At 70.9% G+C, this 57,671-nt stretch carries 49 protein-coding genes and 1 pseudogene (2 of these 50 only partly in view); 40 read left to right on the forward strand and 10 right to left on the reverse strand.

The window, feature by feature from the left end; translation table 11 throughout:
- From trxA to KHP12_RS41590, 5 genes are all read left to right on the forward strand, one after another.
- Positions 1 to 106: the 3' end of a thioredoxin gene (gene trxA, locus KHP12_RS41570; RefSeq protein WP_086881919.1), read on the forward strand. Its footprint begins 359 nt before the window's first position; 106 of the gene's 465 nt are visible here — the last part of the coding sequence; its start codon lies off the left edge, out of view; the stop codon is at positions 104 to 106.
- Between the two features lie 5 nt (positions 107 to 111).
- Entirely contained in the window at positions 112 to 375 is a 264-nt protein-coding gene (locus tag KHP12_RS41575) for a UBP-type zinc finger domain-containing protein (RefSeq protein WP_030830983.1), read from the forward strand.
- A complete protein-coding gene (locus KHP12_RS41580; protein WP_086881920.1) occupies positions 375 to 2,177 on the forward strand; it encodes an FAD-dependent oxidoreductase in 1,803 nt (600 codons plus the stop codon). Before KHP12_RS41575 ends, KHP12_RS41580 begins: the two co-directional genes overlap by 1 nt.
- A gap of 22 nt (positions 2,178 to 2,199) precedes the next feature.
- Positions 2,200 to 2,697 carry an Hsp20/alpha crystallin family protein gene (locus KHP12_RS41585; protein ID WP_086881921.1) on the forward strand — a complete coding sequence of 166 codons (498 nt, stop codon included), beginning with the start codon at positions 2,200 to 2,202 and terminating at the stop codon, positions 2,695 to 2,697.
- A gap of 73 nt (positions 2,698 to 2,770) precedes the next feature.
- Positions 2,771 to 3,205, forward strand: coding sequence for a DUF2267 domain-containing protein (locus KHP12_RS41590; protein ID WP_244202807.1), 435 nt, complete (start codon positions 2,771 to 2,773; stop codon positions 3,203 to 3,205).
- Between the two features lie 47 nt (positions 3,206 to 3,252).
- Here KHP12_RS41590 and KHP12_RS41595 read toward each other — a convergent pair whose 3' ends face one another.
- On the reverse strand, positions 3,253 to 3,702 hold the full coding sequence (locus tag KHP12_RS41595) for a DUF1931 family protein (protein ID WP_086881922.1): 450 nt from the start codon (positions 3,700 to 3,702) through the stop codon (positions 3,253 to 3,255).
- A 340-nt stretch (positions 3,703 to 4,042) separates the two neighbouring features.
- On the opposite strand from KHP12_RS41595, the gene KHP12_RS41600 reads away from it, so the two are divergent.
- Together KHP12_RS41600 and KHP12_RS41605 are read left to right on the forward strand one after the other, a co-directional pair.
- Positions 4,043 to 5,857 carry an APC family permease gene (locus tag KHP12_RS41600; RefSeq protein ID WP_086881923.1) on the forward strand — a complete coding sequence of 605 codons (1,815 nt, stop codon included), beginning with the start codon at positions 4,043 to 4,045 and terminating at the stop codon, positions 5,855 to 5,857.
- Between the two features lie 353 nt (positions 5,858 to 6,210).
- Positions 6,211 to 7,053 (forward strand): MerR family transcriptional regulator, encoded by an 843-nt coding sequence (locus KHP12_RS41605; protein ID WP_086881924.1) that lies wholly within the window; start codon positions 6,211 to 6,213, stop codon positions 7,051 to 7,053.
- A gap of 264 nt (positions 7,054 to 7,317) precedes the next feature.
- Here the strand turns inward: KHP12_RS41605 and KHP12_RS41610 are convergent, their stop codons facing one another.
- The gene (locus tag KHP12_RS41610) at positions 7,318 to 7,902 is read right to left on the reverse strand and encodes a TetR/AcrR family transcriptional regulator (RefSeq protein ID WP_086881925.1); all 585 of its coding nucleotides are present in this window, start codon (positions 7,900 to 7,902) and stop codon (positions 7,318 to 7,320) included.
- A gap of 215 nt (positions 7,903 to 8,117) precedes the next feature.
- On the opposite strand from KHP12_RS41610, the gene KHP12_RS41615 reads away from it, so the two are divergent.
- Positions 8,118 to 9,056 carry an alpha/beta fold hydrolase gene (locus KHP12_RS41615; protein WP_086881926.1) on the forward strand — a complete coding sequence of 313 codons (939 nt, stop codon included), beginning with the start codon at positions 8,118 to 8,120 and terminating at the stop codon, positions 9,054 to 9,056.
- Between the two features lie 678 nt (positions 9,057 to 9,734).
- On the opposite strand, the gene KHP12_RS41620 is transcribed toward KHP12_RS41615, so the two are convergent.
- Entirely contained in the window at positions 9,735 to 10,730 is a 996-nt protein-coding gene (locus KHP12_RS41620) for an alcohol dehydrogenase catalytic domain-containing protein (RefSeq protein WP_086881927.1), read from the reverse strand.
- A 38-nt stretch (positions 10,731 to 10,768) separates the two neighbouring features.
- Positions 10,769 to 11,458 (reverse strand): NADPH-dependent F420 reductase, encoded by a 690-nt coding sequence (locus KHP12_RS41625; RefSeq protein WP_244202809.1) that lies wholly within the window; start codon positions 11,456 to 11,458, stop codon positions 10,769 to 10,771.
- A gap of 33 nt (positions 11,459 to 11,491) precedes the next feature.
- Between KHP12_RS41625 and KHP12_RS41630 the strand changes: the two genes are divergently transcribed.
- The 7 genes and pseudogenes from KHP12_RS41630 to KHP12_RS41660 all read left to right on the forward strand — a co-directional run bounded on the left by KHP12_RS41630 (position 11,492) and on the right by KHP12_RS41660 (position 19,885).
- Positions 11,492 to 12,199 (forward strand): TetR/AcrR family transcriptional regulator, encoded by a 708-nt coding sequence (locus KHP12_RS41630; protein ID WP_244202810.1) that lies wholly within the window; start codon positions 11,492 to 11,494, stop codon positions 12,197 to 12,199.
- Between the two features lie 308 nt (positions 12,200 to 12,507).
- Positions 12,508 to 13,189, forward strand: a pseudogene (locus tag KHP12_RS41635) (electron transfer flavoprotein subunit alpha/FixB family protein); the annotation flags it as partial.
- Positions 13,190 to 13,392: 203 nt separating this feature from the next.
- A complete protein-coding gene (locus KHP12_RS41640) occupies positions 13,393 to 14,976 on the forward strand; it encodes a GMC oxidoreductase (protein ID WP_086881929.1) in 1,584 nt (527 codons plus the stop codon).
- Positions 14,977 to 15,062: 86 nt separating this feature from the next.
- A complete protein-coding gene (locus KHP12_RS41645; RefSeq protein WP_086881930.1) occupies positions 15,063 to 16,673 on the forward strand; it encodes an APC family permease in 1,611 nt (536 codons plus the stop codon).
- Positions 16,670 to 17,338, forward strand: coding sequence for a ThuA domain-containing protein (locus KHP12_RS41650; protein WP_086881931.1), 669 nt, complete (start codon positions 16,670 to 16,672; stop codon positions 17,336 to 17,338). The genes KHP12_RS41645 and KHP12_RS41650 overlap by 4 nt, the downstream gene beginning before the upstream one ends.
- Positions 17,339 to 17,375: 37 nt before the next feature.
- Positions 17,376 to 19,163 carry a thiamine pyrophosphate-binding protein gene (locus KHP12_RS41655; RefSeq protein ID WP_086881932.1) on the forward strand — a complete coding sequence of 596 codons (1,788 nt, stop codon included), beginning with the start codon at positions 17,376 to 17,378 and terminating at the stop codon, positions 19,161 to 19,163.
- A 113-nt stretch (positions 19,164 to 19,276) separates the two neighbouring features.
- The gene (locus KHP12_RS41660) at positions 19,277 to 19,885 is read left to right on the forward strand and encodes a helix-turn-helix domain-containing protein (RefSeq protein ID WP_211834350.1); all 609 of its coding nucleotides are present in this window, start codon (positions 19,277 to 19,279) and stop codon (positions 19,883 to 19,885) included.
- A gap of 214 nt (positions 19,886 to 20,099) precedes the next feature.
- On the opposite strand, the gene KHP12_RS41665 is transcribed toward KHP12_RS41660, so the two are convergent.
- The 4 genes from KHP12_RS41665 to KHP12_RS41685 form a co-directional block, all read right to left on the reverse strand.
- The gene (locus tag KHP12_RS41665; protein WP_211834351.1) at positions 20,100 to 21,263 is read right to left on the reverse strand and encodes a bifunctional class I SAM-dependent methyltransferase/NUDIX hydrolase; all 1,164 of its coding nucleotides are present in this window, start codon (positions 21,261 to 21,263) and stop codon (positions 20,100 to 20,102) included.
- Positions 21,264 to 21,325: 62 nt separating this feature from the next.
- Positions 21,326 to 22,807: a methyltransferase domain-containing protein gene (locus KHP12_RS51810; protein WP_308036195.1), complete on the reverse strand. Its 1,482-nt coding sequence runs from the start codon at positions 22,805 to 22,807 to the stop codon at positions 21,326 to 21,328.
- A gap of 217 nt (positions 22,808 to 23,024) precedes the next feature.
- Positions 23,025 to 24,641: a carboxylesterase/lipase family protein gene (locus KHP12_RS41680; RefSeq protein ID WP_211834353.1), complete on the reverse strand. Its 1,617-nt coding sequence runs from the start codon at positions 24,639 to 24,641 to the stop codon at positions 23,025 to 23,027.
- Positions 24,642 to 24,681: 40 nt separating this feature from the next.
- Complete coding sequence (locus KHP12_RS41685) at positions 24,682 to 24,963, reverse strand: ABC transporter ATP-binding protein (RefSeq protein WP_246643263.1); 282 nt, start codon at positions 24,961 to 24,963, stop codon at positions 24,682 to 24,684.
- A gap of 221 nt (positions 24,964 to 25,184) precedes the next feature.
- On the opposite strand from KHP12_RS41685, the gene KHP12_RS41690 reads away from it, so the two are divergent.
- The 10 genes from KHP12_RS41690 (at position 25,185) to KHP12_RS41735 (ending at position 35,969) form a co-directional block, all read left to right on the forward strand.
- Positions 25,185 to 25,472 (forward strand): hypothetical protein, encoded by a 288-nt coding sequence (locus tag KHP12_RS41690; RefSeq protein ID WP_086885134.1) that lies wholly within the window; start codon positions 25,185 to 25,187, stop codon positions 25,470 to 25,472.
- A 296-nt stretch (positions 25,473 to 25,768) separates the two neighbouring features.
- Positions 25,769 to 26,743 (forward strand): NADP-dependent oxidoreductase, encoded by a 975-nt coding sequence (locus KHP12_RS41695; RefSeq protein WP_086882129.1) that lies wholly within the window; start codon positions 25,769 to 25,771, stop codon positions 26,741 to 26,743.
- A gap of 863 nt (positions 26,744 to 27,606) precedes the next feature.
- The gene (locus tag KHP12_RS41700; protein WP_211834354.1) at positions 27,607 to 31,668 is read left to right on the forward strand and encodes a Pls/PosA family non-ribosomal peptide synthetase; all 4,062 of its coding nucleotides are present in this window, start codon (positions 27,607 to 27,609) and stop codon (positions 31,666 to 31,668) included.
- Positions 31,665 to 33,053 carry a M1 family metallopeptidase gene (locus tag KHP12_RS41705; protein WP_211834356.1) on the forward strand — a complete coding sequence of 463 codons (1,389 nt, stop codon included), beginning with the start codon at positions 31,665 to 31,667 and terminating at the stop codon, positions 33,051 to 33,053. The genes KHP12_RS41700 and KHP12_RS41705 overlap by 4 nt, the downstream gene beginning before the upstream one ends.
- A 115-nt stretch (positions 33,054 to 33,168) precedes the next feature.
- Positions 33,169 to 33,711, forward strand: coding sequence for a class I SAM-dependent methyltransferase (locus KHP12_RS41710; protein ID WP_037962785.1), 543 nt, complete (start codon positions 33,169 to 33,171; stop codon positions 33,709 to 33,711).
- Between the two features lie 174 nt (positions 33,712 to 33,885).
- Positions 33,886 to 34,092 (forward strand): AMP-binding protein, encoded by a 207-nt coding sequence (locus KHP12_RS41715; RefSeq protein WP_086882126.1) that lies wholly within the window; start codon positions 33,886 to 33,888, stop codon positions 34,090 to 34,092.
- A gap of 207 nt (positions 34,093 to 34,299) precedes the next feature.
- Positions 34,300 to 34,716 (forward strand): alpha/beta hydrolase family protein, encoded by a 417-nt coding sequence (locus tag KHP12_RS41720; protein ID WP_211834357.1) that lies wholly within the window; start codon positions 34,300 to 34,302, stop codon positions 34,714 to 34,716.
- A gap of 190 nt (positions 34,717 to 34,906) precedes the next feature.
- Positions 34,907 to 35,437 (forward strand): nuclear transport factor 2 family protein, encoded by a 531-nt coding sequence (locus KHP12_RS41725; protein ID WP_211834359.1) that lies wholly within the window; start codon positions 34,907 to 34,909, stop codon positions 35,435 to 35,437.
- The gene (locus KHP12_RS41730; protein ID WP_211834362.1) at positions 35,437 to 35,760 is read left to right on the forward strand and encodes a glycoside hydrolase family 97 N-terminal domain-containing protein; all 324 of its coding nucleotides are present in this window, start codon (positions 35,437 to 35,439) and stop codon (positions 35,758 to 35,760) included. Before KHP12_RS41725 ends, KHP12_RS41730 begins: the two co-directional genes overlap by 1 nt.
- The gene (locus tag KHP12_RS41735; protein WP_246643264.1) at positions 35,757 to 35,969 is read left to right on the forward strand and encodes a glycoside hydrolase family 97 catalytic domain-containing protein; all 213 of its coding nucleotides are present in this window, start codon (positions 35,757 to 35,759) and stop codon (positions 35,967 to 35,969) included. The genes KHP12_RS41730 and KHP12_RS41735 overlap by 4 nt, the downstream gene beginning before the upstream one ends.
- A gap of 232 nt (positions 35,970 to 36,201) precedes the next feature.
- Here KHP12_RS41735 and KHP12_RS41740 read toward each other — a convergent pair whose 3' ends face one another.
- Complete coding sequence (locus tag KHP12_RS41740) at positions 36,202 to 36,702, reverse strand: DinB family protein (RefSeq protein WP_086882122.1); 501 nt, start codon at positions 36,700 to 36,702, stop codon at positions 36,202 to 36,204.
- Positions 36,703 to 36,730: 28 nt separating this feature from the next.
- Positions 36,731 to 37,357 (reverse strand): SAM-dependent methyltransferase, encoded by a 627-nt coding sequence (locus KHP12_RS41745; protein WP_211834365.1) that lies wholly within the window; start codon positions 37,355 to 37,357, stop codon positions 36,731 to 36,733.
- 91 nt (positions 37,358 to 37,448) lie between these two features.
- On the opposite strand from KHP12_RS41745, the gene KHP12_RS41750 reads away from it, so the two are divergent.
- The 15 genes from KHP12_RS41750 to KHP12_RS41820 form a co-directional block, all read left to right on the forward strand.
- Positions 37,449 to 37,586, forward strand: coding sequence for a hypothetical protein (locus KHP12_RS41750; RefSeq protein WP_167442521.1), 138 nt, complete (start codon positions 37,449 to 37,451; stop codon positions 37,584 to 37,586).
- Positions 37,587 to 38,150: 564 nt separating this feature from the next.
- Positions 38,151 to 39,626, forward strand: coding sequence for a sugar transferase (locus tag KHP12_RS41755; RefSeq protein WP_472911738.1), 1,476 nt, complete (start codon positions 38,151 to 38,153; stop codon positions 39,624 to 39,626).
- A 73-nt stretch (positions 39,627 to 39,699) separates the two neighbouring features.
- Positions 39,700 to 41,025, forward strand: a complete 1,326-nt coding sequence (locus KHP12_RS41760) for a nucleotide sugar dehydrogenase (RefSeq protein ID WP_211834369.1) — start codon at positions 39,700 to 39,702, stop codon at positions 41,023 to 41,025.
- Complete coding sequence (locus tag KHP12_RS41765) at positions 41,015 to 42,253, forward strand: glycosyltransferase family 4 protein (protein WP_086880536.1); 1,239 nt, start codon at positions 41,015 to 41,017, stop codon at positions 42,251 to 42,253. The genes KHP12_RS41760 and KHP12_RS41765 overlap by 11 nt, the downstream gene beginning before the upstream one ends.
- Positions 42,250 to 43,647: a YveK family protein gene (locus KHP12_RS41770; protein ID WP_086880537.1), complete on the forward strand. Its 1,398-nt coding sequence runs from the start codon at positions 42,250 to 42,252 to the stop codon at positions 43,645 to 43,647. Before KHP12_RS41765 ends, KHP12_RS41770 begins: the two co-directional genes overlap by 4 nt.
- On the forward strand, positions 43,644 to 45,164 hold the full coding sequence (locus KHP12_RS41775; RefSeq protein ID WP_086880538.1) for a Wzz/FepE/Etk N-terminal domain-containing protein: 1,521 nt from the start codon (positions 43,644 to 43,646) through the stop codon (positions 45,162 to 45,164). The genes KHP12_RS41770 and KHP12_RS41775 overlap by 4 nt, the downstream gene beginning before the upstream one ends.
- A gap of 3 nt (positions 45,165 to 45,167) precedes the next feature.
- Positions 45,168 to 47,102 (forward strand): asparagine synthase (glutamine-hydrolyzing), encoded by a 1,935-nt coding sequence (gene asnB / locus KHP12_RS41780; protein ID WP_086880539.1) that lies wholly within the window; start codon positions 45,168 to 45,170, stop codon positions 47,100 to 47,102.
- Between the two features lie 28 nt (positions 47,103 to 47,130).
- Positions 47,131 to 49,320, forward strand: a complete 2,190-nt coding sequence (locus KHP12_RS41785; RefSeq protein WP_211834370.1) for a bi-domain-containing oxidoreductase — start codon at positions 47,131 to 47,133, stop codon at positions 49,318 to 49,320.
- On the forward strand, positions 49,317 to 51,269 hold the full coding sequence (locus tag KHP12_RS41790; protein ID WP_211834372.1) for a heparinase II/III family protein: 1,953 nt from the start codon (positions 49,317 to 49,319) through the stop codon (positions 51,267 to 51,269). Before KHP12_RS41785 ends, KHP12_RS41790 begins: the two co-directional genes overlap by 4 nt.
- Positions 51,270 to 51,444: 175 nt before the next feature.
- Entirely contained in the window at positions 51,445 to 52,968 is a 1,524-nt protein-coding gene (locus KHP12_RS41795) for a right-handed parallel beta-helix repeat-containing protein (RefSeq protein ID WP_211834373.1), read from the forward strand.
- Position 52,969: 1 nt separating this feature from the next.
- Complete coding sequence (locus tag KHP12_RS41800; protein ID WP_086880543.1) at positions 52,970 to 54,193, forward strand: O-antigen ligase family protein; 1,224 nt, start codon at positions 52,970 to 52,972, stop codon at positions 54,191 to 54,193.
- Between the two features lie 2 nt (positions 54,194 to 54,195).
- The gene (locus KHP12_RS41805; protein WP_086880544.1) at positions 54,196 to 55,437 is read left to right on the forward strand and encodes a glycosyltransferase; all 1,242 of its coding nucleotides are present in this window, start codon (positions 54,196 to 54,198) and stop codon (positions 55,435 to 55,437) included.
- Positions 55,434 to 56,669: a class I SAM-dependent methyltransferase gene (locus tag KHP12_RS41810; RefSeq protein ID WP_211834375.1), complete on the forward strand. Its 1,236-nt coding sequence runs from the start codon at positions 55,434 to 55,436 to the stop codon at positions 56,667 to 56,669. Before KHP12_RS41805 ends, KHP12_RS41810 begins: the two co-directional genes overlap by 4 nt.
- Positions 56,670 to 56,682: 13 nt before the next feature.
- Positions 56,683 to 57,477: a glycosyltransferase family protein gene (locus tag KHP12_RS41815; RefSeq protein WP_086880546.1), complete on the forward strand. Its 795-nt coding sequence runs from the start codon at positions 56,683 to 56,685 to the stop codon at positions 57,475 to 57,477.
- Positions 57,474 to 57,671 carry the start of a PIG-L deacetylase family protein gene (locus tag KHP12_RS41820; RefSeq protein ID WP_086880576.1) on the forward strand. The gene runs 450 nt beyond the window's last position, so only the first 198 of its 648 coding nucleotides appear in the window; its start codon is at positions 57,474 to 57,476; its stop codon lies off the right edge, out of view. The genes KHP12_RS41815 and KHP12_RS41820 overlap by 4 nt, the downstream gene beginning before the upstream one ends.

Here is a 57,671-nt window from a genome sequence, read left to right on the forward strand (position 1 = left end):
CAAGGGGGAGCCGGTCGCCCGCCGCGCGGGTGCCGCCCCGGCGGGCACCCTGCGCTCGTGGGTCGAGCAGGTGGCGGCGGGCCGGCGGGACAGCGAGAGAGGGTGAACGCCATGGCCATCGAGCCCGATCCGCATCTGTCGATGGTGCGCCCGGTCTCTCCGCGCAGCCCCGAGGGGTGTGAGGAGTGCCTGCGGCTGGGGTCACCCTGGGTGCATCTGCGCCTCTGTCTGACCTGCGGGCACGTGGGATGCTGCGACTCCTCGCCGCTCAAGCACGCGCGCGCCCACGCCTACGTCGAGCAGCATCCCATCGTGGAACCCATGGAGCCGGGCGAGAACTGGCGCTGGTGCTACGCCCACGAGGCGCCGGCCTGATGGCAGGCGACGACCGGCCCCCCGAGGCCGCTCCCGACGAGGCGGTGTCGTTCGAGACCCCGGATCTGTACGGCGCCTACCCCCGGCTGTCGCAAGCCCAGATCGCGTTCCTCGCCGAACACGGGGAGCGCTTCCGGGTCGAGCCGGGCCAGGTGCTGGTCCGGGAGGGGGAGCGGTGTGCGGATTTCCTGGTCATCCTCAGCGGCTCCATCGAGATCGTAGAGGCCCATGGCACCCCCGACGAGCGGGTCCTGAGGGTGCACGGGCCGGGGCGCTTCCTCGGCGAGCTGGGGCTGCTCCAGGGGCAGGTGGCCTTCTACACCGCCCGGGTCCGTGAGCCCGGGGAGGTGCTGTCCCTTCCGATCGACCGGCTGCGGGTGCTGGTCGCCCGGGATCCGATCCTCGGCGACCTCATCCTCCGCGCTTACCTGGGCCGCCGCGCGCTGCTCGTCGGCGCCGGCGCGGGCTTCCGGATCCTCGGCTCGCGCTACTCACCCGACACCCGGCGGCTGCGCGAGTTCGCGGCCCGCAACCGGCTGCCGCACCGCTGGATCGATCTGGAGTCGGACGAGGAGGCCGAGGCACTGCTGCGCCGCTTCTCCATCCCCCCGGAAGAGACACCGATCGTCATCTGGCGCGATCAGCGGGTGCTGCGCAACCCCAGCAACGCCGAACTGGCGCGGCTCATCGGTCTCTCCCCTCCGTCCACCGAGGAGACCCGCAGCGATCTGATCATCGTCGGCTCCGGACCCGCCGGGCTGGCGGCCGCCGTCTATGGCGCGTCCGAGGGACTGACCACAGCCCTCCTGGACGCGATCGCCACGGGCGGCCAGGCGAGCACGTCGTCCCTCATCGAGAACTACTTCGGCTTTCCGAGCGGGATCTCCGGTTCCGACCTCGCCGAACGAGGCGACCTCCAAGCGCGCAAGTTCGGGGCCCAGGTGTGGGTTCCCGCGGACGCGGCTTTGCTCAAGCCCGAGGACGAGGGCTACTACCGTGTCACCTTGGCCGACGGCGGCGATGTGGTGAGCCACACCGTCGTGCTGGCTACGGGCGCCTGGTACCGCAGGCTCGAAGTGCCTGGCATCGAACGGGTGGAGGGGACGAGCGTCTACTATGCGGCGACCGTGTACGAGGCGCAGCAGTGCAGCGCGGACCCGGTCGCGGTGGTCGGCGGTGGTAACTCCGCGGGCCAGGCGTCGCTCTTCCTCGCACAGCGTGTCCCGCGCGTGCATCTGCTGGTCCGGGGCCCGGACCTCGGCGCCAAGATGTCCCGCTACCTCGTCGACCAGATCGAACGCCATCCACGGGTGAATGTGCTGCTGAACAGCGAGGTGCGCGGGGTGGTGGAGGGCGACGATGTCCTGCGGGCCATCGCGGTGGAGAACAACCGCACGGGGGAGCGCCGCAACCTGGTCGTGCGCGCGATGTTCGTCTTCATCGGGACCCGGCCCCGTACGGCGTGGCTCGGCGACGTGGTCGCCTTGGACGACCGGGGCTTCGTGCTCACCGGCGCCTCGGCGCAGGCCCGCGCGAGTGGCACGGTCTGGGAGGGCCAGGGCCGTACCTGTCTGGGGCTGGAGACCAGCCTGCCCGGCGTCTTCGCCGCGGGCGACGTGCGCAGCGGCTCCGTCAAGCGGGTGGCCTCCGCCGCCGGCGAAGGGGCGATGGCCATTCACCAGGTCCACGAGCACCTCGGCCACACCACCGTCGACATCGCGCGCCACCCCGATGACACAGAAGCTCCGTCCGGCCGGTTCACCGAGCCGGGCGGTGGTCACAACACATCCCCTGCCCACTAACCGACACCGGAGGTGACGGACGATGAACATGCCGGTTCGCCGACAGCAGCGAGGCCAGGGAACGGTGGAGCGACCCAGGGGCTGGGCGCGCAATCCGCTTCTGGAATTCGACGACCTCATCAACCAGATGGGTGGTCTGCTCGAATCCACGGTCGGAAGCGCGGCTCCCGCCATAGCGGCGTGGACGCCGTCCGCCGATGTGACCGAAGCCGACGACGCCTATCACGTAGAACTCGAGCTCCCCGGCGTGGACCGCAAGGACGTCGACATCGAGATCAATGGTCAGGAGCTGGCCGTCACGGGGGAGATCAAGGAACGGGAGCGCAAAGGCATCATGCGGCACAGCAGTCGCCGTACCGGTCGCTTCGAGTACCGGTTGCTGCTTCCGAGCGAAGTGAACACCGAAGACGTCACGGCGAGCATGTCCAACGGCGTGCTCACGATCACCGTCCCCAAGGCGGCGACCGCCAAGCCCCGTCACATCGAGATAACCGAGAGCAGCGAACGCCAGGGCGGCTGAGACCGCCGGGATCCGGCTCTCCCCGCGGCGGCCCCGCTCCGCCGGGTGCCGCCGCGGGCATCGGAAGGACTACATGATGGTTGCGGCAGGCTTTTCCTCGTTCGACACCATGGTCGACAAGGCCAACCATGTCCTGAAGGAGATCGAGCACGCCTATGGGTGGCCCAAGGAGCGCCGGAAGCAGTCGTACGCCGCTCTGCGCGCGGTCCTGCATCACCTGCGGGACCGGCTGTCGGTCGATGAGGCCGTGCACTTCGGAGCGCAGCTTCCGACCTTGCTGCGCGGCGTCTACTACGACGGGTGGAAGCCCGCGGAGACGCCCGTGAAATTGAACAGCGAGGAATTCTTCCGGCGGGTCCGGCACGACTTTCCGTACGCGATCGAGGGCGACACCGAGCAACTGGTGCGCACGGTCCTGCATGTCCTCGAGAACCACATCAGCGAGGGCGAGTGGAAGGACCTCAAGGCGCGTATGCCCGCTTCGATGTCCGCGGTCATGCCCTCCTAGCCGGTCCCGGCGGCCACCGCATCGCTCCCGGTATTCACAACCCGGCGTCACAGCAGGAGATTGAAGAGCGGCCAGACCGTCTCCCAGTGCTTGGTCTGCGGATTCTTCAGGTCCGGGTAGATGATCTTGAATGCCTTGGCGAGCGCCAGGCTGAGCCCGCCGACGATTTCCGGCAACCTCGCCTCCGTCGCGTCGTCGGGTGCGCGGTCCAGCGGCGGGTGCTTGACGAGCTGATCGAGGATGGGCTTCAACTCGATCTCGTGGTCGAGGTCCCGGAAGCGGTGGATGCTCTCCTGTAGCCCCTTGGTGATCGGCAGATCCCACGGCACGATCACGTCCCGGTTGTTGGCCTTCGCGACCGCCTCGGCGATGAGCAGCAGATCGTAGACTTTGGCGTCCACGAAGTCGCTGTAGCGCTTGAGGTCGTTCTTGTCGACATCAAGTCCCGCCGCCACCCGGAAGAACTGCTCGAACCTGGGTACGGACATCACCGTCATGGTCACCAACCTCCAGTCGTCCGGCGCTGGGCGTAACCCGGCGCGCCTCGTCAGCGCCACCCTCGCTCGCCGGATGCGCGACCGCATGGGCCACCAGGAACCAATCGCACGGCCCGGCCTGCTGCCGACAGGTCGGTGACCGCGCCAGGTCATGCTATGGGCGCGGCTCCCACTGCCGCGGCGACACTCGGGGAGCGCCGTGAGGAGCACTCGGTCAGGTCAGAGGAGTCATGGAGGCGGCGGACAAGTGGCGGCTGTTCGGGCATGCCTCAGGTGGCCGGGCGCCACGGCGGGGCACACTGTCGCGGGACGGCCCCCGACAACCCGCCCCGAGGTTCCCATGGCGTTCGGACTGGCACACCGCGCGTTGCGGCCACGGGTACCTTTGCGCCACGGGGAGGACGACAAGCACCATCTCACCAGCCTTGAGGGGCTGGCCGCGCTGTCCCTGGACGCGCTGAGCTCGGTCGCGTACGGCCCTGAGGCCATCGTGGTCGTCCTGGTCGCCGCCGGCACCGGGGCCCTTACCGCCACGCTGCCCATCACCGTCGTCATCACCGTCCTGCTCACCGTGCTGGTGATCTCCTACTGCCAGGTGATCGCCGTCCATCCGGACGGCGGCGGCGCCTACGCGGTGGCGAAGAAGAGCCTCGGGCAACGGGTGAGCCTGCTCGCCGCGGCGAGCCTGACCATCGACTACGTCCTCACCGTCGCCGTCAGCCTGGCCGCCGGCGCCGCCAGTCTCGCATCCGCCTTCCCGATCCTCTCCTCGCATCTGCTCGCCGTCTGCCTGGTGCTGCTCGCCCTGCTCACGGCCGTGAACCTCTGGGGAGTGGCCGAGAGCGCCCGGGCGCTGATGCTGCCGACCGTGCTGTTCATCGTGAGCATGCTCGGCATCGTCGTCATGGGCATCCTGCGCTCGCACCCCGCGGCCGTCGTCGGCGCCGCCCACCCCGTCCGGGCCACCGAGGCGCTGGGCGTCCTGCTGATCCTGAAAGCGTTCTCCTCGGGCTGCTCCGCCCTGACCGGGGTGGAGGCCATCGCCAACGGCGTGCCGATGTTCCGCGAGCCGCGCATCAAGCGGGCCCAGCACACCGAGCTGATGCTCGGCATGCTCCTCGGAGCGATGCTGCTCGGGATGGCGTATCTGATCCGCCGCGACCATGTGGCGCCGCGCGGCGGTGTGACGGTCCTCGCCCAGCTCGCCGCCGGGTCGTACGGAACCGGATGGGAGTACTACGCGACCAACCTCATCGTCACCCTTGTTCTCGCGCTCGCCGCGAACACCAGCTTCGGCGGCCTCCCGGTCCTGATGAGCCTGCTGGCGCGGGACGACCGGCTGCCCCACCTGTTCGGGCTGCGCGCGGAGCGGCCCGTGTACCGGTACGGCGTGGTGGCGCTGGCGCTGCTGTCGGCCCTGCTGCTCAACGCGGTGGGGGGCGAGACCCATCGGCTGATCCCGCTGTTCGCCATCGGGGTGTTCACCGGCTTCACCATCAGCCAGATCGGGCTGGTACGGCACTGGGCGACCGAGCAGCCGGAAGGGTGGCTGCGCCGGGCGGTGATCAACGGTCTGGGGGCCGTGCTGACCACCGGGGCCGGTCTGGTCCTGCTGACCACCAAGTTCCTCGAAGGGGCCTGGGCGATCGTCGTCGCGGTGCCGCTGCTGATGCTGCTGTTCACCCGCGTCCAGCGCTATTACACGGCGGCCGGCGAGGAACTCGGGCTCGGGCGGATCCCGTCGCCACCGGTGCGCACCATGAGCCTGGTCATCGTCCCGCTCGGCGAGGTCAGCAGGCTCGCGCAGCGCGCGCTGACGGCGGCGCTCGCCCTGGGCGACGAGGTCGTGGCGGTCAGCGTTCAGGCCGAGCCCGCGAAGGCGCGGGCCCTCCAGGACACCTGGGAGCGCTGGAATCCCGGGGTGCGCCTGGAGATCATCGACAGCCCGCACCGGTCCCTGGTGCAGCCGATGGTCGCGTATGTGCGGCGCGAGGCCGGGGGCGGCCGGGAGATCGCCGTTCTCATCCCCGAGGTCGAGCCCCGGCACCGGCGCTACAAGATGCTCCAGAACCAGCGCGGCCTGCTGCTGGCCACGGTCCTCAGGGCGCGCACCGATGTCGTCGTCTGCATGATGCCGTACCGCCTGAGCGTGTGAGCGGGGCCCGCTCGACGGTGGCGGACCGTACGCAGCTCTCGGGGCGGGAAGCGGCCGACCTCACCCCGCGCCACTCTCGAGGTGCCGGCGCTTCGGCTGATCGACGGCGAGGCCCGCGATCTCGCTCTGGAGCTTCCGGAGCCCTGTGGGTGCCGGAAACGGTGCCACTCTATGTGACCTGCGTGTATTGGTGGATGAGGCCGCCGAGTCGATCGACGGCGTCGAAGCTGTCGGTGAAGTATGCGCCGCGGTCCCGGATGAGGTCGGTGGAATCCGGGTGGTGTGTTGTTGCACCTGCCGTAGCGGCATGTGGTGTCGTCGAGGCACCACAGCACGAAAGGCTCCGTCTGCCGATGTACCCCTCCGTCACACCGCCCCGCCAGGTCAAGATCGGCGCTGCTGCCGCCTTCGCCGGGACCACCCCACGCGCTATCCGCCACTACCACCAGATCGGTCTGCTGCCGGAACCCGAGCGCGGTGGAGACGGCCGCCGCCGCTACGGCTACGACGACATGATCCGCCTGTTGTGGATCCGCAGAATGGCGGAGGTCGGCATCAGCCTGGACGACATGCGAGCTGCCTTCGACGAATCCGGGGACATCGAGGAGACCCTGGGCCGGCTGGAGGAATCCCTGGCTGCCCAGGAGGCCGACATCAAACGTCGGCGCGCGGCCGTCGGGCGCCTGCGGGCCGTGGGCAGCCCGCAGGGCCTGCTCTCCGAGCTGGTGACGGATCGGCTCAGCCACCTGCCCCCTGGCGCATTGCGCGCCTCCGACATGGAGGCCCTGCTGGTCACGGAACGGATCTTCGGTCCGCTCGGCTCCGCACTACAGGCCGGCGTGTACATCGTGCTGGCCACCCATCCCGACCTGCGGGCCGAGGAGGACCGTCTCGTCGAGGCCGAGGCCGTCCTCGACGACGGCGTCGACCCCGATGACCCGCGCGTCGAGGAAATCGCCGTACAGCGATACACCCACCACATGGCCCTCATGCAGGCCATCACGGCAGCCGGGCTGGACACGGCCGATGACGAGCTCTTCGAGACCTACGACGCCGACCTGGCAGAGGAGGAGGACACGCAGATGAGCGCCTCGGAGTCGATCACCAAGATGCCCTACGACTTCTCTCCTGCCCGGATGCGCTGCATGGAGCGCGTGGCACAACTCGTCGGCCAAGACCCCCGCGCAGACAGTTGATCGCCTGTGCCCGGTACCGACCTGGCCGGCATCCCATCGCGTCCACCTGTACGTGACCGGCCACATCAGCCAGTGGCGTCGGGGTATCAGCCCGGACAGGACGGCGAACCGGAACCGGTCGGCGGGCTCATGGCGGACCGGTCCGGTCAACTGGCGGTGCAGGACCGCGTTCTCGTGCCGCAGCACCAACCGACCGCGCACGCCTCGACCTCATGAAATGACTGTGCGTACCAGGCTGCGCGTCCGACGGTCGTATCAGGTTCGTTACGCGCGCAACGCCTGCGACAGCGCGTCAACGGTCACGCCCACGATGGCCAGGAGCTGCGCCGGGCTCGCCCCGGCCCTGCTCATGACGGCGAGCGACTGGTTCACGGCCGCCGCGTGTACAGCGAAGGCCTCGGCGTCCTGGTCGGTCAGTCGGCCGGCCTTCAGCGCGGCGCGCAGGCGCAGGCGCTGGAAGCCGAGCGCCTGCTGGGCGTGCGCTGCGACGCTCGGACTCAGCGCTGGAATTGCCATCACTGACTGGGCAATCAGGCATCCATCAGGTAGTTCGGGATCGGCGATGCGCTCGAGGGTGACGTCGAAGAACGCACGAACAGCGGCAACGGGTTCCGTGGCCGCACACGACAGGGCGGCGTCGTACTTCTCGCCATAGCGCGCGGCGTAGAGATCCAGGCAGCGCAGGAAGAGCGTGTCCTTGTCGCCGAGGGAGGAGTAGATGGAACTGCGGTTCAGGCCGGTTGCCCGAGACAAATCGTCCAACGAGGTGTCGGCGTAGCCGTCGCGCCAGAACTGGATCATCGAGGCGTCGAGCGCCGTGTCCATGTCGAACTGCTTCTTGCCTGCCACGCGGTACTTCCTTGCCGATGCGTCGATGGTTCGGACTGTGTTGCACGCCATTCTATCTTGAACTGATCGGTTCAAGATGTGTTAGCTTTCAAGCGTGGTCATGGCCGGGCCTACCGCGCACTTCGCGACCGCGCGAGAAACACACCACGTGGTCCCAGCCACCACCGTCAGCTACACCGTCCCCACCGCACACCTGACACCGATGGAGGATCCCCGTGACCGGCCCGGCAACCAGCACTCCGCATGTCTCCGAAAGCAACCCCGTCCGCGACCTGCCCCTGCACCATCTGGCCGGATTCACTCACCGCTGGGTCGACGCGGACGGCGTCCGCCTTCATGCCGTCGAAGGCGGACGGCCGAGCGGCCCGGCCGTCGTCCTGCTCGCCGGATTCCCGCAAACCTGGTGGGCCTGGCGAAAGGTGATGCCCGGCCTCACCCGCCGGTTCCACGTCATCGCGATCGACCTGCCGGGTCAGGGCCACTCCGAGCGTCCGGAGCGCGGCTACGACACGCACGCGGTCGCCGCACACGTCCACGCCGCGGTCAAGGCGCTCGGAGTCTCGACATATTGGCTGGTCGCCCACGACATCGGCGCGTGGGTCGCCTTTTCCCTCGCCTTGAAGTACCAGAGCCAGCTGCGTGGCCTGGCACTGCTCGACGCCGGCATCCCGGGCATCACACTCCCTGACGCCATCCCGACCGACCCCGAGCTGGCGTGGAAGACCTGGCACTTCGCCTTCCACCTCGTGCCCGACCTGCCCGAGACACTGCTCGCTGGCCGCGAACGGGAGTACGTCGGCTGGTTCCTGAAGGTCAAGACCCTCTCCTCCGACACCTTCGACGACGCCGAAATTGAGCACTACGCCGCGTCCCTGGCCGCCGGCGGCGGTCTCCGCGCATCCCTGGCCTACTACCGGGACGCCGCCGAGTCGGCGCAGAAGAACCACGAAGCGCTGGAACTACAGCGCCTGACGGTCCCGATTCTTGGGATCTCCAGCAGCCACGGCTCCATCCCCGACATGGCGGCTTCCATCAGGCCGTGGGCCGACCACGCCACCGGGATCGTCGTGCCGGACGCAGGACACTTCATCCCCGATGAACAGCCCGATGCCGTCGCTGCCGCGCTGACCGACTTCATCACCGAAGACGATTGAGACTGGGCGGAAGCAAGTGTGAGGACCGGCACCCGCATCCCTGACCGACTCAGCTGTCCAGCATCGCAGTACTGCGACGTCGCCTGGTCCGCTCCGCGGGCGGTAAGCGTCGCCGAACTCGTCGCGCAAGGCCGCTCCAACCCCAGGGCCGGAGTCATGGTGGATGATCGTCATCGGATGCGGACCCTTGCCCGCGTACGGTGCGCTGTCGGGGTTGTAGGCCCGTTCGCCGAGACACACCGCGGTGGAGACCGGGACCAGGAGTTTCCTCGTCCGACGGAGCCCTACCCCGCCGGGAAGAGCCGCAGCTTCGCGGTGTCCCCCACGATGGTGAGAACGGCGATCGACAGCCTGTTGACGGTGGAGGGTCCGCCCTGGTCGGGGCGTTGCCCGATTCCGATGTGGCCATGGGGCCGTTCTCTACGCGGGTGCCCGGGAGGGGGCCCGCGCACCCGTTAGTCATAGCCATCGTGGCCAGCCCTTCCGCCGCGTACCGCGCGAGGACGCCCGTGCGGCGCCGGTCCCTCGGCCGAGGCAACCGCGTGGCTGGACCGGCTGTTCCCGGCGCGGCCGCTTGACCCTCCAAGCGGGCTGCCCGCGTCGAGGGCGGGGGAGGCGGGGTGGTGTCCCAGGCCGGGGCCGTGCCGCTGGTACCGATACCAGAGAAGACGGACGGGCTCAGATGTTGATCACGGTCTTCCCGATCGTCCGCCTGCTCTCGGCCAGTTCGTGGGCTGCTCTCATCGTGTCCACACTCAGGCCGTCGAGCACCGTCGTGGCGAGGGGACGCAGTCGGCCCGCGACGACATCCGCCGCCAGTTCGGCGAGGATTCTGCCCTGGCTGGCGACGTCGCCACCGGCCATGATCTTGCTGAAGACGGTTTCGGTGTGCAGCGACACGGATTTGCCGACGAGCGGTCCAAGATCGAGGGGGCCGTTCAGATCGACGACGGCAAGGTGACCGAACGGCCGCAGGATCTCGGCGAGCCAGCCGACATTGCCGATGGTCCCCGAAGTGGACAACACCAGGTCGACCCGGCCGACACCCGCGTCACGCAGTTGACCGGGCACGTTTCCGGTGTGGTCGACGACCACATCCGCTCCCATCCTCGTGCACCACTCGCGTGATTCGGGACGCGAGGCCGTGCTCGCCACCAGGGCCGAGGTCCTGCTCTTCAGCAGCTGTGTCGCCAGCGTCCCCACGCCGCCGGCGCCGCCGACGATCAGCACCCGGTCGATGCCCACCGCCAAGCTGTCATGATCGCGGAACAGTGCTTCCCAGGCCGTGAGGCCGCCGATGGGCAAGGACGCGGCGTCGGAGAAGGACAGCTGGTCCGGAATCCTTGCCACCACACGGTGGTCGACCGCGAGCCGCTCCGCCCATGCGCCGTCTCGTGTCATGTCTCCGGTGCCCATGACGCGGTCGCCGACTGCGAAGCCCGTGGCTTCCGGTCCCACGGCTTCCACCACCCCGGCGAACTCCCACCCCAAGATGATTCGTCCGCCCGGCTCAGCGCTGCGCAGCTGCCGGATCAGCGCTTCGCCCGGATTGATTCCCACGGCGCGGATCCCGACGAGCAGATCCGTGTCGCGCAGCCGTGGTTCCGCGGCGTCGACGAGCTCGATGGCGAACGCGTCGAGCGAGTGGGCCTTTTCGTAAGCGAGGGCTTTCACGTGATGCCCCTGTCGTGCTGGGTCATGATCTTCTCCGTTCAGTCCTGTTTGAGCGCGTGCAGGGCCGAGAGCAGGCCGCCGACCTGCATCAGTCGGCCGCCTTCCCGCAACGACCCGGCGTCCACCGGCGCGAACCCGATCTCGTCGGCAACCGCACGGAAATCTGTTTTCGCGTCCGCGTCGTCCCCGGCGTAGAAGAGCAGCTGGCGGCCTTCCGCGTGCCGCGGGTCGGGCACGATGTACTGGGCGTACAGCGTGTTGAACGCCTTGACCACGCGTGCGCCCGGAGCGTGGCGGGCGACGAATTCACTGCCCGTCTCCGAACCGAGGTCGACATGGTCTCTCGGTGTCGGTCCGGCAATCTGATTGCTGGTGTCGACCAGGATCCGGCCGTCCCATGAGGGCACCTCGGCCAGCGCGGCAGGGATGTCCGGCCACCTGACTGCGAGGAACACCATCTCGGCCGCGGCTGCCTCGGCGACTGTTCCGGCGGTGGCCAGCGACCCCAGCCGCGCCACCGTGTCTCTCAGTGTGTCCGGGCCGCGCCTGTTGCTCAGGACGACGCGATGACCTGCCGTCACGAGATGCCCGGCGATGCCCTGCCCGATCGTGCCCGCTCCGATGATTCCGAAGTCCATCAACGTCTTCCTCGCAAAGGTGTTCAGGAGGTTCGCGGGCTTGACCCGCCCCCTTTGATGTCGTGCACCATCAAAAATGATGATGGTCATCAGCATCATTACCTGTCAAGCCGGAGGGTGTGCGTGGGCACCGTTTTGATGTCAGGTACCATCGCGCCGGGCGAGATGTCGGCCTCGGCCCGCACGCAGCGGTGCCGTCTTGTCGAGGAGGTGTCCGAGGTGCCACGCATCACCCAGGAGCAGAAGAAGCTCAACCGCGAAAAGATCGTCCGGGCGGCAGGCGAAGGCTTCAGGCTGCACGGCGTGGACGGGATCGGCATCGAGGAGCTGATGAAAACCGCCGGGATGACGCACGGAGGGTTTTACAACCACTTCTCCTCGAAGGAAGACCTCGCCCTCGAGGTCTACCGTCAGGGCTTCGCCGACTCGCTCAACGCGCTCGCCGCCATCCGCGAGGCACATCCCCGCTCCGCCCGGGCAGCCCTGCTCGACATGGTCGACGTATACCTGACGGCCGTCCACCGTGATCACCCGGAAACCGGCTGCGCCTCAGCCGCCCTGGCAGTTGATGCCGGACGCCACGGCGCCACATCTCAGGCCGAGTACCGACGCGGGCTTGAGGGGTACTTCAGCGCCATCACCGAGATGGTGCTCGATCGCGCGCGCCAATCCGGCACTGAAATGACTGCGGCAGAAGCCCGCGAACAGGCAGTGGCGCTGTTCTGCCAGATGGTCGGCGCGCTGGTGGTCTCCCGCGCTGTCGCCGAGGCCGACCCCGGACTGTCCGACGAAGTCCTGACAGCCAACCGCAAACAGCTCAGGCAGAGGTAAAACAGAGACTGGTGCAGGTCCGACGGGCCGGAAACGTTCCTCCGGCCGTACGGCCTCTCGGTCTGCGGCGGCGTACGAGCGATGGTGACGGCCCGTGCCCCGGCGTTGCCGAGCCGGCGTGCCGTCGCCGGCCCGGCCCCCTTGCTCGCGCTCGCCGCCACGGCGAAGCGTCCGTCGAAGACAGTGCTGCTCATGACCGCGAGCCTGCACTCTCCCGCTGGGAGAGACTCAAGCGGCTGACCGGACTCGGGTTCTGACGCAACCCGGCGGCCAGGCTGAGACCTTCAGTGTGAACGGCGGACCGGTGCCCCGGATCGGTCTCCGGGACGCCGGCCGCCGTGGAGTGTCGATCCGGCAAGAGCGCAGGTGTGCGCCTCGTCGTCCCCAAGGTCGACGCGCTGGCCTCCGAGGCGGTCCAGTCCGTGTTCGCCGGATCGTACGCGGTCGTCTCGGCGGTCGTTCACGGCACGCCTGTCATCGCCGTCAAGGCCAACGCGGTCACCTCGGAACCGGCGCCGACGGCGGGCCGTACGGAGCAGGTCACCGTGGAGTTCTCGGCCCTGGCCACCGGCGTGAGGGTCGTCAGCAGGACCCCGCGGGCCAGTGCGGGGGCGGCCGGATCTCGCCGAGGCGGCGATCGTCGTCTCCGGAGGCCGAGGGGTGGGCGGACGGGAGGGATCCGCCGGGGTCGAAGAGCTCGCCGACGCGCTCGGAGCCGCCGTCGGCGCCTCGCGCGCCGCCGTGGACGCGGGCTGGTACCCGCACTCCCAGCAAGTGGGCCAGACGGGCCGGCAGGTCTCCCCGCAGCTCTATGTGGCGGCAGGCATCTCAGGGGCGATCCAGCGCCGCGCCGGGATGCAGACCTCCAAGACCGTGGTCGCGGTCAACAAGGACCCGGAGGCACCGATCTTCGGCCTGGCGGACTACGGAGTGGTCGGTGATCTCTTCGACGTGCTGCCGAAGCTGAGCGAATACGCCCGTGCGGACTGAGAGGTCGTCCCCTTCCAATGTTTACCTCCGATACCCACTTCTCGCCAGGTGCACACAGTGTGGCCCGTGTCCGGTGAGCATTGCTCATCTTGTGCATGTGCTCTGTCCGTGAGGCTGTCTAGTCTCTCCTGAAAGCACCACGACGAGTACCACTTTCTCTTTCACCCTGAGTCTTCACCACAGCGCCCAAGGGATTCTGATTCATGTCCGAACCGGTCCGCCAGGATTACACGCCACCGGAGCTTCATCCCGATTCCGTTATCTCATTCGACACCGCTGATGAGATCAGCACGGATGTGTTGATCGTCGGCTCCGGTATGGGTGGCTCCACTCTGGCCTGGGCGCTGAAGGACTCCGGCCTCGATGTACTCGTCGTGGAGCGCGGCAATTTCCTTCCGCGTGAGCCTGAGAACTCGCAGCCGGCCGAGATGCACATCAAGGGCCGGTACAAGAACGCGGGTTTCTGGTACGACGGCGGCACGGGTAAACCGTTCGCGCCGGGCGTCTACTACTGGGTGGGGGGAAATACCCGCTTCTACGGCGCCATGCTGCCCCGGTTCCGGCGCAGCGATTTCACCGAAGTGGAACACCACGAAGGTTTCTCTCGCGCCTGGCCCTTCGGCTACGACGATCTCGAGCCCTTTTACACCACGATGGAGCGGTTGCTCCAGGTGCACGGGCAGCTCGGTGAGGACCCGACCGAGCCGCCGCACTCCAAGCCCTACCCCTACCCCGCGCTCGAGCACGAACCGGAGATCGAGCGGTTCGCCCGGTCGCTTCGCGGACAGAGCCTGCATCCGTTCCACACGCCGAACGCCTTGAACGTGGACACGCTGGCCGATCGTGCTGCCGTGACGGCCGCCGACGGCTGTCCGGACGAGACCGGTATGAAGTCCGACGCCGAGAACAGGATCCTTCTTCCCGCGCTGCGCGACGGTGTGAAGATCCTTACGGGTGCGGAGGTCACCCGCCTGATCACGTCATCGGACGGCCGGAAGGTCGTGGCCGCCGAGGCACGGCACGCGGGCCGTACCGTCCGGATCAGCGCCAAGACCTTCGCCGTCGCCGGTGGTGCGGTCAATTCGGCGGCGCTGCTGCTCCGGTCGGCGAGTGACGCGCACCCGCACGGTCTCGGCAATGCGTCGGGGCTGCTGGGCCGCAACTACATGGTGCACAACAGCACGTTCTTCGTCGGGGTCAACCCCGTGCGTACCAACCCCACGAAGTGGCAGAAGACCCTCGGCATGAACGACTTCTACGAAGCCGGCCCGGGGGCGCCCTTCCCGCTCGGAAACCTACAGATGCTGGGCAAGCTTCAGGCCCCCATGCTCAAGCCCGCCCGTCCGTGGGCACCGATGTGGGCACTGAAGTTCATGTCGGCCAGGAGTATCGACATCTACCTGACGACCGAGGACCTCCCTTCCCGGGAGAACCGGGTACGGCTGGAGGGCGACCGCATCGTCATCGACTGGACGCCGACCAACCTCGCCCCCCACCACGAACTCGTCCGCCGGGTGACCAGGGCGGTGCGCAAGGCGGGCTATCCGCTGGTCTTCACCCAGCGCATGGGCATCGAGACCAACTCCCATATGTGCGGAACGGCCGTGGCGGGGCACGACCCGGCGCGCAGCGTCCTCGATCCGTTCTGCCGCAGTCACGAGGTCGACAACCTCTGGCTGGCCGATTCGTCGTTCTTCCCGTCCTCCGCCGCGCTCAATCCGGCCCTGACGATCGGCGCGAACGCGCTGCGCATCGCCCCCTCCGTCGCGGAGGCGACCAAGGGCTGACTCCGTGACGGCGGTAGAGGACGCGCGGCGCAGCACGCGGAGCGCGTCACACCTGAGCATCCCCCCTTCGAACCTCGGAGATCGTCATGTCAACTACCGAGAAGGGCGCGCAGGCGGCGCCCGGCACCGACCGCGTCGGTCCCTCGGGCGGGCCCGTCGGCCCGGCCTCATCGGCCGAGGACGCGGAACTGCTCGCGGCACTGGGCTATGAGCAGAGGTTCGATCGCAAGGTCAGCCTGTGGGCGAACTTCGCCCTCGGTTTCGTCTACCTGTCGCCCCTGGTGGGCGTCGTGTCCCTGTTCGCGGTCGGGCTGTCCACGGCCGGCGGACCGTCCGTCTTCTGGATAGGCATCGTCGGCCTCGGACAATTCCTGGTCGCCCTGGTCTTCGGCGAGGTCGTCTCGCAGTTCCCGCTCGCGGGCGGGCTCTACCAATGGGTCCGGCGGCTGTGGAACGGGCGCTATGCCTGGTTCACCGCATGGACCTACATCTGCTGTATCACCATCGGCATCACCAGCACCGCACTCTTCAGCTCGGACTTCGTGGCCAGCCTCTTCGCCGGTACCGCCAAGGAGCCGGGGATCAGCTCCACCCCCGCTGAGCGACTGTGGATCGCGGTCGCGGTCACGGCCGTCTGTCTGGTCTGCAACTGCTTCGGGACCAAGACACTGGCCCTGATCTCCAAGATCGGACTCGCGGCAGAGCTGATCGGCATCGTCCTCGTCGGCCTCTACCTCCTGGCCTTCGAACGGCACAACTCCGTGTCGATCTTCTTCGACGCCAGCAGTTCCTCGCACGACGGCTACTTCGTCGCCTTCATCGCCGCCTCTCTCGTCGGGCTCTTCCTCTTCTACGGTTTCGAAGCGTGTGGCGAGGTCGCGGAGGAAGTCCCGAATCCGGCCCGCAGCATCCCGCGCGCCATGCAGCTGACCGTGGCCGTCGGCGGACTGGCGGCGCTCTTCGCATTCGCCGGCTACGCACTCGCCGCTCCGGACCTGGCATCGATCCTCTCGGGGGAGGACGCCAACCCGATCCCCGCGATCCTCCAGAACTCGATCGGCACCGTCGGCACGAAGCTGGTGCTCGCCGTCACCCTCACCTCCTTCATCGCCGGCGTGATGAGCCAGCAGGCCGCCGCGAGCCGGATCGTCTTCTCCTTCGCCCGCGACAACATGTTCCCGGGCTCCCGAGCCTTCTCGAAGATCTCCCGTAAGTACCGTGTCCCGATGAACGCGCTGCTGGCCGTGAATGTCGCTCCGGTCCTGATCTTCGTGTTCGTCTACTTCTCGCCCGATTCCCTCACCAAGATCGCGGCCTTCCAGATGCTGGCCGGTTACGCGGCCTTCATGATGGTCGTACTGGCCGCGCTGCGGATGCGCCTGAAGGGCTGGCGCCCCGCCGGAGCCTGGACCCTGGGCCGCTGGGGGATGACGGTCAACATCGCGGCCCTGGCCTACGGCATCCTCGGAATGGTCCTCCTGGCCCAGCCCATCGGCGACTCCCGAACCCCGTTCGTGGACCGGTGGATCGCAGTGATCGGTTTCCTCGTCGTCTCGGCCGTAGGCCTCGCGTACCTGCTGACAGCCAAGCCGGACCGCAACTCCACCGCGCCGGAAGGCGATGCGCTGGAGGTCGCGGAACGCCTGCGCAACCGCGCCGCACTCATCACGTCCACATCCGGAGGGAAAGACGCATGACCCGGGTTCTGTATCTGTACGGGGGCTGGCCGGGGCACAAGCCCTACCAGGTCGCCGAAGAATGGGCCCTCCCGATCTTCAAAGACCTGGGATGCGATGTCGACGAGACCAATGACGTCTTCGCGCTCGACGCCGATCTCACCGATTACGACCTCATCGCGCTCAACTGGAACAACGCTCTGCTGTCCGAAGGGCTCAGCGCCGCCCAGGAGACACATCTGCTCGAAGCGGTGGAGGCCGGCACCGGGATCGCCGCCTGGCACGGCGCGGCCGCCGCGTTCCGGACGAGCCTGAAGTACCACTGGCTGATCGGAGGCAGCTTCCTGGAGCACCCGGCCGGCGAAGGGGTGAAGTACCCCTACCAGGTCTCCATCACGGACACCGGCCATCCGGTCACCGCCGGGGTGAAGGACTTCCGGGTGGCCTCCGAGCAGTACTACATGTCCGTCGACCCCAACAACCACGTCCTGGCCGAGACCACCTTCACCGGAGAACACCTCCCCTGGCTGGAGGGCAGGACCATCCCCCAGGCGTGGACCCGGAGCTGGGGGCAGGGCCGGGTGTTCTACAGCGCGGTCGGACACGACCTCGACGACCTCCAGAACCCGGACGTGACCCGGTTGTGCGCCCAGGGCTTCGCCTGGGCCGCCCGCCGGGGCGCATGACCGCACCATCCGAACCGAGCTGAGTGGGAGCAACCACATGCCCGTCCTCACCGGAGGCCAGATCGTCGCGCGGACCCTGCACAACTATGGGGTCGACTGCGTCGCCGGGATTCCCGGCCACGGCATCTGGTCACTGACCGACGCCTTTCTGGACGACGAATCCCGGATTCCGTTCATCCAGACGTTCCACGAGCAGAGCGCCGTCCACCTCGCGGACGGCTACTACCGTGTCACCGGGCGCCCGCAGGCCGCGGTGACCTCCATCGGCGCCGGCGCCAGCAACACCGTCATCGGCATGGGCACCGCGTTCACCGACTCCACGAGCGTCCTCGTCATCACCGGCGGCCCGCCCACCCATATGCGGGGCCACGGACTGCTCCAGGAACTCGACCGCTACACGGCCAACGACTTCCCCAAGGTGGCCGAGGCCGTCAGCAAGCGGCACTGGGTCGTCACCCGCGTCGAGGAACTCCCCTTCGTCCTGCACCGCTGTTTCAACTCCATGCTGACCGGCCGCCCCGGGCCCGTGCACCTCGAAGTACCGATGGATGTGCAGGCCGAGGCCGCCGATGTGCAACTCCACGACCTCGCCCGACGTGTCCCCGCCGGCCGCCAGCACCCGGATCCCGAAGCGGTGGAACGCGCCGCCGGGATACTGCGCACCGCGACGCGCCCCGTCATCGTGGTGGGCGGCGGGGCCATCACCTCCGAGGCGTCCGACCCGGTCCTCGCTCTCGCCGAGCGGTGGCAGATCCCCGTCGTGACCACGTGGAACGGCAAGAGCGCGTTCCCCGAGGACCACGAGCTGTTCGCCGGCAGCGTCGGCCAGACGGGCACGCTGGTCGGCAACGCGATCGCGAGCTCCGCCGACGTCGTCATCTCCGTCGGCTGCCGTTTCACCGACTGGTCGGCCTCCAGCTACGCCAAGGGCGTCAGCTTCTCGATCCCGCCCGCGAAGCTCATCCACATCGACATCGACCCGCACGAGATCGGCAAGAACTACCCCGCGGAAGTCGGCATCGTCGCCGACGCGCAGCGGGCCGTGGCCGCGATCGTGGACTCCCTGCCCGCGAAGGGCGCCGACCGCTCCGCATACCTGGCCGAACTCGCCACCCTCAAGCGGGACTGGGAGGAGAAGCTCGCCGGCCGCCGCGACAGCGACCGCTTCCCGTTCACCTCGCAGCGTCCGCTGGGCGCCCTGCGGTCCGTCCTCCCGCGCGACGCGATCATCGTCGCGGGCTCCGGCAACACCCAGGGTGCGGTCAAGCAGACCTTCCCCGTGTACTCCCCGCGCACCCACCTCACCTCCGGCGGCTTCTCCTCCATGGGCTGGGCCGTCCCGGCGGCGATCGGCGCCAAGCTGGCCCGGCCGGACCGCACGGTGGTGTGCGTTCTCGGCGACGGCGACTTCCTCATGACCGCCCAGGAGATCGCCCTGAGCGTCACCGCCGGCGCGCCGGTGGTCTTCGTCGTCCAGAACAACGCGGGGTACATGTCCATCCGTGGCGGCCAGCGCAAGCAGACCTCCCGGCACATCGGTACGGAGTTCTCGCACCCCGACGGCTCGCCGTACAGCCCCGACTTCGCGGCCGTGGGACGGGCCTTCGGGATCGAGTCCTGGAAGGTCTCCGACGCCGACTCCCTGGAGTCGACCCTGCACAAGGCGGTGCAGTCGGGCGCGCCCGCCCTGGTCGAAGTACCGACGGACCGCGATGCCGCCGGCCCCTGGGTGCCCGGCTGGTGGGACTTCCCGGTACCGGCGTACGTCACCGACGAGCGGCAGGACGAGTACCAGCGGACCAGGGCCACCGAGCAGCACCTCTGACCTCGGCGGTCACCGGTCGCGGGCCGCGGCGGCCGCCCGTGCATCCGTACCCCCGGCTGCACGGGCGGCACCCGACCTGGCACGAAATCTTGCGGTAATGGCAAGGTGGGCTCATGGATCTCACTACGGACGACGATGTGCTCGACGCGGTGGGCCCGCGGCTTCGTGCGCTGCGCCGTGACCGCGGCATCACCCTCGCCGACCTCGCGGCGAGGACCGGCGTGTCGGAGAGCACCCTGTCCCGGCTGGAGAGCGGGCAGCGCCGGCCGACCCTGGAACTGCTGCTCCCGCTGGCCCGTATCCATGACGTTCCGCTGGACGACCTCGTCGGTGCGCCGCGCACCGGCGACCCCCGGATCCACCTCAAGCCGATCAGGCGGTTCGGCATGACGTTCGTGCCCCTGTCCCGGCGACCGGGCGGTGTGCACGCGTTCAAGATGATCATCCCCGCCGGGCCGGAACCACTCGAACCGACCCCGCAGACCCACGAGGGCTTCGAATGGCTCTATGTGCTGGGCGGGCGCCTGCGACTCGTGATCGGCGAGCGTGACCTGACGCTGCCGCCGGGTGAGGCGGCCGAGTTCGACACGTCCCTGCCCCACTGGCTGGGCAGCGCCGATGGCGGCGTGGTGGAGCTTCTCATCCTGTTCGGCCTGCAAGGGATACGTGCGCACGTACGCTCCGACCCTCAACGGCCGTCCCGGGCGGAGAGCCGACGCTGAACCGTGCCGAGACGGGCCGCCTCGGAACCGGGAACAGCGAAGAGGGCCTGAGGCCGGTGCGGCCTCCGGCCGGGTCGCTCGTCGCCGACAGCTCACGGCCACGGCGGAAACGCTGGCGACGCTCGTGGTCAACGGACTGCTCGCGACAGGTTCGGCCGGTCGCGGCTGAGCGCGTGCGACGTCGTGCGCCGTGGTCGTCGAGGGGTGCCGTGCGTCAGGCGTAGGGCGTGAAATGCGCTGGGGTGTGGTCGATGGGCAGGTCGGGGCGCCAGGCGGTGAGGATCTGGGCGCTGCATGCGAACAGGCCGTCGGGCAGCCGGTCCAGGGGGTACCAGGCCCAGTCGCCGACGCTCTCGTCCGGCCGCGTGACCGGCTCGCCTTGCCAGGCGCGCACGATGGCGCCGACGGTGACCCGCACGACGTCTTCGACGTGGTCGACGAGCGTGCCCAGGAGCGTGACGTCGTCGGGCCGGGCGATCAGGCCGGTCTCCTCGGCGAGTTCGCGGATCACGGTCGCTTCCAGGGATTCCCCGGCCTCTACGGTTCCTCCCGGTAGTTCGAGGGTGCCGCGACGGTGCCGGCCGAGGAGTACGCCCTGGTCGCCGAGGACGATGGCGCCCACGCCGATGGCGGCGTGCGGCGCGGGTGGTCGGGTGGTGCGGGGTCGGCTGGAGAGGCGGGTGGGGCGGTGGGGGAGGCGGCGGGCGCGGATGAGCTGCTGCACGACGGGGTTGTTCTCGTCGGAGGGGCGCAGGAGGTCGATGGCCTCGACTCGGAAGCCGTGGTCGGTGAGCAGGGCCTCCCACAGCCGCGGTGCCAGGACCCACATCCGGGTGGGCAGCGGTGGATCGTCGCGGAGCCTGAGCATCTGCTCGCGTGGCGCGACTGTCGTGGACGGACCGCGGCCGTGCAGGTCGGTGTGGAGGAGCGAGAGGATCAGCGGTGCGCCGGGGCGCAGGCCGTCCCGCAGTGCGGGGAGGGACCGGTGCGGATCGGTGAAGGCGAGGCTGCCGATGGCGTACGCGGCGTCGAAGGGCTGGGCGGTGCGGAGGTGGTCGACCACATCACCATGTACGAAGTGGACGCCGGGAGTGCCCGCGTGTGCGCTGATGGCGCGTTGGTGTTGGGTGAGGGACAGTTCGATCGCGGTGACCTGGGCATCGTGGGTTCGGGCCAGGTGCACGGCGTGGTGGGCGGGGCCGGAGCCGATGTCCAGGACGCGTTTGCCGGTGACGTCACCGAGGATCTCCGCACCGGGACCGACCCCCTCCCACGGGGTCCACTCCAGCCGTTCGGGGACCGGCGGCATGTACCCGTGGTTCAGCTGACGTTGGCCGTAAACGGTCCAGGCTTCGGCGTTGAGGTCCTCAACGGACACGGAAACTCCCGAGAGCAGAGAGAAGCGAGTGGTAGCTGCGGCTTCATTGTCGGGTTTGGGGGTCAAGGCCCGGTTGCGAGATAGTGCGGGCCTCGGCCCTGGCGGGCGCGTTCGATGGCATCGAGCCGGGCGAAGGGCAGCTCGCCCATGAGCTGTCGCCACTCGGTGAGATCATGGACGGCCCACAGGTCGTGTTCGGAGGGATCGAGCCGGATGTGGCGCAGTTGCTCGGAGCTGAGTCGGCCGCCGTCGAAGACGAAGCCGATCTTGCCCAGTGGCCAGCGGCGACCCTGGTGGAGGTAGTGCGTCAGCAGCAGACGCGGTCGGCCCTGGCCGAGTTCGAGCCCGGTCTCCTCGACCGCTTCGCGGCGTGCCGTTTCCAAGGGGTCTTCCCCGGCGTCGGTGTTGCCTCCGGGGAACTGCCACTGCCGGGTGCCGTACACGGAGCGCAGTTGTATCGGGCGGTCGTGCTCGTCGCGGACGTACAGGCAGCCGTACACCGTGTGATGAGGCACCGTCTGGACGTACTCCGCGGGAGTCATGGGCATGGTGTGGCCGGGGCGTCCCGGACGGTGGTCGAACTCGAAGGCCAGGGCGCCGAGGGCTTCCTTGCCCGGCGGGTAGATGCGGCGGAGGTTGGCGAGCTGCTCCGCGCGCGTGGAGTCGGGGTCGATGCGTGCTGGATCCTCCGCGTCGAGAAGCTCCTCGAATGAGCCGTACGGGGTGATCCGCTTCGCGACGATGTCGAGTTCCCGCCCGCTGCCCGGCTCGCGGAAGACGATCGTGTCCCCGGTTTCGACGGCCGCCTTCCCGGGCGTCCCGACGCGTACTTCGATCGTTTTGCGCCCGGACTCCACCTGGGCGTAGTAGCGCTCCCGCAGGGTGAAGTGGTGCTGCCGTGAGGTGGGCGTCGCGTCTCGGACGTCGGCGGGCGCGTAGTGCGTGGGGTTGGCCGATGGCTCGGGCAGTGGTTCGGTCTCCGCCGGCTGAGGGCCGCGCAGGACCACGAAGGCCAGTCCTTCGGCATCGTGGCGTTCGGCGGTGGACCAGCCGGTCCGCAGGTGGGCGAGTTCATCCTCGTCGAGCGCGATACCGCGCCGCTCGGCCGGGGTGTCGGCGGCGAGGGGCGTGATGACCACGATGGCGGCGCCAGGTCGCAGGCGGCCGCCGAGGGCCCGCATGGTTCGGTCGCGGTGCTTCAGGAAGGGATACACGAACCGGAGGATGATCACGTCGTAGCCGTCGGCGTGCAGAGGTGTCCAGTCGTCGCGCTCGATGTCCAGGCGCAGCCACCGCGCGGCGTTTCCGTGCTGGGCGGTTGCCTCGGCGAGGGCGTTGTCGGACCAGTCGACGGCGTCGACGTGATAGCCGAGCGAGGCCAGGTGGGCCGCGAGTTCTCCGACCCCGCACCCGACGTCGAGGGCTGTGCCGTCGACCGGGGCGGGAAAGTGTGTGGCCAGCAGCGACCGCTCACCGTCGCCGAGTCGGCGATAGCGGCGGCCATCGGCGTAGCCGGTGTTCCATTCGTCCTGTGTGACGGACACGAGGGGCACGTCCTTCCCAAGAGCGACGGGTTCACGGCAGTGGCGCAGAGGGGTGTGGCGGGACCGGGGCGTTGGCGCCGTGGTGGATGGGATTGTCTCCGCAGCGGTACGGGTTGGGAAGCGGGCACCGGGCCGCGACGGTGAGGGCAGTCCTTCGGTGGGCGCCCGCCATCGCGTGGAACCGTGGACGGCGATTGCCGGCCACCGAGCCGGGGGGTCACTTCCCGTGGCTGCGCGTGGAACGTGCGAGGTCGGCCGGTTCGGTGGTCAGCCGGTCGTAGCTGATCCTGTTCCAGTAGGAGCACTGGTGTCGCGCCGAGTACGCCTCCGAGGTGACGGCCTTGCTGTGGTCGCCGGGCAGCAGCGACATGAACTTGGCGCTGCGGTACGGCGGCCACGCCGCCTGCTTTCGCGTCGCGGGGTGCGCGCCTTTCGTGAACGCGCCCCAGTAGCGCACCATCGCCCCCGACAGTCGCCGCTGCTCCGGTGTCAGCGGTTTCGGGGTCATGCCGGGCCATAGGTAGGGGAGCTCGGTGGCATGCGTCGCGCCCGGCGTGAAGCCGGGCGGCGTGGGGCCGGGCGAGGGCGGCGGGTTGCGGTCGCCGAATTCGTAGAAGAACGTCCTGGGCTGATGGGACGCGAACTGCCCGGCGAGGCGCTGGTAGTGGCAGCCGCCCATCCCGTGGAAGACGCTGCTGTCGGTCCACACCGCGCCCAGGGCGTACGCCGTGCCGTACGGGCTGTCGTGGGCGCCGTAGGAGTAGCGGGCGAGCACCTCGTCGGCGTGTGGGCCGAATTGCCGCCTGATCACTCGTGTGAACTGCTCCTGGGTCGCGTGCGCGAACGGCAGCGCCCACTTGCGTGTCTCATCCCGGTTGGTGCCGATGAGGATGGGGACGTTGGTGAATCTTCCGGATCGCACCGCGAGGCCCGGCGTGACCGGCAGTTCGGGGACTCCGGAGACAGGCAGCGGACCGTTCAGGATGCCGCCGAAGTCGCCCCCGGCGGCCAGCAGCTCGTCCGTCCGCTTGGCCCGCAGACAGGACACGTCGGCCACGGAATCACGGCAGCCGGCGGCGTCGGCATAGCGCTTGCCACGCGCGGTGGCCTGCGCGGCCGTGAGACTCGGGCAGCCGCCGCTCTGGATGATCGCGCGGTCGAAGAGACCGCGGGCCGGGGGAGAGGCCAGCAGCGCGCACACGGACTGACCGCCGGCCGACTCACCCGCGATCGTCACACGGCCGGGATCCCCGCCGAACGCGGCGATGTTCCGCTGGGTCCAGCGCAGCGCCGCTTGCTGGTCGAGCAGACCGTAGTTGCCCGCGCCCCGCTCGCTCAGCCCGGGCAGGTCGAGAAAGCCGAACACGCCGAGCCGGTAGTTGATCGTGACCACCACGATGTCGTTGGTCCGCGCGAGCAGCGAGCCGTCGTAGAGGTCGCCCCCACCACTCATGAATCCCCCGCCGTGTATCCAGAAGAGCACCGGCAGCGGACGGTCCGTGCGCTGTTCGGGGGCGTGGACGTTGAGGTACAGGCAGTCCTCACTCGTACCCGGGCCGCCGGTGGCTGTCTGGACGCAGCGCGCACCGTGGTGGTCCGCCGGCCGGACCCCCGGCCATGGGGCCGCGGGCGCGGGCGGCTGCCAGCGCAGGCCGCCGACCGGTGGCGCGGCGTAGGGGATGCCGAGGTAGCGGGCGACCCCGTCCGCCGCGGCTCCCGCGACCACGCCCTTGTCGGTGGACACCAGCAGGGGACGGGAAACCGTGGGCGCGGCCGATGGGACGGCCATCAGCGCGGCCAGGCTCACGACGGTGGCGAGTACGCGTCGGATCATGAATCGTCCTGGACCTCCCGGAACGCGGAAGTCCATCGAATCATGCGCCGAGGCCGCGCCCCGACGCGCCCGGGACCGCGTCGAGCAGTGCACGGGTGTAGGCGTGCCGCGGGCGCTCGTAGAGGTCCGCGGTCGCACCGCGTTCCACGATGTCGCCGCGGTACAACACCGCGACCTCGTCGCTGACATGCCTGTCGACGGCGAGGTTGTGCGAGATGAACACCATGGTCAGGCCGAGTTCTCGGCGCAGCCCCGCGATGAGGTTGAGAATCTCCGCCTGGACCGAGATATCGAGCGCCGAGGTGATCTCGTCCGCGATCACCGCCTCGGGCCGGAGGATCAGGCCCGAGGTGGTGATCGCGATCCGCTGGCGCTGCGGGGTCCTGCGGGATCATCTGGATCCGCCGCCGCATTCCCGTGCGGTCCGCACCGCGGGTGCCGAACCGAGGTCATCCGGACCCGGGCGTTCGCCCACGTCGTCCGCCGTGGCCTCGATGGCAAGCGGTCGACGCTGCGCCCTGGACCGCCTGTATCCTGCTGATCATGCCGCCTGTCCCGTCCTCGCAGCCGGGCCGCGCGCCATCCGCCGGCCAGTGTGGTCTCCTCACCGAACGCATCGCGCGTCAGCTGGAGCACGACATCTGCTCGGGTGCGTTCGAGGTCGGGGCCATCGAGGCGCGCGACGTCGAGCTGGCCTGTCGGCGGACGCGGGAGCACCTGACGCTGGCCCTGCGTACGTACGGCGCGGGCCTCGACGTCCAGGTGGATGGCATGGCGCGGCACCACATCGAAGCCCTCCTCGCCGGTCCCGAGCGCCGCGTGCAGAGCTAGGGAGTGTCCGGCGGTCGTGCCGCCTGCGGCGGGCTGCTCCCCTCCCCGCCCCTTCCCTCAACTGGGGCTCCGCCCCAGACCCCGCTCCTCAAGCTCCCCCAGCTACCGCTGGGAGGTGCCCCCTGGAGGGGCTGGAAGGCGGGGCTCCGCCCCGGACCCCGGGGCCAGGGGCGAAGTCCCTGCCACGCGGCGGAGCCGCATATGGTGGGACGCCGCACCGCTGACGCGCGTGGCGACCGACGCCGCGTCAGCCTTCCGTGCACACTCGGGTGGAGCCCATTCTCCCCGGAGGCGTCATGCCACAGTCGGAACCAGCTGATGCACGGATGCGGGCCTGCGGGGTCGCCGAAGTGTCCGGTCAGGTCCAGTCGCTGCGGCTGCCCAGGCCCCAGTCACCCGGGCCGGGCGAGATCTTGCTCGACGTCCTGGCCGCCGGGGTCGGCGCCTGGGACCAGCTGCTTGCCTCCAGTGAATGGGACGTGGGCCTGCGCCTTCCGGCGGCCCTCGGGGTGGAGGGCGCGGGTCGTGTCGTCGCCGTGGGGCCGGATGTCACGGCTCCTGCCGTGGGTGACCTGGTGCTGGCCCACAGTGCTCCGCTGCCCGGTCACAGCGGCTTGTGGGCCGAGCAGGTCCTGCTGCGAGCCGCGGACGCGGCACCTCTGCCCGAAGGGCTGGACCCGGCGCGGGCGGCGGCCCTCCCCATCAACGGCCTGACCGCCTGTCAGGCTCTGGACTGGCTGGACCTGTCCAGCGGTATGCGCCTGCTGGTGACGAACGGGGCGGGAGTGACCGGAGCCCTCGTCCTGCAACTGGCGGTCGCGGCCGGAGTCCATGTGACGGCGACGGCGTCCCCCCGCTCCTTTGACCGGCTGCGCCGCCTGGGCGCGACAGACGTCATCGACTACCGCCGCCCCGACTGGCCGCGCGAGGTCGGTCGCGTCTTCGACGCGGCGCTCGCCGCGGCTCCCGGAACGGCCGCCACCGCCGGGGAACTCGTCCGCCCGGGCGGTCGGCTGTGCTCCATCACCTCGGATGCCCCGGCCACGACCGCTGAACTGACTTCGACCGATCTCTACGTCCGCCCGGACGCGGAGACTCTCGCTGTCCTCGCCGGCCGGCTCCGCGACGGCGTACTCGACCTGCCCACGGAGGTACTTCCCCTTGATGAGGGCCCCGGCGCCTTCGACCGTTCCTCAAGGGGCCTTACCGGCGGAACCAAGCTCGTGCTCCGCGTCACCGGCCCGGCTTCCTCGGACACCATGCCGGCGTAGCGGCCCGGCGACTCGGTTGCTGGGACTGTCGAACGGGGACTGACGGTGTGCTTGGCCACCGCGGACGGGGGGACCGCTCAAGGGGGCCGGTCAACCTCGTTGTTGCGAACCGGCGTTCCGTCGGCCGCATGGCGCTCGGGGCCGCGGCCGGTGGTCTCCTGAGCGCCTGCGGGACCCCCAAGGGCCCTCCGTCGGCCGGCACACCCCTGCGGATCATGGCGATCAACCATGTGTGGTCGCAGGCCATCCGCCGCCGTATGCCGGCATTCTGATCAACCTCAGCGACTCGTAGTACCGCACGGCCTTGGTCGTCACGTCGGCCCGACGGGCCAGCTCACTGATCTTCGTGCCGGCGGGTGCCACAGTGGCACGTGGTTGGGCGCCCTCATTCGGTGTCCGCCCGGACTGTGGCCGCTGTGAGACCGACCACAGGGCCGGGGCCCGTCGGGTGGCGCCGCCGGGCCGCGGGCGAGACCACAAGAATCCGCCTCCCACCAGGCACGATACGAGAGGTACGGCGGCGGTTGGGAACGGCGTGCCACCGTGGCGCGCGGCCATGGGCTCGGGGCGCCGACGCCTCGGAAGGCGAGGGGTCCCTGTTAACGCTGGGTAAACTGCCTGTTCGGCGTATGCGGGCGCCGGTTCGACCGGAGGGGGCGGAACATGCCCGTCCGGCCGCCGGTGCCCGCGATTCGAGCCGGCCGCTGGACGGCCGCGCCGAGTGGTCGCCCTCGCGGAAACCATCAGCCGCGAGCGGGTGTTCGGGACCCGGCTCAGTGTGGAGCCGGATGGCAGAGGCCGATGGTCCGGGTTGACCGGGCGGTGTCGCCGAACATCCGGTCCACCGACTGCGGAGAGGCCGGATGGCCGTAATAGACGAGTCCCAAGCGCTGATCGACGAGTCCCACGTACTGATCGACCCGCTGCCCGCACCCGCCGTGGTGGAGCCCGCACTCGCCGTGGAGGGGCCTGCGGTCGCCGTGGTGGAGCCCGCACTCGCCGAGGAGGAGCCCGCGGCACCGCTCGCCCTCTTCCCCGGACGCGGCGCCCACGCCGAGCGCACCCTCATGGACGTCCTCGGAGAGACGGCCCGTCGCCACCCGAACGCCCCTGCCGTCGACGACGGTACGGGGGCACTCAGCTACCGTGCGCTCCTCGCCGAGGTGGAGAGGGTGCGGCTGCGGCTGGTCGAGGCGGGGATCGGTGTCGGTGACCGGGTGGGCATCCGCGTCCCGTCCGGGACCGCCGACCTGTACGTCGGGATCCTTGCCGTGCTGGCCGCCGGCGCGGCCTATGTGCCGGTGGACGCGGAGGACCCGGACGAGCGGGCCGAGCTGGTCTTCTCCGAGGCCGGGGTGAGCGTGGTGCTCGGCGCCGGGCTCGAGATGACGGTGCGCGCCGAGCCGCACGGCGTCCCCGGCCGCCCGGGGCCCGGCGACGACGCGTGGATCATCTTCACCTCCGGATCGACCGGCAAGCCCAAGGGCGTCGCCGTCACCCACCGCAGCGCGGCCGCGTTCGTGGACGCCGAGGCCGGGCTGTTCCTGGCCGATGAGCCCATGGGACCGGGCGACCGGGTGCTGGCCGGCCTGTCGGTGGCCTTCGACGCGTCCTGCGAGGAGATGTGGCTCGCCTGGCGCAGCGGCGCCTGCCTGGTGCCGGCGCCCCGGTCGCTGGTGCGCACGGGCGTCGACCTCGGCCCCTGGCTGGTCGAACAGGAGATCACCGTGGTCTCCACGGTCCCCACGCTGGCGGCGCTGTGGCCGGTGGAGGCGCTGGACGACGTACGGCTGCTGATCTTCGGCGGTGAGGCGTGCCCGCCGGAACTGGCCGAGCGGATGGCGGTCGAGGGCCGCGAGGTGTGGAACACCTACGGTCCGACCGAGGCCACTGTCGTCGCGTGCGCCGCGCAGCTGACCGGCGAGGGCCCGGTGCGGATCGGGCTGCCGCTGGACGGCTGGGAGCTGGCGGTCGTGGACTCCCGGGGCGAGGTGGTGCCCATGGGCGAGGTCGGCGAGCTGGTGATCGGCGGGGTCGGGCTGGCCCGGTATCTCGACCCGGCGAAGGACGCCGAGAAGTACGCCCCGCTGCCGTCGCTGGGCTGGCCGCGGGCGTACCGCAGCGGCGACCTGGTGCGCGCCGAGGAGGAGGGGCTGCTGTTCGTCGGCCGGGCCGACGAACAGGTCAAGCTGGGCGGCCGCCGCATCGAGCTGGGCGAGGTGGACGCCGCGCTCCAGGCGCTGCCGGGCGTCGCGGGCGCGGCGGCCGCGGTACGGAAGACCAAGGCGGGCCACCAGCTGCTGGTGGGCTACGTCGTGCCCGAGGAGAACTACGTCGTCCCCGAGGAGAACGCGGCGGAGGACGGCGGCTTCGACCAGAAGGACGCGCTGGACCGGCTGCGGCAGATGCTGCCCGCCGCGCTGGTGCCGCTCCTCGCGGTGGTCGGCACGCTGCCCACCCGTACCTCCGGCAAGGTGGACCGGGCCGCGCTCCCCTGGCCGCTGCCCGGGGTCGGCACGGCCGGTCCGGGGGCCGAGCTGACCGGGACCGAGAGCTGGCTCGCCGAGCTGTGGGGCGAGGTGCTGGGCACCCCGGCGACCGGGCCGGATGCCGACTTCTTCGCGGCGGGTGGTGGCAGCCTCGCCGCCGCCCAGCTCGTCTCGCGGATCCGGGACCGCTACCCCAGCGGCTCGGTGAGCGACATCTACCAGAACCCGCGGCTGGGCGCGCTGGCCCGGACGCTGGAGGCGTCGGGCGGCGGGACGACGGTCCCGCGCACCGTACGGCCCGTACCCGGGCGTTCCGGTGTCGCGCAGACGCTGCTGATGCTGCCGCTGCTGACGGTCGCCGGGCTGCGCTGGGGCGTGGCCGCGGCCGCGGTCATCAACGTGCTGAACCTCTGCGGTGCCGCCCCTTACGCGCCCACCGTCTCCTGGTGGTGGATCCTGCTCGGCTGGCTGTTCTGCGTCTCGCCGCCGGGCCGGGTCGCGATCGCCGCCGGTGGCGCGCGGCTGCTGCTGCGGGGTCTGAAGCCGGGGACGTACCCGCGCGGCGGCGGCGTCCACCTGCGGCTGTGGACGGCCGAGCGGCTGGCCGAACTGAGCGGTGCCACCGGCCTGTCCGGCAGCTGGCTCACCCACTACGCCAGGGCGCTGGGCGTGCGCGTCGGCGACGATGTCGATCTGCACGCGCTGCCGCCGGTGACCGGGATGCTCAAGCTCGGCAAGGGCAGCGCGGTCGAGCCCGAGGTCGATCTGTCCGGTCACTGGCTGGACGGCGACCGGCTGCGGATCGGCCGGATCCGGATCGGCGCGGGCGCCACGGTCGGCGCCCGCAGCACGCTCTTTCCCGGCGCCCGGATCGGCAAGCGCGCCGAGATCGCCCCGGGGTCCGGGGTGACCGGTGCGGTGCCCGCTGGGCGCCGCTGGGCGGGCGTACCGGCGGCCAAGTCCGGCAAGGCGGCGCACCGTCGGCCCGAGGGCCGGCCGGCCCGCACCCGCCGCTGGGCGTTCGTGTACGGGCTCACCTCGCTGGGGCTGACTCTGCTGCCGACGCTGGCGCTGCTGCCCGCGCTCGCCGTCATCACGCTGTTCGTGCGGGGCACCCGCGACGCGGGCACGGCGCTGCTCCACGCGCTGGCCGCCGTGCCGCTTGCGACGGTGGCCGGAATGGTCTGCTACGCGCTGTTCGTCCTGGCCGGGGTGCGGACGCTCGGCCTCGGCCTGCGCGCGGGTCACCATCCCGTGCACGGGCGGATCGCCTGGCAGGCATGGGCCACCGAGCGGTTGATGGACATGGCGCGGGTGCATCTGTTCCCGCTGTACGCCAGCCTGTTCACCCCGGTGTGGCTGCGGGCGCTCGGGATGAGGGTCGGGCGCGGGGTCGAGGCGTCCACCGTGCTGGCCCTGCCGTCGATGACCACCGTCGGCGACGGCGCGTTCCTCGCCGACGACACCATGGTCGCCTCCTACGAACTGGGCGGCGGCCGGCTGCGGATCGCGGAGTCGAGGGTCGGCAAGATGGCGTTCCTCGGCAACTCGGGGATGGCCGTGGGCGGCAGTTCGGTGCCCAAGCGCGGTCTGGTCGGCGTGCTGTCCGCCGCGCCCAGGGGTGCCAAGGCGGGCAGTTCGTGGCTCGGGATGCCGCCGATGAAGCTGCCACGGGCGGCCGAGGAGGGCGACCAGAGCCGTACGTACCGTCCGGCGCGGCGGCTGAAGTGGGCCCGCGGCGCGGTCGAGCTGTGCCGGATCGTCCCCGTGATGGGTGGTGCGGCGCTCGCGGTGCTGGTACTGGCCGCGTTCGGGACGGTCGCCACACGATGGGGATACCTCGCGGCCATGGCGGCCGGCGGGGTGCTGCTGCTCGCGGGCGGTCTGGTCGCGTGCGCCGTGGCGATGCTGGCCAAGTGGCTGCTGATGGGCCGGTTCAGGGCGGCCGAACGCCCGCTGTGGAGCTCGTTCGTGTGGCGCAACGAGCTGGCGGACACCTTCGTGGAGGTGCTGGCCGTACCGTGGCTGGTCGGGGCCGTGTCCGGTACGCCGCTGATGAACTGGTGGCTGCGGGGCCTCGGCGCGCGCATCGGGCGCGGGGTGTGGTGCGAGACGTACTGGCTGCCGGAGGCCGATCTGGTACGGATCGGCTCGGGCGCGAGCGTGAACCGAGGGTGTGTGGTGCAGACCCATCTCTTCCACGACCGGATCATGCGCATGGACCAGGTGGTGCTGGAGGAGGGCGCCACCCTGGGCCCGCACGGCATCGTGCTGCCGGGCGCCACGGTCGGCACGTGTGCCACGGTGGGTCCGGCGTCGCTGGTGATGCGCGGCGAGACGCTGCCCGCGGGCACGTGGTGGCTCGGCAACCCGATCGCGGCGTGGAAGCCGGAGAAGGCGCAGGACATGAGGAAGACGGAGGCTACGGCGAAGTGAGCAGGGGCAAGAGCGGCCGGGCGCAGGCCGCGCCCGGCGGCGGCGCCGGGGCGGTCCGGTCCGGGGACTCCTATCTGCCCGAGCACGGCAACGGCGGCTACCGGGTGACCCATTACGACCTGGAGCTGACCTACCGTCCGAACACCGGCCGGCTCTCGGGCCGCGCGCGGATCTCGGCGGTCGCCGAGCCGGGCGCCGCAGGCGAGCCGCTGTCCGGGTTCAGCCTCGACCTCGGCGCGTTCCGGGTCGACGGGGTGCTGATCGACGGGGCCCGCCCGGCCCGCTACACCCACCGGGCGGACAAGCTGCGCATCCGCCCGGCGCGCCCGCTGCCCGCCGGGGCCCCGTTCACCGTGGAGGTGCGGTACGTCGGGGTGCCCCGGCCGGTGAAGACCCGGCATTGGGGCGACCTGGGCTGGGAGCAACTGGAGGACGGGGCGCTGGTGGCGGGCCAGCCGATCGGCGCGCCGTCCTGGTTCCCGTGCAACGACCACCCGGCCGACAAGGCGTCGTACCGGATCGAGGTGACCGCGCCGTCGCCGTACACGGTGGTCGCCGCCGGGACCCTGGATTCGCGCACGGTCAGCGCCTCCACCACGACCTGGGTGTACGAGCACCCGGCGCCGATGTCCACCTATCTCGCCACCGTCCAGATCGGCCTGTACGACCTGGTCGAGCTGACCGACGCGGCCGTGAGCCCGGTGCCCCAGCGGGCGGCGGTACCGCCGCGGCTGCGCGACCGCTTCGACCACGACTTCGCCCGCCAGCCCCGGATGATGGCCGCCTTCGAGGACCTCTTCGGCCCGTATCCATTCGACGAGTACGCCGTGGTACTGACGGACGACGAGCTGGAGGTGCCGGTCGAGGCACAGACGCTCTCCATCTTCGGCGCCAACCATGTCGACGGGCACCGCGGCTGTGAGCGGCTGGTCGCCCATGAGCTGGCCCACCAGTGGTTCGGCAACAGCCTGACCGTGGCCGACTGGCGCCACATCTGGCTGAACGAGGGCTTCGCCAAGTATGCCGAGTGGCTGTGGTCGGAAGTCTCCGGCGGCGTCCCCGCCGCCGTCATCGCGGCCCGCACCAGGGCCAAGCTGGCGGATCAGCCGCAGGACCTGCTGGTCGCGGACCCGGGCATGCCGCGGATGTTCGACGACCGGGTCTACCAGCGGGGCGCACTGACGCTGCACGCGCTCCGTACGGTCCTCGGCGACGACACCTTCTTCGCCGTGCTGCGGGAGTGGACGGCCACGTACCGCCACGCCACCGTCACCACCGAGGAGTTCACCGCTCTCGCCCGGCGCCGCGCCGCACAGCCCCTGGACGCGCTGTTCACCGCCTGGCTCCACGCCCCGCGCCTGCCGGAACTCCCCGGCCCCAGGTGATCGGCTCCGGCATCCGCACGCTGACGACGGCTTCCTCGGGCGGATTCCGGAAGCGGCCGGAGTCGCGCGCTGCACGCATCGTTGCGTGCACCCGCGCATGTGACACTCTGGCCGCATGATGTGGAACGGTGATGAGTACCAGTCCCGGTTCGACCGCATCGCCGCCGAAGGCGGGGACATCCACGGTGAGGCCGCGCTGGTCCGCTCCTTCCAGCCCACCACGGTCCTCGACGCGGGTTGCGGCACCGGCCGGGTGGCCATCGAGCTGGCACGTCACGGGATCGACGTGGCGGGCGTGGACACCGACGAGTCGATGCTCGCCACCGCCCGGCGGCTGGCCCCGGAGATCCGCTGGTACCAGCGGGATCTGATCAACCTCGACCTGGGGTTGTCCTTCGATGTCGTGGTGCTGGCGGGCAATGTCCCTCTGTTCACCCCACCGGGAACGGAACCGGCCCTGGTGGCTGGGGCGGCGGCCCACGTGCGTCCGGCCGGGCGTCTCGTCGCGGGTTTCGCCCTGGACCGCGGTTACACACTGGACGACTATGACGCGCACTGCCGTGCGGTGGGGCTCATCATGGAAGCCAGGTACGCGACGTGGGCTCGCGACCCTTACACCGACGGGAAGTACGCCGTTTCCGTGCACAGCAAGCCCTGATACCCAGGGCCTGCGGGTGTTGCCCCGCTTCCCCTCGGCCACGAGGACACCAACCCGGGCGCCCCGCACCCAATGCCTCGAACGGTCTCCGTATGAACGCGCACTGCGTACGCATCCGCTTCCGCGGCCGGACCGGCCCCGCCGTCGACGGGCAACCAAGCGGATCGTGCCGTCGTGCTCGGCCTGGCGCGCGGCGACCGGGCGGCCGTACTGCTCGGCAACCGTGTCGAGGCGGTCGAGAGCCTGCTCGCCGTCACCCGGGCGAGCGGCGTGGGCGTGCCCCTGGACCCCGGCGGCCCGGAGGAGGAGCTGACCCGCTTGCTGGACGACAGCGGGGCACGGGTGCTCATCACCGACGGCGCCCACCTGACGCGGCGGTGAACGCTGGCGTCCCGGCCCGGGCTGACCGTGGTGGTGGCCGAAGGCGGCGACGAGGACGGGGCCGAGGGCCCGCCCTTGTGCGCGGCCGTCGAGGAGCCGGTGGACGAGGCCGGCGCGGCCCGGGGGCCGGTTCGCCGCGCTGGCGGGCGGTGTTCTGCGGTACGAGGAGTTGGGGGGTATGGAGCCGCGGACGCCGGCCCGGGCAACGTGAACGAAACTGTCCCCACGGCGCAGTTCGCCGAGCAGGTGCAGGCCGCCGACGCACCGCACGCCGGGGCAGCTCCGGACTCCCTGGGCGCGCTCTTCCGTGCCGCGTGTGCCCGGGGACAGAGCTGGGACGGCATGGCGCTCCTCACCGTCGCCGCGCGCCACCGGGGCCAGGCGCTCTCCGCGATGACGTCGGACATGCTGCGCCGGGCGGCGGAATTCGCCTCTGCCAGCCCTGACCGGCTCACCGCCATGGCGTACGAGCCCGGGACCCACTGCCGGGCGCCGAACCCCCCGGACTGGAGCCTGCCGCACGCCGAGGTCGTCGTGGACGGGGACCACTTCACCATGCTGGAGGAACACGCCCGTACCACCGCACTCGCCATCCATCGGTGGCTGAGGGCCGGCCCGGTCTGAGGACGTCCTGTCTGAGGACGTCCTGTCTGAGGACGTCCTGTCTGAGGACGTCCTGGGCGAGGCGCGGGCCTGCGTCGTGCCCGCGGTCACGCCCCGCGGTGCGGGTGTTGTCGGATGTCGCGGCTGTCCCACGGACGGGTGGGTGTGATGGACCCTTCCTGCACCCTGCCCGCGACCTTAGCGTCGAGCCATGAACGATGAACAGTTGATCGCGGACCTGCACGGCCGGTGGGTGTTCGGCTGGGAGCGCGACGAGGGAGACGCACCGTTCGACTTCCGGCGCACCTTCGGCGAGTTCTACGACTTCGGCTCTTCGGACGTCCGACTCTACGACGACTTCGACCCCGAGCAGCGTGTGGCGACGACAGCCACCGAGTACGGCTCGATTTGGGAGCCCGCCTTTCACACCATGATCTCCGCACATCATGCCGTCGACGACGGCCCGCACGTCATCGCGGGCCACGATCTGGCCGCGTCCACCCTGACCTTCGTAGCGCGGATCACCAGACCCGAGGCCACCACGGATATCCGCACCACGACCTCGCTGGTCTGGCGCCGCACGCCGGACGGCTGGCGGATCGTCCGCGAACACAACTCGGCCAAGGTTCTGCCCGCAGGGGAACTCGACGGCATACTGGCCCGGACCGCCCACGGCTCGTCGCAGGCCCGACCGGCTCCGGGGCAAGGGCACCGCCCAGAGCCTGTCGCCAACCACCCCTGATGGCACGTGACATGGCCAATGTCCCCAACCGCCGTGCCGTCGTCGGCGCCACCGCCGGCGTGGTATTCACCGGGGCGCTCGCCGCTCCCGCCGCCGCGTCCGCCGCGCCGCCCGGCCATGTCACGATCGCCTCGCCGAACGGCCGGCTGCGGATGACCGTGCGGGTGACGGACGGACGGCTGCGCTACCAGGTCGCACGAGACGGAAGGGGCCAGGTGCCCTCCTCCGGGCTGGGGCTCGACCTGGCCGACCGGCCCTCGCTCACCGGCTGGTGCGTCACTACCAGCGTGTCGTCGAGACGGCGGCCCGCCACCGGATCATGATCATCGCGCACGAGGCAATCAAGCCGGCCGGGCTGGCGCGCACCTGTCCGAACATGATGACCGGCGAGGGCGTCGCCGGCATGGACCGAGACGGTGCGAGCGTCCACCGTACTGAGGCTGAGACTCGTCGCCGGTGGCGGCACCGCGATCCGCTTCCGCCGCGCGCGTTCCTGACGTCCAGGTCTGGTGTGAAGGATGTGATCCTGTGACGGACGCCCGCCCCTGATTGGCGCAGGGGCGGGCGTCGTGTCAGGACCGGCTCAGCGGCTCAGCGTGTGTGGCGGAGGCGTAGGAGGGGACGTCGGGGCCTTGTGGGGCGCAGGCGGCTGCGCCGATGGTCAGGACGAGGGCCAGGACGGCGGTTGCCGCCCGTCGGGCCGTGCGCGGTGCGCGGTGTGGTGACGCGGGTGTCATGGGTTCCTGCCTGTGGGCGGGTGGGGGTCAGCGTCCGGTCGCGCCGTCGAGGAGTTCGCGGAGGATGTCGGCGTGGCCGGCGTGGCGGCCGGTCTCCTCGATCATGTGGGTGAGTGCCCAGCGGACGGCGGGGGCCGGTGTGCCCGGCCGGGAGCGGGGCAGCGGCGCGCCGAGGTCGGTGCAGGTGTCGAGGACCCCGTTCGCCTCCCTGACGGTCTCCCGGTAGCGGGCGACGACGGCGGTGGCGCTCTGCGCCGGGGCGGCGTGGAAGGTCGCCTGCCAGTCGGTGATCCGGGCGCCGAGGAACAGCGCTTGTTCGACGCGGGTGAGGTGGTGGAGCAGGCCGAGCAGGTTCGTGCCCGAGGGCACCGCGGCTGTGCGGATCCCGGGTTCGGGAGCGCCTTCGACCTTCGCGGCGATCGAGTCGCGCAGGTAGTCGAGGAATCCGCGCAGGACCTCGGTCTCGGTGTTCCCGGTGCGCGGCGGCGGGGCGTCGCGGCGGCGGTGGGGGCGCGGGGAGTCGGTCATGGTGGCTGCTTTCGACGGCCGTGCCGGTTCAGGCGGTACGGCGGATGATCAGGATGTGGTCGGTGACCTCGGCCGTGCGGCCGTCCGGTCCGGTCGCCTCGCGCACCTGGGCGTCGGCTCGCTCGACCGTCCAGGTCCCGGGGGGCAGGGCCAGGTCCGCCGCGACCTCCTGTGGGGTCGGGTACCGGATGTGCGGGTCCTGCGTCCACGACCACGGCGCGGTCGATCCGTGGTCGACCACCAGCAGCCGTCCGCCCGGGCGCAGGGCGTGGGCTGCCGTGCGCAGTACGGCCGTCCTGTCCAGGTCGAGCGGGGTGTGCAGGTAGTGGGCGCAGACCAGGTCGAAGGTGCCCGGGGGGAAGGAGGTGCGCAGGTCGTGGTGGTGTGCCGTCAGCCGGTCGGCGAGGCCGGCCTCGGCGGCGAGGCGGGTGAGGCGCCCGACGGCCACGGAGGAGACGTCGACGGCGGTGACCAGCCATCCGCGGCCCGCCAGCCACAGGGCGTCGCCGCCGTCGCCGCACCCCAGGTCCAGGACGTCGCCGGGCGGCATGCCGGTGACCGTCGCGGTGAGGCACGCGTTGGGGCGGGGGGAGGCGGCCGGGGGCCGGGCCGCGTAGATGTCGTTCCAGTACGTACCGGCGTCTGTTGCGCTCATCGAAACTCCTTGTGCGGGGATGGGCGCACACCACTCTCGCCAGTCTTGCCCGAACTGGCACATCTCCTTGCGGTTCCTGCAAGTTGGAACGATGGACGGCGTACTTCTGGACGATTTCGGCGTGCTCAACGGCCGCCCGCGCATGCTGCGTGGTGAACGCGACCTGACCCTGGGATCGCAGGTCACACGGCGTGTCTTCGTCGCCGAGGCACCCTCGGGCGGTCACTGATCGGTGTATCCAGCTTCAAAGTTTGAACACAAATTACACACATCCCCTCTTCAGGACGGCCCCGATGGTCTAGATTGACCGTGCTTCACATGGTGGACACCAGGCGACAAATAATGATCTAGGGGTCCGGTCCGGCTCTACGGTCAGTCAGCAGTCGCGTCGCCGGTGCCAGGCGTGGGGTGATCAGTTCCTGGAGCCCGGGAGGGGCCTTGGGTGTGGGGAGCACCCGGGGTTACGACGTGACGACGGGCTCCCCGCACTTCGAGAGTCTGGCGGCACGGGCGAGTCTGCTGCCGCCAGGGTGAGTTGTTCACCTGGCTCTGAAAGAGCCGGATGTCATGCGCGGGGGGTGGGGACCTCCTGCGGAGAGGAACAGCGCGGCGCGGGGAGTGGGGGCTTCCCGCGGGGAGGAACAGCGCGGCGCGGGGGCGGGGGGCCTCCGAGGGGCGGAACAGCACCGGGAGGCGGGGGCCTCCCGAGGGGAGGGACAGTACGGGGGGTGGGGGCCTCCCGAGCACAGTGTTAGGCGAATACGTCGAACCACTGGGGACCTTGGGGGGTTCTGTGCAAGGGGGATTACTCAACCCGTTTCCGCCGGCGCGCGGGCGTCTGGCGGACGGGTCGATCAGACAGCCCGCGATCGGCTGGGAGCAGCGGTACCGCCGTACCGTGATCACCAGCGATACCGTGGCCACCGCCTGCGTAGTGGCGGCGATCGGCAACTTCTTCGGGGCCCGGGACGCGGCCAACTGGCACGAGAAGTGGGGGATTCTCGCGTTCGGCACCGAGCTGCTGGTGCTGGGGGCGCTCGCGGTGAGCCGGTCGTGGGCTCCGGCCGTGCTCGGCCAGGGCGCCGAGGAATTCCGCCGGCTCGGACGCTCACTGTTCACGGCGACCGTCGTACTGGCGCTCGGCGGAATCGCTCTCACCTCGCGCAACATCAAGCTCTGGATCTTCGTCGCGATCCCCGCGATCGCGCTCGTCACCATGACCGCGCGCTATGTGCTGCGCCTCTGGCTGCACAAACAGCGCAAGGAAGGACGGTGTCTGCGACCGGTGCTCGCCGCCGGGAGCCCGGCCACCGTACGCGACCTGATCACCCGGACCCGCAAGTTCCCGCACCTCGGCTGGCGGGTGGAGGCGGTGTGCACGCCGGACGGTCGCGGGCTCGACGGTGACCAACTCGACGGAGTGCGGGTCGTCGGCCGGCTGACGGACGTCGCCAAGCACGTCCGCCACGACGGCTACCGTGTCGTCGCGGTCACACCGGACCCGCACTGGTCACCGGACCGGCTCCAGCGGCTGGCCTGGAACCTCGAGGGCAGCGACGCCGAGATGGTCGTGGCCCCCGTGCTGATGGAGGTGGCCGGCCCGCGGCTGCACGTCGACGCGGTGCTCGGGATCCCGCTGCTGCGGGTCAGCATGCCGACCTTCACCGGGGGCCGCCGGGCGGTCAAAGGGGTCGTCGACCGGATGGGCGCCGCGATCCTGCTGGTGCTGTTCGCGCCGCTGATGGTGTTCGTCGGGCTGCTGGTGCTGGTGGACAGCCGGGGTGGGGTGTTCTACCGGCAGCGCAGGGTCGGCAAGGACGGCCAGGAGTTCACCATTCTCAAGTTCCGCACCATGGTCGCCGGGGCCGACCGGGCACGCGCCGAGCTGGCCGACCGCAACGAGGGTGCGGGGCTGCTGTTCAAGCTCCGCCGGGATCCGCGGGTGACCCGGGTGGGATCGGTGCTGCGGCGGTACTCGATCGACGAGCTCCCGCAGCTCTTCAACGTGCTCACCGGATCGATGTCGCTCGTCGGCCCGCGGCCCCCGTTACCGGAGGAGTCCGCCGCGTACGGCCCGGACATCCGGCGGCGGCTGCTGGTCAAGCCCGGGCTCACCGGCCTGTGGCAGATCAGCGGGCGCAGCGACCTGCCCTGGGAGGAGGCGGTCCGGCTGGACCTGCGGTACGTGGAGGACTGGTCGCTCGCCCTGGACACGGTGATCTTGTGGAAGACGCTGCGTGCGGTGCTCCAGGGGCAGGGGGCCTACTGATGCGCGCAGGGCGCCGCCCGGCGGGCGCATGGGAGGCAGGCCGGAAGGGCTTGCCCGGGGGGAGGAACGGGTCATGAGGGTCAGCGTTTTCGGGCTCGGCTACGTGGGCTGTGTGTCGGCCGCGTGCTTGGCCGGCATGGGGCACGAGGTCATCGGGGTGGACGTGAACCAGGTGAAGATCGACCTGGTCAACGACGGCAAGGCCCCGGTGGTCGAGGAGCGGATCGGCGAGCTCATCGCCGAGGTCGTGCGCACCGGAGCGTTACGCGCCACCGGTGACGTCCGCGAGGCGATCATGGGCAGCGAGGTGTCGCTGGTCTGCGTGGGCACGCCGTCGGAGCCCAACGGCAGTCTGTGCACCACGTACTTGGAGCGGGTCACCGAGCAGATCGGCATCGCGCTGGCCGAGGGGGGCAAGCAGGGGGGCCGGCACACCGTCGTGTTCCGCAGCACCATGCTCCCGGGCACCTGCCTGAACCTGCTGGTACCGATCCTGGAGAAGTACGTCGGCGGCACGGCCGGGGTGGACATCGGGGTCGCGGTCAACCCGGAGTTCCTGCGCGAGGGCACGAGCGTGCGGGACTTCTTCGACCCGCCCAAGACCGTCATCGGTGAGCTCGACCCGGCGAGCGGCGATGCGGTGACGGCGCTGTACGACGGCCTGCCCGGCGAGGTGTTCCGGGTGCCGGTCCCGACGGCCGAGGCGATCAAATACGCGGACAACGCCTTCCACGGCCTCAAGATCGGCTTCGCGAACGAGCTGGGCGCGGTGTGCCAGGCGCTCGGGGTGGACTCGCACCAGGTGATGGACGTGTTCCTGGCCGACCGCAAGCTGAACATCAGCCCCGCCTATCTGCGGCCCGGCTTCGCCTTCGGTGGCTCCTGCCTGCCCAAGGACCTGCGCAGCCTGGTCCACGCGGCGCGGCGGGCCGACGTCTCGGTGCCCATCCTCGCCCATGTGCTGCCCTCCAACTCCGACCATCTCCAGCGCGCGGTGGAGCTGGTCGAACGCACCGGCAAGCGCCGGGTGGGCCTGTTCGGGTTGTCCTTCAAACCCGGCACCGACGACCTCCGCGAGAGCCCGCTGGTCGAGCTGGCGGAGAGGCTCTTCGGCAAGGGGTACGACCTCAAGATCCACGACGCCAACGTGAGCCTCTCCCGGCTGCTCGGCGCCAACCGCGAGTACATCGAGACCCGGCTGCCGCACCTCGCGCAGCTGCTCGCGGACTCCGTCGACGAGGTGCTGGAGCACGCCGAGGTGTGCCTGGTCGGGACCAGGGACCCGGCCGTGCTGGCAGCGCTGCCCCATGGCGACGGCCCGGTGATCGTCGACCTCATCCGCCTTCCCGACGCCGAGACGCGCCGGGCCGAACCGGGGTACATGGGCCTTGCTTGGTAACGCGATCAGCGGTGACGGGTCGGGCCGGCGCGCGCTGATCCTGGTGGAGAACCTGTCGGTGCCGTTCGACCGGCGGGTGTGGCAGGAGTGCACGACGCTGCGCGACGCGGGCTGGACGGTGGACGTCATCTGTCCCCGGGGGAGCAAGCGGGACACGGAGCCGGAGGCGGAGATCGACGGGGTGCGGATCCACCGCTACCCGTTGCGCGCGGCCACCGGAGGGCCGGCTGGCTATCTGCGGGAGTACGGATCGGCGCTGTGGCATACGGTCCGGCTGGCCCGGAAGGTCGGCCCGGTCGACGTGGTCCACGCCTGCAACCCGCCCGATCTGCTGTTCCTGCCGGCCCTGTGGCTGAAGCGGCGCGGCGCGCGGTTCGTCTTCGACCAGCACGATCTGGTACCCGAGCTGTACCTGTCCCGGTTCGACCGCGGCAAGGATCTGCTCTACCGCGCCGTGTGCGCGCTGGAGCGGCGGACCTACCGGGCCGCGGACGTCGTGCTCGCCACGAACGAGAGCTACCGGGACGTCGCGATGCGCCGTGGCGGTCGGCGGCCGGAGGACGTCTTCGTGGTGCGCAGCGCGCCCCAGACCGACCGGTTCCAACCGGTGCCGCCCGAGCCGGAGTTGAAGCGCGGCAAGCCCCATCTGCTGTGCTACCTCGGCGTCATGGGCCCGCAGGACGGTGTCGACTACGCCTTGCGCGCCCTGGCGAAGCTGCGCGACGAGCTCGGGCGGACCGACTGGCACGCGGTGTTCATCGGCTCCGGCGACGCCTTCGACGCGATGGTGGAGCTGTCCCGGCAACTGGGGCTCACGGAGCAGGTGCGGTTCACCGGGCGCATTCCGGACGCCGACCTGGTGCGCTACCTGTCCACCGCGGACGTGTGCCTCTCTCCCGACCCGCGCAATCCGCTCAACGACGTGTCGACCATGAACAAGGTCCTGGAGTACATGGCGATGGGCCGGCCGATCGTCTCGTTCGACCTGAAGGAGGCGCGCGTCTCCGCCGGTGACGCCGCCGTCTACGCGCCCGCCAACGACGAGGCCGAGTTCGCGGGGCTCATCGCGCTGCTCCTCGACGATCCGGAGAAGCGGGCCGAGATGGGCAAGATCGGCCAGGAGCGGATCAGCGGGCCGCTCTCCTGGCGGAACTCGCAAGCGTCGCTGCTCGCCGCCTACGCGTCGGCGGGCCACCCGGACCGGGCAGGGAAGAGGCCGCGGCGTTGAGCGATGACACGATACGCCTGGTCACGATCGGGCGGATGATCCGTCGGCGCTGGCGGCTTCTCACCATCCTCGCCGTGCTGGGGGCGCTCGTCGGCTACGGCACCTCCTTGCTGCTTCCGCCGCGCTACACGACGTCGGCGTCGGTACTGCTGCCGGGGGCGTGGGAGGAGCGCGAGCTGCTCACTCAGGCGGAGATCGCGACCAGTTCGGTGGTGGTCGACCGCGCGGCCGCCACGCTCGGCTGGACCGGGGTCAGCGGCAGCGAGCTGCGGGACCGGGTGAGCGCCAAGGCCGCCGACGGGAACATCATCAAGATCTCGGGTACGGCCGAAACCCCGGAGCGCGCGCAGCACCTCTCCGACCAGGTGGCCCAGCAATTCGTCACCTTCGCCGCGCGGCTCACGGGCGCGGACACCGGCGCCGAGGCGTCGGCCAGGCCCGAGGACTTGCGGAAGATGGTGGTGCGGACCAGCCGCCGCATCACCGAGCTGGCCGACGCGGCCGATCCGGGGCGGACCGTGGAGAGCGTGCAGGGCCGCACCGAGCTCGAGAAGCTGCGCATCGCGCTCCAGGAGGCCATGAAGAAGCTGGACGAGGCGAACCCGGTGACCAACAAGTCCAACATGGTCGTCATGGGGCCGGCGGCCCGGCCGGCCGGCGAGGCCCCGCCGACGAGGACGCAGCTCATCGTCGCCGGAGCGCTGCTGTTCCTCCTGCTCGCGGTCATCGGCCATCTCACCGCCGCACGGATGAGTCGCCGGCTGCGCACCGAACCGGAGATCGCCGCGGCGCTGGGCTCGGTGCTGCTGGGCACCGTCGACGTACCCGGTGAACGGCCCGCGCACCGGCCGGAAGGCGGTGGCCCGCGGGCCCGGATCCGCCGGCTGCTCGGCCTCGACGTCCGGTGGGACCTGCCGACGCCGCACGCGTCCGGCGACGAGGCCGGCAGGCAGATCCGCTACCGGCGGGTGTGCGCCCGCCTCCGGGACCGGCTGCCGGGCCCCCGGCGGCTGCTGGTGGTCGTACCCGAAGGCGACGAGATCGCCCGCCGGGCCGCCGACCAGCTCGCCGCCGAGTCCGACGGCGACTCTGCCCCGTCCTCTTCGGGCAGGGGATACCCCGTGCTGCGGGTGGTGGGGGTTTCGGTGTCCCAGCCGCTGGTGCCGGACCGCGGCACCGAGTCCGGTGTCCTGGTCGTGCTCAGCGCGGGCAGCTGGACCGCGGCGGAGCTCACCGGCATCGCCGAGGCGTGTGCGGACGGCAACCACGAGGTCGTCGGCGTCGTCGTCGCCGGCGCCGTCCGGGCCCGGCCGAAGCGGTCCGGCGGCCATCCTCCGGATGACGCCACTCCGGCGCTCGCGGTTCGCGGCCACGCGACGGGAGGTGCGGTGTGACGGCGAGCACGACTCCGGAGCGGTCGGCGGCCGCTCCGCTGTTCGACCTGCACGCGCTGGTGGTGGCGGTGCGCAGGCGCCGCCGCCTCTGGTGCTCCATGGCGCTGCTGGGGCTGCTGGCGGGCGTGGCGATGGCGGTCCTGCTGCCGCCGCCGCCGACCGCGGTGACCAAGGTGCTGGTCGCGCATCAGGAGGACCAACCGAACGACACCGGAACGCTGATCCGCACCGATGTCGCGCTGCTGGGGACCACGCGGATCGCCGACAAGGCCCTGAAGGCCCTCAACTCCCCGCAAAAACCGGAGGACTTCCTGGGGGACTACCGGGGCACCGGCCTGACCAACAACCTGCTCCAGATCGATGTGACGGGTGACAGCGACGCGGAAGCGGTGGCCCGGGCCAAGGCGCTGGCCGACGCGTTCGTCGCGGACCATGTGAGGCGGATGCGGGAGACCGCGAAAGCCGAGTCCAAGGCCCTGCTCGACCAGCGTGACCGGGTGCGGGACGAACTCGCCAAGGTCAACAAGGCGATCGGAGGCCGATCGCCGGGCAGCGACCCGGAAGCGTCGGCGAGCACCGAGTCGCTCTTCGCCCGCCGGGCCGAACTCAACTCGCGGATCGCCGATTTCGACCAACGCGCCGCGGAGGCGCGCACCGGCACGCCCCGGATCATCGCCGGCACACAGATCGTGGACGCCCCGCGCGCGGTGCGGCACTCCCTGCCCAGGACCGCCGCCACCAACGCCGCGATCGGGCTCGTCCTCGGGCTCGTCCTCGGGCTCGCGGTGGCCGCGGTCGGCACGGTGGTGGCGGACCGCCCCGTGCTGCGCCGGGAGATCGCGGCGAACCTGGGCGCCTCGGTCATCGCGGAGCTGCCCCACCGGTCGGGCAGGCCGTGGCGGCGACGGCGGATTCGGACGGCACGGACGAGGCTCACCGCGTCCCTGGCCCGCACCGTGCGCGGCTCCGCGGAACCGGTGTCGCTGCTGGAACTGGGCTGTGCGCGCGGCACGAGCGTGATCGCCCTGGACCTCGCCAGGGCACTGGCGGCGGACGGGCCAGTGGCGATCATCGATGGTCTGCCCGGCCCGCAGCTGGCGAGGCGCCGCCCGAAACCAGGAGACCCCACCGTGGTCAGCGGCGAGCATGCCGCGGCCATGTCGCATCAGGAGCGCCGGATCGGCGTCGGCTCGGTCGCGCCCGGCACCGTGTGGACCGACCTCCACTACCTCGGTACCCAGACCGTGCTCGTTGTGCGTGCCGGGCACGGCAGCGCCGCATGGCTGCACACCGTGGCGCGGCAGCTCGCGGACCAGCGCATTCCGGTGATCGGTGTGGTGCTGATCGACCCCGATCCGCGGGATCGGACCGACGGCACGCTGTGGGACGGGCTGCACATCGCGCTGCGGGGCCATGGCGAGCGGCTGGCCCGGCGACAGGGGACGGGCCAACTACGGACGGAGCGACCGCCGATGTGGGCCGCGCGAGTCCCGGACAGCGACCAGGAGGCGCGGTAGGCCATGTGTGGCATCGCAGGAACATACCGATGGCCGGACGGGAAGGCCGTGACCGACCGGCTCACCCATACCCTCGCCCACCGCGGTCCGGACGGGACGGGCCGGTACAGCCACCCCGCCGGGGACGGCGAAGTGCACCTCGGGCACCGCCGGCTGGCCATCATCGACCTGTCCGCGACCGGCGCCCAGCCGATGGTCTCGGACGGCCTCGTCCTGACGTACAACGGCGAGCTGTACAACGCGCCCGAGCTGCGTGCCGAACTGGCAGCCGCCGGGGTGCGCTTCCGGGGCACCTCCGACACCGAGGTGCTGCTGGAGGCCTGGCGGCGCTGGGGCACGGACTGTCTGCCCCGGCTGCGCGGGATGTTCGCGTTCGGGATCTTCGACGAGCGAACCGGTGACCTGGTGCTCGCCCGCGACCAGCTCGGCATCAAGCCGCTGTTCCTGCTCCGGCGCGGCGGGGGCCTGGTGTTCGCCTCCGAACTCAAGGCGCTCGCCGCCGTGACCGGCGGGTCGCTGGAGGTGGACCAGGCGGCGCTGGTGGCCTCGCTGCTGTACTACTGGGTGCCGGACTCGCGCTGTGCGTTCCGCGAAGCGGAGAAGCTGCCGCCCGGGAGCTGGCTGAGGTGCCGGCCCGACGGCCGGGTGGACCGCGGCCGGTTCTGGAACCTCAGGGACGTCGCCGCCGAGGGCCGGGAGCGGGCCCGGAGCGGCGAGCTGCCGGACCTCGCCGCCATCGTCGAGGAGTCGACCCGGCGCCACCTGCTCTCCGACGTGCCCGTGGCGACCTTCCTCTCCGGCGGTCTCGACTCCAGCTACCTGACCGCGCTGGCGGCCCGCCACCAGCCCGGGATCTCCGCTTACACGATCGGGTTCCGCGCCGAGGACGCCAGGTTCGAGGCGATGCCGGACGACCTGCGCTATGCCCGGCGGGTGGCGACGCGGTTCGGCGTCGACCTGCATGAGATCGAGATCGCCCCGAACGTGCTCGACCTGCTGCCGCGGATGACGTACCACCTGGACGAGCCGATCGGCGACCCCGCCGCGATCAACACGTTCCTGATCTGCTCGGCCGCCCGGGAGGCCGGGGTCAAGGTGATGCTCTCGGGGATGGGCGCCGACGAGCTGTTCGCCGGTTACCGCAAGCACCTGGCCAACCTGATCGCGCTGCGCTACCAGCGCGTCCCGCGGCCCCTGCGGCGCGGGGTGTCCAGGGCCGTGGACCGGCTGCCGGTGGCCACGGCCCGCCGGGGGTACCGGTCGGTGCGCTTCGCGAAGCGGTTCCTGTCCTTCGCCGATCTGCCGGAGGAGACCGCGTTCCGGCGCAGCTACACCATGTACGACCAGGACGAGCTGCTCGCACTGATCGATCCGGACCTGGTCGGCACGGTCGAGGACGTGCTCACCGAGCATGCGGATGTCTACCAGGACAACGACCTCGACGACTTCGTCAACCGCATGTGCCTGGGCGACGCCCGGATGTTCCTGCCGGGCCTGAACCTCACGTACACGGACCGCTCGAGCATGGCCGCGTCGACCGAGGTGCGGGTGCCGTATGTGGACGTCGAGGTGGTCAGGGCGGCGTTCGCCGTGCCCGGTGACCGCAAGATCGTCGGACGGCAGGGGAAGGCCGTCCTCAAGGAGGCGGCCACCTCGATCCTGCCGCGGGAGATCGTGTACCGGCCCAAGGGCCTGTTCAGCGCCCCGTTGCGGGCCTGGATGAGCCGGGATCTGGCACCCCTGGTGCGCGAGGTGGTGGACGACGGCATGCTCGTCCGGTCCGGGTTCCTGCGCCGTGACGCGCTGGCGCGGATGGTCGCCGAGGACGCCGCCGGGCAGCGGGACTTCTCCAAGCATCTGTGGCATGTGCTGACCCTCGAGTACTGGTATCGCGGCGCGACCTCCGGGGCCGGCCAGAACGCTCATGTAACGGCGTAGAACCGGCGTAGAAACAAGGGGACTTCGGGTGAAACAGGTTGTGCAGAACTACAAGAGCGGCGAGCTGGCGCTGCTCGACGTGCCGGTGCCGGGGTGCAAGCCGGGCGGTGTGCTGGTCCGCAGCGCCTACTCGCTGATATCCACCGGGACCGAGCTCATGAAGGTGTCCGAGGCCGGCATGTCGATGCTGGGCAAGGCCCGCTCCCGGCCCGACCAGGTGGCCAAGGTCGTACAGAGCGTGGCCACCAACGGGGTGCCCGCCACCTACCGCAAGGTGATGGGCAAGCTGGACTCCTACACACCGCTCGGCTACTCGCTGTGCGGGGTGGTCGAGCAGGTCGGCGCCGGAATCGACGATGTGAAGGTCGGCGACCTCGTGGCCTGCGCCGGCAATGAGCACGCGCTGCACGCCGAGCTGAACTGGGTGCCGAAGAACCTCTACGCCCGGGTGCCGGACGGCCTCGCGCCGCGGCACGCGGCCTTCGGCACCGTCGGGTCGATCGCGTTGCAGGGCGTCCGCCAAGGCGAGTCACACCTCGGCGAAGTGGCGCTGGTCATCGGCCTCGGGCTGATCGGACAGCTGGTGGTGCAGCTTCTCGCCGCCTCGGGAGTCCGCGTCGTCGGGGCCGACCCCGACCCGGCGCGCTGTGAGCTCGCCGAGCGCCTGGGCGCGGCGGCCTGCGGCGACCCCGCGTCCGCGGCCGTGGAGACCGCCGTCGCCGAACTCACCGGCGGCCTGGGCGTGGACCAGGTGTATCTGGCCGCCGGCGGCGGCAGCAACCAGCCCGTCGAGCTGGCCGCCCGGCTCTGCCGGGACCGCGGCCGGGTCGTCGACATCGGCAAGTGCCGCCTGGACCTGCCGTGGAACGCGTACTACGAGAAGGAGCTCGACGTCCGGTTCTCCCGCAGTTACGGCCCCGGGCGCTACGACCCGGAGTACGAGCTCGAGGGCCGCGACTACCCGATCGGCTACGTGCGCTGGACCGAGCGCCGCAACCTGGCGTGCTTCCTCGATCTCCTCGCCCGCGGCAGCGTCGACGTGGAGCCCCTGGTCTCCCACGTGGCCGACTTCGATGACGCCGTCGAGACGTACCAGCGCCTGAAGGACGGCGACCTGAAGGCCGTGGCCGTGCTGTTCCGGTATCCCGGCCACCCCGGCCAAGCCGTGGAAACGGGGACCCCGGCGGTGGCCGTGCCCGCGGTGCGCCGCGGCGGCGGAGGGTCCGCCCCGGCCCGGCTCGCCAACGCGTCGGTGCGGCTGGCGTTCGTCGGCGCGGGAAACTACGCCACGTCGATGCTGCTGCCGCATCTGGAACGGCGCGACGGCGTCGAGTTGTCCACCGTCGTCACCACGACGGCGCTGTCCGCGGCCAACGCGAAGCGGAAGTTCGGCTTCGCCGAGGCGACCACCGATCTCGACGCCGTGCTCGGCGACCCGTCCATCGACGCGGTGTTCGTGGTCACCCGCCACAGCTCGCACGCCGAACTGACCATGAGGGCGCTGCGGGCCGGCAAGGCGGTGTTCGTGGAGAAGCCGTTGGCGCTCGACCAGGACGAGCTGGCCGGGGTGCTCGCGGCGGTGGAGGAGTCCGGCAACGACCGGCTTCAGGTCGGCTTCAACCGCCGGTTCGCGCCGCTGCTCCAGGAGGCCAGGAAGCGGTTCGGCTCCCGGACCGGGCCGGCGAGCCTCCGCTACCTGGTCAACGCGGGCCGCCTCGAGCACGGCAGCTGGTACCTCCAACAGGGCACCGAGGGCTCGCGGTTCGCCGGCGAGGGCGGACACTTCATCGACACGGCGAGCTGGCTGCTCGGGGCCGACCCGGTCTCGGTGTACGCGGTCGCCGCGTCCGGCAACGAGGACCTCCAGGTCGTGCTGCGCTACCCGGACGGGTCCACCGCCACCATCGCCTACGTCACCACCGGCTCGCCGGGCTTCCCCAAGGAGACGCTGGACCTGATCGCGGACGGCAAGGTGCTGCGACTCGACGACTTCGTCCGTGCCTCGGTGTACGGCCGCAAGCGGTGGGTCAGTTCGCGACTGCCCAAGGCCCGGGACAAGGGCCAGTCCGCCGAGCTGGCCGCGTTCATCAAGGCCGTGCGGACCGGCGGGCCGATGCCGGTGCCGCTGGAGTCGCTGGTCGCCACCACGGCGGCCACCCTGGCCGTGCGAGCCGGTCTGGCCGCCGGTGCGCCGGTGACGTTGGAGAGGGCGCGATGACCGTGAGCTCGGGGAGCCCGGGCTGGTACCTGCGGCGGCTGTCCCGGATGGGACCGCGGGAGGTCGGCGGCCGGGTGGGCGACGCGGTGCGCAGGCGGCGGTGGCGGTCGGCGCCGCCGGACTGCCCGAGCGTGACCGGCGCCCGGTTCACCGCGGTACTGCCCGCGGGGACGATCGCCGCGGTGCCACCGGACGCCGCCAAACGTCTCATCGCCGAGGCGGACCGGCTGATGGCCGGGCACGCCGAGTACTTCGGGGTGGACCGCGACGACATGGCCGACCCGGACTGGTGGTACGACCCGAAGACCGGGCGGCGGGCTCCGGGGGGCTACGCCTTCGACGTGCCGTACCGCGACGAGGACGCGGTCGGGGACATCAAGCAGATCTGGGAGCCGTCCCGGCATCAGTACCTCACCCAGCTCGCCGCCGCCTACGCGATCACCGGGGACGAGCGGTACGCCGAGCGCGTGGCCGAGCACCTGCGGTCGTGGTGGACGGCCAACGCGCCGCTGCGCGGAGCGCACTGGACCAGCGGCATCGAGCTGGGTATCCGGCTGCTGTCCTGGGTGTGGATCCGCCGGCTCCTCGACGGCTGGCCGGGCGCGGCCGGGCTGTTCGAGGGCAACCCGGTGGCGCGAGACCAGATCTGGCACCACCAGCGCTGGCTGGCCGCCTTCCCGAGCCGGGGGTCCTCGGCGAACAACCACGTCATCGCCGAGGCCGCCGGGCAGTCCGCCGCGGCCTGCGCGTTCGGGTGGTTCCCCAGCTCGCAGCGCTGGCGGGCCGACGCGCTCACGTCCCTGGAGCGGCAGCTGCGAAGCAACACCTTCGGCTCCGGCCTCAACCGCGAGCTGGCCACCGAATATCACGGGCTGGTGCTGGAGCTCGGCCTGGCCGCGGTGGCCGAGGCGGATGCCGCCGGAGTACCGGTCCCCGCGTCGATCCGGCTGGTGCTGCTGCGGATGACCGACGCGCTCGCGGCCATCGTGGACAGCCGGCTACGGCCGCCGCGCCAGGGGGACGCCGACGACGGGCACGGTCTGGTCGTGGACGGCGCGGGCACCGACCGCTGGGCCTCGCTGCTGGCCACCGGGGACGCCGTGTTCGGCCGGCTCGCCTGGTGGCCGACGGTGACCGGCACCGATGTACGCACCCCGCTGCTGGCCGCGCTCATCACACCCACTGAACCGTCGGTGACCCGCCCACCGAGCCGACCGGGCCACTTCGCCGACGCGGGGCTCACGATCCTGCGCGGCCCGGGAGAGATCTGGTGCCGCTGCGACGGTGGTCCGCACGGCTTCCTGTCCATCGCCGCACACGCTCACGCGGACGCGCTGTCCGTGGAGGTCCGGCACGACGGGGTCGACGTGCTCGCCGACCCGGGGACGTACTGCTATCACGGGCAGCCCGAGTGGCGGCGGTACTTCCGGTCGACCCTCGGCCACAACACCCTGCAACTGGACGGCGCTGACCAGTCCGTCTCCGGCGGCCCGTTCCTGTGGACCCGTCATGCCCGCAGCCGCGTCCTGGTCGCGGAACCGTCCGATGAGGGCGTGGCCCGCTGGTGTGCCGAGCACGACGGCTACCAGCGCTCCGTGCACCGCCGCCGGGTGGAACTGACGGCCGCGGCCGAGGAGCTGAGGGTGGTCGACGAGGTGCGCGGCCCGCGCCGGGAGGTGCGCCTGGCGTTCCACCTCGGCCCGGCGATCGCCGCGGAGCTGGTGGACAACCGGGCACAGCTCACCTGGACCCGGGACGGCGAGGACCGCTCCGCGGTGCTGGACCTGCCCGGGCAGCTGTCCTGGCGGGCACATCGTGGCGCGACCGAACCGCCGCTGGGCTGGTACTCCGCCGGCTTCGGGCGCAAGGAACCCACCACCACACTGGTCGGCACCGGCTTCGCCGACGGCGCGCGGGGGTTCACCACCGTACTCAGGTTCCGCGGCTAGGGGGCTTCTGATGGATCTCCGTGGAGGAAGGAGCGGCGTTCGGTGCGTGCTCTCGGCGTGCCGGGCGGAAGCCCTCGTAGCGGAGCTACTAGGGGTTTTGTCCGGTGCGGCGAGAGGGCGTGCCGGGCGTCGCGACGCCGCGGAGATCCATCAGAAGCCCCCTAGGGAGGGGCGCGTGGTGATCAAGTGGCGGAACGGGGCGTTACCGGTGGCGGCGCTCGTCCTGGTAGCGGCGACCGGCTGTGTGAGCACGCCGGGCGCCCCGGCCGCGGAGCCGTCTGCCGCGCCGTCCGCGGCCCGGTCCGTGGCCCATGTGTGCGCCAAGCCCGCGGCCGGGCCGGAGAAGGCGCCGGCGGGCGCGGTGACGGTCGACCCCGCGGTGGTCGGTGACCTGGCGGCGAAGACCAAGGGCAGCCCCCCGAACACCACGTTCTGGCTCCGACCGGGCAAGCACAGGCTCGACCCGGACCGCTATGCCCAGGTCATCCCCAAGGAGGGGGACCGCTACCTCGGCGCGCCGGGCGCGGTGCTCGACGGCCGGAAGAAGAACCAGTACGCGTTCGGCGGCACCGCTCACGACGTCACCATCAGCCATCTGACCGTGCAACGCTTCGTGGCGCCGCCGGACGAGGGCGTGGTCAACCATGACTCGGCCGACGGGTGGGTGATCGAGCACGCGACGATCCAGAACAACTCCGGCGCCGGGCTGATGGCCGGTGCCCGCCAGCGGGTCCGCGCCAGCTGCCTGCGCGACAACGGCCAGTACGGCATGAACGCGTACAAGGCCAAAGGCCGCATCAGCGGCCTGGTGGTCGAGGGCAACGAGATCGTGGGCAACAACACCGGCGACTGGGAGCGGCGGCGGAAGGGCTGCGGCTGCACCGGAGGCATCAAGTTCTGGGCCGTCAACGGCGCCGACATACGCGGCAACTGGGTGCACGACAACCGTGGAACCGGGTTGTGGGCGGACACCAACAACAACGACTTCCGCATCGAGAAGAACGTGCTCGAGGCCAACGACGGTGCCGCGCTGATCTACGAGACCAGCTACAACGCGGTCATCCGGAACAACACGATCCGGCGGAACAACTGGGTCGAGGGCCGCAGGGAGGCCGAACGCGGCGACAACTTCCCGTACTCGACCGTGTACCTGTCCGAGTCCGGCGGCGAACCACGGATCAAGGCCCGCACCGACAAGATCGAGATCTACCGGAACGCGCTGGAGAACAACTGGTCCGGGATCACCCTGTGGGAAAACGCCGACCGGTTCTGCAACAGCCCGGCCAACACCTCGTCCGGCGACTGCACCTTGCTGGTCCGGGACACCGACCGCTGCGCCAAACCGGCGATCGCCAAAGCACCGCTCTACGCCGACTGCCGGTGGAAGACCCAGCGGGTGGACATCCACGACAACCGCTTCGTGCTGGACAAGTCCGTCGTCAAGTGCACCGTGAAGTGCGACCGCATGGCGGTGCTGGCCAACTACGGCACCTATCCGGACTGGTCGCCGTACCAGGGCGAAGGGGTGGCCGAGGCGATCACCCACAAGCAGCACAACCGCTGGCACGACAACGTCTACCTCGGACCGTGGCAATTCGTCGCCCAGGACCCGAGCCGGGTGCTCGACTTCGGGCAGTGGCAGATCACGCCGTACCAGCAGGACGCGGGCAGCACCCTCCGCGCACGGGACGGTGGTTGAGATGGGCGGGGGACCCACACCGAAGATCGTCGGGACGGTCTGGGGGCTGCTGGTCCTCAACACCCTCGGCTCCGCCGGGGCGAAGACCATCGTCCCGCTGCCCCGCTCCCTCATCCAGATGGTCACCATGGGCGCGCTGGTCGCCGCGTTCGCGCTGGCGCTCGCGGTCAATCTCCGGCTGCGCATCCGGGCCAGTGCGTATGTCTTCCTGCTCACCCTGCTCCTGGTGACGAGCGTGATCTCCAGCGCGAACCTGGAGTCCGGGTTCGGCGCGCTGTTCCGCTGTGCCCGGCTGGCTCTCTTCGTCGGCACGCTGTGGCTGCTCAGCCGCTGGTGGGACGGCGGTCTGACGTTTGTGCGGCACCACATCCGGATGTACTTCGCGGTGCTCGGGTCGGTGGCCGTCGGTCTGGTCGTCTCACCGGGCGCGGCCCTGCCCGACCTCTACGGCGGGCGGCTGGTCGGCGCGTTGTGGCCGCTCACCCCGCCGCAGATCGGACAGTACGCCGCGGTGATCATCGGGCTCACCGTGCTGCTCGTACTGGACCGCCGGACCGACAGGGTGAGCGCGGCGGTGGTCATCGTGCCCTCGCTCGTCCTGCTCGCGCTGACCCATACCCGGACGGCCACGCTCGGCCTGTTCCTCGGCCTGGCGCTGGCGATCGGCTCGCTCCTCCTCACCAGCGCCGCGGCCCGCCGCTTCTTCAGCCGGGCGGTGCTGTGCGCCACGGTGGCCGCGGTGGGGTTCGCCTCCGTGCTCCAGGCGTGGTTCCTGCGCGGACAGAGCAAGGAGAACTTCTCCAGCCTCACCGGTCGGGCCAAGGTCTGGGACGCCCTGCTGGCCGCGCCCAGGACGACCGGGGAGAAGTGGTTCGGCATGGGCCTGGGCGACAAGTCGTTCGGCGGGCTGCCGATCGACAACAGCTGGCTGGCCGTCTACAACGAGCAGGGTCTGGTCGGCGTCACCCTTGTCGCGGCGATCATCATCGTCCTGGGCGGCGTCGCGTTGCTGCGGCCACCGTCGCTGGAGCGGGCCTGCGCGATCTTTCTGATCAGCTACTGCGCGATCGCGTCGTACACCGAGGCCGGTCTTGGCGACGCCTCGCCGTATCTGCTGCATCTGGCCCTGGCCGCCTCGCTGTTGGCGGCACCCGCCGCGGCCGCGCCGCCCGAACTCCCGCCACGACACATTCCGCGCTGGGCCCGGCGATCGGAGGTTCCTTGAGCATGCACGTCCTCGTGGTGCACAACCGCTACGGCTCGGCGCAGCCGAGCGGGGAGAACAAGGTGGTCGACCAGGAGGTGGAGCTGCTGCGCGCGGCCGGCCACCAGGTCGGGGTGTTCGAGCGGCGCAGCGACGACATCGCCGCCCGGTCCCTCCTCGGCAAGGCCACGGTGCCGCTCCTCGTGCCGTGGAACCGGGCGGTACGCGCGGAGCTCGCCGCCCGGCTGCGTGCCGAGCGGCCGGACGTGGTGCACGTCCACAACGTCTTCCCGCTCCTGTCGCCCGCGGTGCTCGCCGCCTGCGCCGACGCCGGCGTGCCCGCCGTCGCCACGCTGCACAACTACACCCAGGTCTGCCCTCCGGGCACGCTGCAACGGGACGGCCGGCCGTGCGCCGAGTGCGTCGGCTCCGCACCACTGCCCGCCGTCCGGCACGGCTGCTACCGGAACTCCCGCCTCGCGACGGTGCCGCTCGCGGTCAGCCTGTCGGTCAACCGGCGGCGATGGTGGTCCGGCGTGGAGCGGTTCTTCTGCATCTCCGCGGCGCAGCGCGACGTCCTGGTGCGGGCCGGTATGCCGGCCGAGCGGCTGGCGGTGAAGCACAACTTCGTGCCCGACCCGGGCGCCCGCCGAGTGGGCGGGGGAGAGCATCTGCTCTATCTCGGCCGACTCGCGGAGGCCAAGGGCGTACGGCTGCTCATGGCCGCGTGGGACGAGATCGCGGCGAGCGGCGGTGCGGGCGTACCGCTCGTGATCGCCGGCGCGGGGCCACTGGAGCGAGAGGTGACCGCCTGGGCGGCGGGCCGGGACGACGTGGCGTACGTCGGCCTGCTGGACCCGGCGGAGTGCGCCAAGACCATCGCGCGATCGGTCGCCGTGGTGGCTCCCTCGACATGGCTGGAGGCGTTCGGCCTGGTGGTCGTGGAGGCGATGGCGGCCGGGGTCCCGGTCGTCGCCGCCGGACACGGCGCCTTCGTCGAACTCGTCGAGGACGGCGTGACCGGGCTGCTGCACCAGCCGGGCGAGCCCGCCTCGCTCGCGTCCCGCATACGCCGGATCGCGGCCGAGCCGGCTCTGGGCCGGGAGATGGGCCGGGCGGCCCGGCTCCGTTACGAACAGGGTTTCAGCCCGGCCGTCGGGCTGGAGCGCCTGGTTGATGAGTACCGCACCGCGATCGCGGGTCGGTCAGCACTGGCTCGCGGCGGGGACTCCCGCGCGAGCAGGGGGGATGGGGACAGTAGATGACACGATGCCGACTCTGCGGCTCGGAAGCGATGGCGAGCGTCGTCGACCTCGGGGCGACGCCACCGTGTGAGAGCTTTCTCGCCGCGGACCAACTGGACCAGCCGGAGCCCGCGTACCCGCTGCACCTGCGGGTCTGCACCGACTGCTGGCTCGCGCAGATCCCTCCGCTGATCACGCCGGAGGAGACGTTCAAGGAGTACGCGTACTTCTCCTCGTACTCGACCTCCTGGGTGGAGCACGCGCGCACGTTCGTCGACGACGCCGCGGCGCGGCTGGACCTGGGCACCGACGCCTTCGTGGTCGAGGTCGCGAGCAACGACGGATACCTGCTGAAGCATGTGGTGGACCGCGGGATCCGCTGCCTGGGCATCGAGCCGTCGGTGAACGTCGGCGCCGCGGCACGGGACGCGGGTGTGCCCACGCTCACGGAGTTCCTGAGCCCGGACACCGGCTCGGCCGTCCGCGCCGAACACGGCCCGGCGGACCTGGTCGTGGCCAACAACGTGTACGCGCACATCCCCGACGTGGTCGGGTTCACCGAGGGGCTGCGCGCCCTGGTCGCCGACGACGGCTGGGTCTCCATCGAGGTGCAGCACCTGCTGACGCTGATCGAGGAGAACCAGTACGACACGATCTACCACGAGCACTTCCAGTACTACACGGTCGCGTCCGCCATCCGGGCGCTGGCGAGCGGCGGACTCGCGCTCGTGGACGTCGAGCTGCTGCCCACACACGGCGGCTCCATCCGGCTGTGGGCCCGCCCGGCCGAGGTGGCCGGCGAGCCGTCCCGGCGGGTGGTGGACGTGCTGGCCCGGGAGAAGGCCGCCGGGCTACAGGAGTTGTCCGGGTACACCGAATTCTCCGCCCGGGTGGCCAAGGTGCGCCGGGATCTGCTGCGGTTCCTCATCACAGCGGCCGAGCGCGGCGAGACGGTCGTCGGCTACGGCGCCCCGGGCAAGGGCAACACCCTGCTCAACCACTGCGGCATCCGGCCCGACCTGCTCGCGTACACGGTCGACCGCAACCCCTACAAGCACGGCAGATTCACTCCCGGCACCCGCATCCCGATCCTGCCGCCCGAGCGGATAGCCGCCGACAAGCCGGACTACGTGCTCGTCCTCCCGTGGAACCTGCGTGCCGAACTGACCGAGCAGCTGTCCTTCGTGCACGAGTGGGGCGGCCGGCTGGTCTTTCCCATCCCGGAACTGAGCATTGTCGAGGTCGCGTCGTGAAAGAGGTCACAGCATGAAGGTCGTTCTGTTCTGCGGCGGTTACGGGATGCGGATGCGGAGCGGCGCCGCGGACGACGTGCCCAAGCCGATGGCGATGGTCGGCCCCAGGCCGCTGATCTGGCACGTCATGCGCTACTACGCGCACTTCGGGCACACGGAGTTCATCCTGTGCCTCGGGTACGGGGCCCACCACATCAAGGACTTCTTCCTCAACTACGAGGAGACGACGTCCAACGACTTCGTGCTGCGAGGCGGGCGGACCGAGCTGCTGTCCACCGACATCTCGGATTGGACGATCACGTTCGCGCAGACCGGCGTCGAGTCGCCGATCGGGGAGCGGCTGCGCCGGGTACGGCACCACCTGGACGGCGACGAGCTGTTCCTCGCCAACTACGCCGACGTGCTCACCGACGCCCCGCTGCCGGAGATGATCGACCGGTTCGCCCGGCGCGACGCCGGTGCGTCGATGATGGTGGTGCCGCCGCAGTCCTCGTTCCACTGCGTGGAGTTGGGCGAGGACGGCCTGGTGGGGGGCATCACCGCGGTGAGCGAACTGCCGCTGTGGGAGAACGGCGGCTACTTCGTGCTTCGCCAGGAGATCTTCGACCACATCCCGGAGAACGGGGACCTGGTCGCCGACGGATGCGCCCAACTGGCCAAGCGCGGGCGGCTGGTGGCGCACCAGCACCGCGGCTTCTGGAAGCCGACCGACACCGTGAAGGAGCGGGCCGCGCTCGACGCCGCCTACGCCCGAGGCGACCGCCCGTGGGCCGTGTGGGAGCGGGACAGCGCCGGAGCACCGGCGTGATCCGGCTCGGCGCCGGGCGTCCGGACCGGATCGTCGCGGTGGGCGCGCACTGCGACGACATCGCCATCGGCGCGGGCGGCACGCTGCTCGCGATGTGCCTGGCACGGCCGGGGCTGCGCGTCGACGCCCTGGTGCTCTCCGGCGGCGGCAGCGAGCGGGAGCAGGAGGAGCAGGCCGCGCTCGCCGCCTTCTGC

Origin of the sequence: Streptomyces asiaticus (genome assembly GCF_018138715.1) — a bacterium.
Taxonomy (GTDB): Bacteria; Actinomycetota; Actinomycetes; order Streptomycetales; family Streptomycetaceae; genus Streptomyces; species Streptomyces asiaticus.

Coding starts and splice junctions, on each gene's coding strand:
- KHP12_RS41575 (WP_030830983.1), top strand. CDS start 112: ATGGCCATCGAGCCCGATCCGCATCTGTCGATGGTGCGCCCGGTCTCT.
- KHP12_RS41580 (WP_086881920.1), top strand. CDS start 375: ATGGCAGGCGACGACCGGCCCCCCGAGGCCGCTCCCGACGAGGCGGTG.
- KHP12_RS41585 (WP_086881921.1), top strand. CDS start 2,200: ATGAACATGCCGGTTCGCCGACAGCAGCGAGGCCAGGGAACGGTGGAG.
- KHP12_RS41590 (WP_244202807.1), top strand. CDS start 2,771: ATGATGGTTGCGGCAGGCTTTTCCTCGTTCGACACCATGGTCGACAAG.
- KHP12_RS41595 (WP_086881922.1), bottom strand. CDS start 3,702: ATGACGGTGATGTCCGTACCCAGGTTCGAGCAGTTCTTCCGGGTGGCG.
- KHP12_RS41600 (WP_086881923.1), top strand. CDS start 4,043: ATGGCGTTCGGACTGGCACACCGCGCGTTGCGGCCACGGGTACCTTTG.
- KHP12_RS41605 (WP_086881924.1), top strand. CDS start 6,211: ATGTACCCCTCCGTCACACCGCCCCGCCAGGTCAAGATCGGCGCTGCT.
- KHP12_RS41625 (WP_244202809.1), bottom strand. CDS start 11,458: ATGACCATCATCATTTTTGATGGTGCACGACATCAAAGGGGGCGGGTC.
- KHP12_RS41640 (WP_086881929.1), top strand. CDS start 13,393: ATGTCCGAACCGGTCCGCCAGGATTACACGCCACCGGAGCTTCATCCC.
- KHP12_RS41645 (WP_086881930.1), top strand. CDS start 15,063: ATGTCAACTACCGAGAAGGGCGCGCAGGCGGCGCCCGGCACCGACCGC.
- KHP12_RS41650 (WP_086881931.1), top strand. CDS start 16,670: ATGACCCGGGTTCTGTATCTGTACGGGGGCTGGCCGGGGCACAAGCCC.
- KHP12_RS41655 (WP_086881932.1), top strand. CDS start 17,376: ATGCCCGTCCTCACCGGAGGCCAGATCGTCGCGCGGACCCTGCACAAC.
- KHP12_RS41660 (WP_211834350.1), top strand. CDS start 19,277: ATGGATCTCACTACGGACGACGATGTGCTCGACGCGGTGGGCCCGCGG.
- KHP12_RS41680 (WP_211834353.1), bottom strand. CDS start 24,641: ATGATCCGACGCGTACTCGCCACCGTCGTGAGCCTGGCCGCGCTGATG.
- KHP12_RS41690 (WP_086885134.1), top strand. CDS start 25,185: ATGCCGCCTGTCCCGTCCTCGCAGCCGGGCCGCGCGCCATCCGCCGGC.
- KHP12_RS41695 (WP_086882129.1), top strand. CDS start 25,769: ATGCCACAGTCGGAACCAGCTGATGCACGGATGCGGGCCTGCGGGGTC.
- KHP12_RS41700 (WP_211834354.1), top strand. CDS start 27,607: ATGGCCGTAATAGACGAGTCCCAAGCGCTGATCGACGAGTCCCACGTA.
- KHP12_RS41710 (WP_037962785.1), top strand. CDS start 33,169: ATGATGTGGAACGGTGATGAGTACCAGTCCCGGTTCGACCGCATCGCC.
- KHP12_RS41725 (WP_211834359.1), top strand. CDS start 34,907: ATGAACGATGAACAGTTGATCGCGGACCTGCACGGCCGGTGGGTGTTC.
- KHP12_RS41730 (WP_211834362.1), top strand. CDS start 35,437: ATGGCACGTGACATGGCCAATGTCCCCAACCGCCGTGCCGTCGTCGGC.
- KHP12_RS41735 (WP_246643264.1), top strand. CDS start 35,757: ATGATCATCGCGCACGAGGCAATCAAGCCGGCCGGGCTGGCGCGCACC.
- KHP12_RS41740 (WP_086882122.1), bottom strand. CDS start 36,702: ATGACCGACTCCCCGCGCCCCCACCGCCGCCGCGACGCCCCGCCGCCG.
- KHP12_RS41745 (WP_211834365.1), bottom strand. CDS start 37,357: ATGAGCGCAACAGACGCCGGTACGTACTGGAACGACATCTACGCGGCC.
- KHP12_RS41750 (WP_167442521.1), top strand. CDS start 37,449: ATGGACGGCGTACTTCTGGACGATTTCGGCGTGCTCAACGGCCGCCCG.
- KHP12_RS41760 (WP_211834369.1), top strand. CDS start 39,700: ATGAGGGTCAGCGTTTTCGGGCTCGGCTACGTGGGCTGTGTGTCGGCC.
- asnB (WP_086880539.1), top strand. CDS start 45,168: ATGTGTGGCATCGCAGGAACATACCGATGGCCGGACGGGAAGGCCGTG.
- KHP12_RS41790 (WP_211834372.1), top strand. CDS start 49,317: ATGACCGTGAGCTCGGGGAGCCCGGGCTGGTACCTGCGGCGGCTGTCC.
- KHP12_RS41800 (WP_086880543.1), top strand. CDS start 52,970: ATGGGCGGGGGACCCACACCGAAGATCGTCGGGACGGTCTGGGGGCTG.
- KHP12_RS41805 (WP_086880544.1), top strand. CDS start 54,196: ATGCACGTCCTCGTGGTGCACAACCGCTACGGCTCGGCGCAGCCGAGC.
- KHP12_RS41810 (WP_211834375.1), top strand. CDS start 55,434: ATGACACGATGCCGACTCTGCGGCTCGGAAGCGATGGCGAGCGTCGTC.
- KHP12_RS41815 (WP_086880546.1), top strand. CDS start 56,683: ATGAAGGTCGTTCTGTTCTGCGGCGGTTACGGGATGCGGATGCGGAGC.